Source organism: Desulfobacula toluolica Tol2, from assembly GCF_000307105.1.
GTDB classification, from domain to species: domain Bacteria; phylum Desulfobacterota; class Desulfobacteria; order Desulfobacterales; family Desulfobacteraceae; genus Desulfobacula; species Desulfobacula toluolica.
Genome location: NC_018645.1, coordinates 1,534,461 through 1,592,131 on the forward strand (window position 1 = coordinate 1,534,461; position 57,671 = coordinate 1,592,131).

The 57,671-nt window shown below is 40.5% G+C and carries 56 protein-coding genes and 1 tRNA gene (2 of these 57 cut by a window edge); 29 read left to right on the plus strand and 28 right to left on the minus strand.

The genetic code is table 11. From position 1 onward, the window contains the following. Window positions 1-1,499, minus strand: partial view of a peptidase U32 family protein gene (locus tag TOL2_RS07005; RefSeq protein WP_014956809.1) — the 5' portion only. It extends 928 nt beyond the left edge of the window; the window shows 1,499 of its 2,427 coding nt (coding positions 1-1,499); it begins with the start codon at window positions 1,497-1,499; its stop codon lies beyond the left edge, outside the window. 158 nt (window positions 1,500-1,657) lie between these two features. Then, the gene (gene efpL, locus TOL2_RS07010) at window positions 1,658-2,224 is read right to left on the minus strand and encodes an elongation factor P-like protein EfpL (protein WP_014956810.1); all 567 of its coding nucleotides are present in this window, start codon (window positions 2,222-2,224) and stop codon (window positions 1,658-1,660) included. 325 nt (window positions 2,225-2,549) lie between these two features. Between efpL and TOL2_RS07015 the strand changes: the two genes are divergently transcribed. The 3 genes from TOL2_RS07015 to thiD are packed head-to-tail and all read left to right on the plus strand — an operon-like array spanning window position 2,550 to window position 4,542. After that, window positions 2,550-2,855, plus strand: coding sequence for a putative quinol monooxygenase (locus TOL2_RS07015; protein ID WP_014956811.1), 306 nt, complete (start codon window positions 2,550-2,552; stop codon window positions 2,853-2,855). Between the two features lie 28 nt (window positions 2,856-2,883). After that, window positions 2,884-3,681 (plus strand): hydroxyethylthiazole kinase, encoded by a 798-nt coding sequence (thiM, locus tag TOL2_RS07020; RefSeq protein WP_014956812.1) that lies wholly within the window; start codon window positions 2,884-2,886, stop codon window positions 3,679-3,681. A gap of 45 nt (window positions 3,682-3,726) precedes the next feature. After that, window positions 3,727-4,542, plus strand: coding sequence for a bifunctional hydroxymethylpyrimidine kinase/phosphomethylpyrimidine kinase (gene thiD, locus TOL2_RS07025; protein WP_014956813.1), 816 nt, complete (start codon window positions 3,727-3,729; stop codon window positions 4,540-4,542). A gap of 187 nt (window positions 4,543-4,729) precedes the next feature. Here thiD and TOL2_RS07030 read toward each other — a convergent pair whose 3' ends face one another. After that, window positions 4,730-5,215 carry a DUF2058 family protein gene (locus TOL2_RS07030; RefSeq protein WP_014956814.1) on the minus strand — a complete coding sequence of 162 codons (486 nt, stop codon included), beginning with the start codon at window positions 5,213-5,215 and terminating at the stop codon, window positions 4,730-4,732. 418 nt (window positions 5,216-5,633) lie between these two features. Here TOL2_RS07030 and TOL2_RS07035 point away from each other — a divergent pair, with 418 nt between their 5' ends. Continuing rightward, window positions 5,634-6,287 (plus strand): peptidylprolyl isomerase, encoded by a 654-nt coding sequence (locus TOL2_RS07035; RefSeq protein WP_173391119.1) that lies wholly within the window; start codon window positions 5,634-5,636, stop codon window positions 6,285-6,287. A gap of 69 nt (window positions 6,288-6,356) precedes the next feature. On the opposite strand, the gene surE is transcribed toward TOL2_RS07035, so the two are convergent. Together surE and arfB are read right to left on the minus strand one after the other, a co-directional pair. Continuing rightward, window positions 6,357-7,109 carry a 5'/3'-nucleotidase SurE gene (gene surE, locus TOL2_RS07040; RefSeq protein ID WP_014956816.1) on the minus strand — a complete coding sequence of 251 codons (753 nt, stop codon included), beginning with the start codon at window positions 7,107-7,109 and terminating at the stop codon, window positions 6,357-6,359. 24 nt (window positions 7,110-7,133) lie between these two features. Then, window positions 7,134-7,547: an alternative ribosome rescue aminoacyl-tRNA hydrolase ArfB gene (gene arfB / locus TOL2_RS07045; protein ID WP_014956817.1), complete on the minus strand. Its 414-nt coding sequence runs from the start codon at window positions 7,545-7,547 to the stop codon at window positions 7,134-7,136. A 320-nt stretch (window positions 7,548-7,867) separates the two neighbouring features. Here arfB and TOL2_RS07055 point away from each other — a divergent pair, with 320 nt between their 5' ends. Together TOL2_RS07055 and TOL2_RS07060 are read left to right on the plus strand one after the other, a co-directional pair. Then, window positions 7,868-8,125: a hypothetical protein gene (locus TOL2_RS07055; RefSeq protein ID WP_014956819.1), complete on the plus strand. Its 258-nt coding sequence runs from the start codon at window positions 7,868-7,870 to the stop codon at window positions 8,123-8,125. A 56-nt stretch (window positions 8,126-8,181) separates the two neighbouring features. After that, window positions 8,182-9,270, plus strand: coding sequence for a class I SAM-dependent methyltransferase (locus TOL2_RS07060; protein ID WP_014956820.1), 1,089 nt, complete (start codon window positions 8,182-8,184; stop codon window positions 9,268-9,270). 350 nt (window positions 9,271-9,620) lie between these two features. Here TOL2_RS07060 and TOL2_RS07065 read toward each other — a convergent pair whose 3' ends face one another. The 3 genes from TOL2_RS07065 to TOL2_RS07075 form a co-directional block, all read right to left on the minus strand. Next, window positions 9,621-10,916, minus strand: a complete 1,296-nt coding sequence (locus TOL2_RS07065; protein ID WP_014956821.1) for a thiamine pyrophosphate-dependent enzyme — start codon at window positions 10,914-10,916, stop codon at window positions 9,621-9,623. Beyond that, window positions 10,897-12,024 carry a transketolase C-terminal domain-containing protein gene (locus TOL2_RS07070; RefSeq protein WP_014956822.1) on the minus strand — a complete coding sequence of 376 codons (1,128 nt, stop codon included), beginning with the start codon at window positions 12,022-12,024 and terminating at the stop codon, window positions 10,897-10,899. The genes TOL2_RS07065 and TOL2_RS07070 overlap by 20 nt, the downstream gene beginning before the upstream one ends. 78 nt (window positions 12,025-12,102) lie before the next feature. Then, the gene (locus TOL2_RS07075) at window positions 12,103-12,732 is read right to left on the minus strand and encodes a LysE family translocator (RefSeq protein WP_014956823.1); all 630 of its coding nucleotides are present in this window, start codon (window positions 12,730-12,732) and stop codon (window positions 12,103-12,105) included. 613 nt (window positions 12,733-13,345) lie between these two features. Between TOL2_RS07075 and modA the strand changes: the two genes are divergently transcribed. The 3 genes from modA to TOL2_RS07090 are packed head-to-tail and all read left to right on the plus strand — an operon-like array spanning window position 13,346 to window position 15,935. Continuing rightward, a complete protein-coding gene (gene modA / locus TOL2_RS07080) occupies window positions 13,346-14,104 on the plus strand; it encodes a molybdate ABC transporter substrate-binding protein (RefSeq protein WP_014956824.1) in 759 nt (252 codons plus the stop codon). Beyond that, window positions 14,068-14,874 (plus strand): ABC transporter permease, encoded by an 807-nt coding sequence (locus TOL2_RS07085; RefSeq protein WP_232508088.1) that lies wholly within the window; start codon window positions 14,068-14,070, stop codon window positions 14,872-14,874. Before modA ends, TOL2_RS07085 begins: the two co-directional genes overlap by 37 nt. Continuing rightward, the gene (locus tag TOL2_RS07090; protein WP_014956826.1) at window positions 14,871-15,935 is read left to right on the plus strand and encodes an ABC transporter ATP-binding protein; all 1,065 of its coding nucleotides are present in this window, start codon (window positions 14,871-14,873) and stop codon (window positions 15,933-15,935) included. The genes TOL2_RS07085 and TOL2_RS07090 overlap by 4 nt, the downstream gene beginning before the upstream one ends. Window positions 15,936-16,090: 155 nt before the next feature. Here TOL2_RS07090 and TOL2_RS07095 read toward each other — a convergent pair whose 3' ends face one another. Beyond that, on the minus strand, window positions 16,091-16,693 hold the full coding sequence (locus TOL2_RS07095; protein ID WP_014956827.1) for a PEP-CTERM sorting domain-containing protein: 603 nt from the start codon (window positions 16,691-16,693) through the stop codon (window positions 16,091-16,093). Between the two features lie 405 nt (window positions 16,694-17,098). Here TOL2_RS07095 and TOL2_RS07100 point away from each other — a divergent pair, with 405 nt between their 5' ends. Beyond that, window positions 17,099-18,442: a sigma-54-dependent transcriptional regulator gene (locus TOL2_RS07100; RefSeq protein WP_014956828.1), complete on the plus strand. Its 1,344-nt coding sequence runs from the start codon at window positions 17,099-17,101 to the stop codon at window positions 18,440-18,442. Window positions 18,443-18,483: 41 nt separating this feature from the next. Further along, window positions 18,484-19,062: an archaemetzincin family Zn-dependent metalloprotease gene (locus TOL2_RS23515; RefSeq protein ID WP_232508089.1), complete on the plus strand. Its 579-nt coding sequence runs from the start codon at window positions 18,484-18,486 to the stop codon at window positions 19,060-19,062. On the opposite strand, the gene TOL2_RS07110 is transcribed toward TOL2_RS23515, so the two are convergent. Further along, a complete protein-coding gene (locus TOL2_RS07110; protein WP_014956829.1) occupies window positions 19,043-19,978 on the minus strand; it encodes a glycine cleavage system protein H in 936 nt (311 codons plus the stop codon). The genes TOL2_RS23515 and TOL2_RS07110 overlap by 20 nt on opposite strands. A gap of 111 nt (window positions 19,979-20,089) precedes the next feature. After that, window positions 20,090-21,031, minus strand: coding sequence for a glycine cleavage system protein H (locus TOL2_RS07115; protein WP_041279343.1), 942 nt, complete (start codon window positions 21,029-21,031; stop codon window positions 20,090-20,092). 436 nt (window positions 21,032-21,467) lie between these two features. Here TOL2_RS07115 and TOL2_RS07125 point away from each other — a divergent pair, with 436 nt between their 5' ends. Continuing rightward, a complete protein-coding gene (locus TOL2_RS07125; RefSeq protein WP_014956832.1) occupies window positions 21,468-22,682 on the plus strand; it encodes a PAS domain-containing sensor histidine kinase in 1,215 nt (404 codons plus the stop codon). A gap of 22 nt (window positions 22,683-22,704) precedes the next feature. On the opposite strand, the gene TOL2_RS07130 is transcribed toward TOL2_RS07125, so the two are convergent. The 8 genes from TOL2_RS07130 to TOL2_RS07165 form a co-directional block, all read right to left on the minus strand. Then, entirely contained in the window at window positions 22,705-26,415 is a 3,711-nt protein-coding gene (locus TOL2_RS07130) for an SIS domain-containing protein (protein ID WP_014956833.1), read from the minus strand. Between the two features lie 30 nt (window positions 26,416-26,445). Further along, on the minus strand, window positions 26,446-27,822 hold the full coding sequence (locus tag TOL2_RS07135; RefSeq protein ID WP_148278073.1) for a penicillin-binding transpeptidase domain-containing protein: 1,377 nt from the start codon (window positions 27,820-27,822) through the stop codon (window positions 26,446-26,448). A gap of 262 nt (window positions 27,823-28,084) precedes the next feature. Then, window positions 28,085-30,013, minus strand: coding sequence for a methionine--tRNA ligase (gene metG / locus TOL2_RS07140; protein ID WP_014956835.1), 1,929 nt, complete (start codon window positions 30,011-30,013; stop codon window positions 28,085-28,087). After that, window positions 30,010-30,822, minus strand: a complete 813-nt coding sequence (locus TOL2_RS07145; protein WP_014956836.1) for a PSP1 domain-containing protein — start codon at window positions 30,820-30,822, stop codon at window positions 30,010-30,012. The genes metG and TOL2_RS07145 overlap by 4 nt, the downstream gene beginning before the upstream one ends. Further along, window positions 30,815-31,849: a DNA polymerase III subunit gene (locus TOL2_RS07150; RefSeq protein WP_014956837.1), complete on the minus strand. Its 1,035-nt coding sequence runs from the start codon at window positions 31,847-31,849 to the stop codon at window positions 30,815-30,817. The genes TOL2_RS07145 and TOL2_RS07150 overlap by 8 nt, the downstream gene beginning before the upstream one ends. 19 nt (window positions 31,850-31,868) lie before the next feature. Further along, entirely contained in the window at window positions 31,869-32,144 is a 276-nt protein-coding gene (locus TOL2_RS07155) for an HU family DNA-binding protein (RefSeq protein WP_014956838.1), read from the minus strand. Window positions 32,145-32,226: 82 nt separating this feature from the next. After that, window positions 32,227-32,751 carry a UpxY family transcription antiterminator gene (locus TOL2_RS07160; RefSeq protein ID WP_014956839.1) on the minus strand — a complete coding sequence of 175 codons (525 nt, stop codon included), beginning with the start codon at window positions 32,749-32,751 and terminating at the stop codon, window positions 32,227-32,229. Continuing rightward, complete coding sequence (locus TOL2_RS07165) at window positions 32,748-34,970, minus strand: LPS-assembly protein LptD (RefSeq protein ID WP_232508091.1); 2,223 nt, start codon at window positions 34,968-34,970, stop codon at window positions 32,748-32,750. Before TOL2_RS07165 ends, TOL2_RS07160 begins: the two co-directional genes overlap by 4 nt. A gap of 153 nt (window positions 34,971-35,123) precedes the next feature. On the opposite strand from TOL2_RS07165, the gene TOL2_RS07170 reads away from it, so the two are divergent. From TOL2_RS07170 to TOL2_RS07185, 4 genes are all read left to right on the plus strand, one after another. Next, window positions 35,124-37,409, plus strand: a complete 2,286-nt coding sequence (locus TOL2_RS07170; protein ID WP_014956841.1) for a cysteine synthase — start codon at window positions 35,124-35,126, stop codon at window positions 37,407-37,409. Further along, window positions 37,406-38,377, plus strand: a complete 972-nt coding sequence (locus TOL2_RS07175; RefSeq protein ID WP_014956842.1) for a hypothetical protein — start codon at window positions 37,406-37,408, stop codon at window positions 38,375-38,377. Before TOL2_RS07170 ends, TOL2_RS07175 begins: the two co-directional genes overlap by 4 nt. 117 nt (window positions 38,378-38,494) lie before the next feature. Further along, window positions 38,495-38,683, plus strand: coding sequence for a 4Fe-4S binding protein (locus tag TOL2_RS07180; protein WP_041279344.1), 189 nt, complete (start codon window positions 38,495-38,497; stop codon window positions 38,681-38,683). 130 nt (window positions 38,684-38,813) lie between these two features. Next, window positions 38,814-40,637 (plus strand): GspE/PulE family protein, encoded by a 1,824-nt coding sequence (locus TOL2_RS07185; protein WP_014956843.1) that lies wholly within the window; start codon window positions 38,814-38,816, stop codon window positions 40,635-40,637. A 36-nt stretch (window positions 40,638-40,673) separates the two neighbouring features. On the opposite strand, the gene TOL2_RS07190 is transcribed toward TOL2_RS07185, so the two are convergent. Beyond that, window positions 40,674-41,702 carry a LysM peptidoglycan-binding domain-containing protein gene (locus tag TOL2_RS07190; RefSeq protein WP_014956844.1) on the minus strand — a complete coding sequence of 343 codons (1,029 nt, stop codon included), beginning with the start codon at window positions 41,700-41,702 and terminating at the stop codon, window positions 40,674-40,676. Between the two features lie 122 nt (window positions 41,703-41,824). Between TOL2_RS07190 and TOL2_RS07195 the strand changes: the two genes are divergently transcribed. The 4 genes from TOL2_RS07195 (at window position 41,825) to TOL2_RS07210 (ending at window position 45,578) form a co-directional block, all read left to right on the plus strand. Next, complete coding sequence (locus TOL2_RS07195) at window positions 41,825-42,376, plus strand: HD domain-containing protein (protein ID WP_014956845.1); 552 nt, start codon at window positions 41,825-41,827, stop codon at window positions 42,374-42,376. A gap of 257 nt (window positions 42,377-42,633) precedes the next feature. After that, on the plus strand, window positions 42,634-43,974 hold the full coding sequence (locus tag TOL2_RS07200; protein WP_014956846.1) for an HD domain-containing phosphohydrolase: 1,341 nt from the start codon (window positions 42,634-42,636) through the stop codon (window positions 43,972-43,974). 3 nt (window positions 43,975-43,977) lie between these two features. Beyond that, window positions 43,978-44,736 carry a motility protein A gene (locus tag TOL2_RS07205; RefSeq protein WP_014956847.1) on the plus strand — a complete coding sequence of 253 codons (759 nt, stop codon included), beginning with the start codon at window positions 43,978-43,980 and terminating at the stop codon, window positions 44,734-44,736. 23 nt (window positions 44,737-44,759) lie between these two features. Next, a complete protein-coding gene (locus TOL2_RS07210) occupies window positions 44,760-45,578 on the plus strand; it encodes an OmpA/MotB family protein (protein WP_014956848.1) in 819 nt (272 codons plus the stop codon). Window positions 45,579-45,597: 19 nt separating this feature from the next. Here TOL2_RS07210 and TOL2_RS07215 read toward each other — a convergent pair whose 3' ends face one another. The 7 genes from TOL2_RS07215 to TOL2_RS07245 all read right to left on the minus strand — a co-directional run bounded on the left by TOL2_RS07215 (window position 45,598) and on the right by TOL2_RS07245 (window position 49,859). Further along, the gene (locus tag TOL2_RS07215; protein WP_014956849.1) at window positions 45,598-46,038 is read right to left on the minus strand and encodes a YkgJ family cysteine cluster protein; all 441 of its coding nucleotides are present in this window, start codon (window positions 46,036-46,038) and stop codon (window positions 45,598-45,600) included. Then, window positions 46,028-46,627 carry a recombination mediator RecR gene (gene recR, locus TOL2_RS07220; RefSeq protein WP_041279345.1) on the minus strand — a complete coding sequence of 200 codons (600 nt, stop codon included), beginning with the start codon at window positions 46,625-46,627 and terminating at the stop codon, window positions 46,028-46,030. Before recR ends, TOL2_RS07215 begins: the two co-directional genes overlap by 11 nt. Window positions 46,628-46,634: 7 nt before the next feature. Continuing rightward, complete coding sequence (locus tag TOL2_RS07225) at window positions 46,635-46,943, minus strand: YbaB/EbfC family nucleoid-associated protein (protein WP_014956851.1); 309 nt, start codon at window positions 46,941-46,943, stop codon at window positions 46,635-46,637. 17 nt (window positions 46,944-46,960) lie between these two features. Then, the gene (gene dnaX / locus TOL2_RS07230; protein ID WP_014956852.1) at window positions 46,961-48,658 is read right to left on the minus strand and encodes a DNA polymerase III subunit gamma/tau; all 1,698 of its coding nucleotides are present in this window, start codon (window positions 48,656-48,658) and stop codon (window positions 46,961-46,963) included. 22 nt (window positions 48,659-48,680) lie between these two features. Next, window positions 48,681-48,772: transfer RNA gene (locus TOL2_RS07235), tRNA-Ser, on the minus strand. Between the two features lie 45 nt (window positions 48,773-48,817). Further along, a complete protein-coding gene (locus tag TOL2_RS07240) occupies window positions 48,818-49,540 on the minus strand; it encodes a tRNA1(Val) (adenine(37)-N6)-methyltransferase (protein ID WP_014956853.1) in 723 nt (240 codons plus the stop codon). Continuing rightward, entirely contained in the window at window positions 49,521-49,859 is a 339-nt protein-coding gene (locus TOL2_RS07245) for a DUF721 domain-containing protein (RefSeq protein ID WP_014956854.1), read from the minus strand. Before TOL2_RS07245 ends, TOL2_RS07240 begins: the two co-directional genes overlap by 20 nt. 225 nt (window positions 49,860-50,084) lie before the next feature. On the opposite strand from TOL2_RS07245, the gene hflK reads away from it, so the two are divergent. Together hflK and hflC are read left to right on the plus strand one after the other, a co-directional pair. After that, window positions 50,085-51,173: an FtsH protease activity modulator HflK gene (gene hflK / locus TOL2_RS07250; protein ID WP_014956855.1), complete on the plus strand. Its 1,089-nt coding sequence runs from the start codon at window positions 50,085-50,087 to the stop codon at window positions 51,171-51,173. Window positions 51,174-51,176: 3 nt separating this feature from the next. Beyond that, on the plus strand, window positions 51,177-52,118 hold the full coding sequence (hflC, locus tag TOL2_RS07255) for a protease modulator HflC (RefSeq protein ID WP_014956856.1): 942 nt from the start codon (window positions 51,177-51,179) through the stop codon (window positions 52,116-52,118). Window positions 52,119-52,179: 61 nt separating this feature from the next. Here the strand turns inward: hflC and TOL2_RS24065 are convergent, their stop codons facing one another. Then, window positions 52,180-52,299, minus strand: a complete 120-nt coding sequence (locus TOL2_RS24065; RefSeq protein ID WP_456072996.1) for a 30S ribosomal protein bS22 — start codon at window positions 52,297-52,299, stop codon at window positions 52,180-52,182. Window positions 52,300-52,401: 102 nt separating this feature from the next. Between TOL2_RS24065 and TOL2_RS07260 the strand changes: the two genes are divergently transcribed. The 7 genes from TOL2_RS07260 to TOL2_RS07290 form a co-directional block, all read left to right on the plus strand. Continuing rightward, window positions 52,402-52,932, plus strand: a complete 531-nt coding sequence (locus TOL2_RS07260) for a hypothetical protein (RefSeq protein WP_014956857.1) — start codon at window positions 52,402-52,404, stop codon at window positions 52,930-52,932. Window positions 52,933-53,027: 95 nt separating this feature from the next. Next, window positions 53,028-53,315, plus strand: a complete 288-nt coding sequence (locus TOL2_RS07265; RefSeq protein WP_041279346.1) for an FmdB family zinc ribbon protein — start codon at window positions 53,028-53,030, stop codon at window positions 53,313-53,315. Window positions 53,316-53,422: 107 nt separating this feature from the next. Further along, on the plus strand, window positions 53,423-53,710 hold the full coding sequence (groES, locus tag TOL2_RS07270) for a co-chaperone GroES (RefSeq protein WP_014956858.1): 288 nt from the start codon (window positions 53,423-53,425) through the stop codon (window positions 53,708-53,710). A gap of 48 nt (window positions 53,711-53,758) precedes the next feature. Next, window positions 53,759-55,411: a chaperonin GroEL gene (gene groL, locus TOL2_RS07275; protein ID WP_014956859.1), complete on the plus strand. Its 1,653-nt coding sequence runs from the start codon at window positions 53,759-53,761 to the stop codon at window positions 55,409-55,411. A 252-nt stretch (window positions 55,412-55,663) separates the two neighbouring features. Beyond that, a complete protein-coding gene (tolQ, locus tag TOL2_RS07280) occupies window positions 55,664-56,374 on the plus strand; it encodes a protein TolQ (protein ID WP_041279347.1) in 711 nt (236 codons plus the stop codon). Beyond that, the gene (gene tolR, locus TOL2_RS07285; protein WP_014956861.1) at window positions 56,374-56,790 is read left to right on the plus strand and encodes a protein TolR; all 417 of its coding nucleotides are present in this window, start codon (window positions 56,374-56,376) and stop codon (window positions 56,788-56,790) included. Before tolQ ends, tolR begins: the two co-directional genes overlap by 1 nt. 9 nt (window positions 56,791-56,799) lie before the next feature. Continuing rightward, window positions 56,800-57,671 carry the 5' portion of a cell envelope integrity protein TolA gene (locus TOL2_RS07290; protein ID WP_014956862.1) on the plus strand. It continues 100 nt past the right edge of the window, so 872 of the gene's 972 nt are visible here — the first part of the coding sequence; the start codon lies at window positions 56,800-56,802; the stop codon falls past the right edge of the window.

Consider the following 57,671-nt stretch of genomic DNA (forward strand, 5'->3'; position numbering starts at 1 on the left):
GATATCAATACACAAAGAGAGGGTTTGGTTTTTAATTTGCTTTGTTTGTTTAAGACGGGAACTTTAATCGGTGCAACAATAGGTTTTGAGCCGTTTAAGAGGAATGCAATTTCATTTTTCATTGAAGTGAGTTCTTGAAACGGTATAAAAAGATCTTTTTGCAGATTTTTTAAGTCTATCTGCTCAATGTAAAATTTTGTATTATTCAAGCTCTTAAATCTTTTTTCTATGGCGCTATGGTCAATGGTGTGTTTGTCTGCATTGATAAGATTGTTTTTTGAAAATACAGCAAATGAAGTTTCAGGTGTTTTTGCCGATATTTTCAAAGGGGCATTTGTTTTTCCTGAGATGCTTATGGTTAAAGGAGTTTTTGCTATGCTTAAATCTTTGATTCTGTCTTTAACTGTTGTTATAATTTTTGTTTTTTCATCATAAAGTTCTTGTTTGATTTTTTCCATGCTGTTGGTTGCCGAACAGCTTTTGCTCTTTTTTTTTATCTCAAAAAGATGCTTTGCTGAATTATCCCGGGGATTATCAATAAACATATGTTTATTAATATCTCCCTTTAAATAGGCATTTGAAAAATCCCGGTTAAAAACTTTATAAAGGTCAATGTTGTCACTTGTTAAATTTTTTGTATTGTCTGTATTAGTTGCTGCATAATCTGTGTTATCTGCATTGTAAGCATTATCGACTCCGCCATGGTCATAAAAATTCAGGATTTGTTTTTTCCAGCAGTTCACCACGGTATATACATAATGAAATTTTTTTATTCTTCCTTCTATTTTAAGGGAATCAACCCCTGCATCATACAGGTTTTTGAGATCAAAGTATGCTGAATTATCCTTAAGATTAAGAGGAAAATCCTTGCCCGCAGGGGTGGTCATATATCTGTCTCTGCAAGGTTGACTGCAGCGGCCTCGATTTCCTGAATTGCCTCCGAGAATGGAACTTATGTAACAAAGTCCTGAAAAAGAGATGCAATAGGACCCATGGACAAACACTTCGGTTGAGATATTGTTTTCACGGGCAATTGGGGTCAACTCTTTTATCTCATCAATATTCAACTCTCGTGACAGATTAACCCGGGCAGCAGCAAGTTTATTTAAAAAAAGTATCTGGCCTTTATTATGTGTGGTGCATTGTGTGGATGCATGTATTTCAAGGTCTTTAAAATATTTGGACAACAAATAAAACAATCCTGAATCCTGAACAATTACGCCGTCAATCTTTGTGTTTACAACTTTGTTAAGCAATCTTACAAGAGCTGGAATTTCACTTTCCAGTATGATTATATTCAGGGTTAGAAAAACTTTGCAGTTGTGCTTATGAGCAAGATTTAAAATTCCGTTTAAATCTTCAAAATTTATATTTGCCGCCCTGTTTCTGGCATTAAATTTAATCAGCCCACAGTATACTGCATCCGCTCCTGCCAGGATGGCGGCCTTTATGGAATCAATGTCTCCGCCAGGTGCCATTAATTCAAACTTGTTTTTCATATTTTTTTCAAATTCTTTTGTAATAACGCAATAATCCAGCCGTTTGTTTGAACGATTACAGAAGGATGCATCAGATATTTTGTCTGACAAGTATTCAGAAAAAGAGGTGTGTTCCGTGGGAAAACCGTTTTTTAGAGTTGCGTCTGATAAATTTGGGATCAGGCCTTGGACATGAATTTTTTTGTTTCTGTATTGACCTTGATCATGTCTCCTGCTTCAAGATATTCCGGGATCTGAATCTCAACGCCGTTTGAAAGGGTTGCGGGTTTGGTTCTTGCTGATGCACTCGCACCTTTGATGCCGGGAGCAGTTTCAGATATTTCAAAAACAAGGGCATTTGGAATTTCAATGGAAACCATATTCTCATCAATGATAAGGGCAACAAGGCCTTCCATACCATCCGTGATCCAGACAAGTTCATCTTCTATTGCATCGTTTTCTATCATGTACTGGGAATACTCCTGGCTGTCCATGAATACATGCAAAGCGCCGTCTGGATATAGATATTGTACAGGTCGTTTCAAGAGAGCCACTTCATTGAGCATATCATTTCCCTTGTAGCTTTCTTCATATTTTTGTTTGGTCTTAATGTTGTTGAATCTTATCTTGTAAAGGGTTACAGCTCCTCTTGCCGATGGAGTTTTAACATCAATATGTTTAACCATGTAAGCGTCATTATTTATCTCAACAACATTCCCTTTTTTCAACTCACAAGCCTTGGGCATTTTTTATTCTCCTGCATACTGTTTTTTTGTCTGTTTATTTTTAAAAAAGTATAAATACCATTCAAGAGAAAAATTTAAAAGCACAAGAACAAAAAAAATACCGCAGAAACTTGAACCTGTGATGGAAAAACAGCTTTTTAAACAAATATTTATGATGCCCTAACAATAACCTGACTGGCCATGACAAAATGATTTTGTGAGTGGATATTAACAATATGAAAAGACTTGTATGTTTTAACTTCAGAGTGATAGATTGAGACCATTGGGCGTATGTAAAAGTTGATTTTATCGGATAAAAGCTTTGCAAAGCTGAGGAGATTATTAAATGATAAATGTAATTGCATCAATACAAATTAAAGAAGGCCGATTGTCAGAATTTATTGAGATTTTTAAATCAAACATTCCAAGAGTTCTTGAAGAGAAAGGATGTATAGAGTATGTTCCAACCATTGATGTTCATGCAGATTTACCCCCTCAGCAGTTGAATCCAAACGGTGTCACAATAATTGAGAAATGGGACAGGCTGGAGGATTTAAAAGCTCATCTGTCATCATCACATATGCTTTCATACAGAAAAAAAACAGAGCATCTTGTTGATAATATGTCCGTCAAAGTGCTGGAACAAGTGTGATTTGATTAAAAATAAAGAGAGTATACCCATGACCCTGCAACCCGCAAATATATTTAAAGATGTTGAAAAAATAAGAGAAAATGCCCCTCTTGTTCACAATATAACCAATTATGTGGTGATGAACACCACGGCCAATGCCCTGTTAGCCATAGGTGCGTCCCCGGTCATGGCCCATGCTGTGCAGGAAGTTGAAGATCTGGCAGGGATTGCCGGAGCCCTGGTTCTGAATATCGGTACCTTGAACGATGGATGGATTGATGCAATGTTCAGGGCGGCAAAAACAGCAAAATCAAAACAGGTTCCCATTGTCCTGGACCCGGTAGGGGCGGGTGCCACACCCTATCGTACCCAAACAGCAAAGGATCTGATTCAGGCCTTTGCTCCATCCATCATCCGGGGGAATGGATCGGAAATTATGGCATTGTGCGGTCAAAGCCAATCCACAAAAGGAGTTGACAGCACCAGTGAATCGAATCAGGCTGTTGACGCCGCAAAAACCCTGGTTCGTGAAATCGGCTGCACCGTGTGTGTCACCGGGGAAACTGATTATATTGTCTCTGCTCAAACTTTATACGAAGTTAAAAACGGCCATGCCTTAATGCCAAGGGTAACCGGTTTGGGATGCACTGCCACGGCCATTTGCGGTGCTTTTGCCGCAGTCAATCCTGAATTCGACAAAGCTGCTGCCCATGCAATGGCAGTCATGGGGATTGCCGGGGAAATTGCTGCTGAAATTTCATCGGGTCCTGGAACGCTTCAGGTCAATTTTATTGATGCGCTTTACCAATTGTCTGAAACTGATATCAAAAAGCGCTTAAAAGCATAGAAAACAATCATGGAGCCAATCCCTGTAAAAAAAGGAGAAAAGATTATGAAATCTTATTATAGAGCCTTGACCATAGCCGGATCGGACAGCGGCGGAGGTGCGGGTATCCAGGCTGATCTGAAGACATTTTCAGCTCTGGGCTGTTTTGGAATGTCGGCCATTACAGCCCTGACAGCCCAGAACACCCGGACAGTGACCGGTATTTTCCCGGTTCCTCCGGAATTTATCGGCCAGCAGATAGATGCGGTTATGGAAGACATTGGAACCAATGCCGTTAAAATCGGCATGCTTCATTCACCCGAGGTTATTGAAATTGTTGCCCGAAAACTGGTCCATTGGAAAACTTCCAATATCGTACTGGACCCTGTCATGATTTCCAAAAGCGGGGACAAGCTGCTTCGTGATGACGCAGTTAAGGCGTTGAAAAATGTTTTGATTCCAGGGGTGACAATCATCACTCCCAATCTGCCTGAAGCGTCCGTCCTTCTGGGTTGGGAGGTTACAACACGGGAAGACATGTACCGGGCCGCCATGGAACTTGCCACGCTGGGGTGTGACAATGTGTTGCTCAAGGGCGGACATCTCGACCATGAAGACAGCAGCGATCTTTTGTATCAAAAAAGTACGGATACCTTAACCACACTGCCGGGGTCACGCATTAACACCATTAACTCGCACGGGACCGGCTGCACATTGTCTTCAGCTCTCTGCGCCGGCCTTGCCAGGGGTATGGATATTGAAACAGCCGTGCAGAATGCCAAATCTTATATCACCGGAGCCCTTTTAGCCGGGATCGACTATAAAACAGGCAAGGGCCACGGCCCTGTCAATCATTTTTATAATATTTGGCCGGAGAAATAAAAAATAACTGGAAACTGTTGCTTTTGGGATGCTTGAAGCAAACTTTTAAACAACAATAGGCCTCTGGATCATTCCGGGGGCCTGTTTGTTGATCAGCTTGAATCTTGGGGCTATTATTTTTCAGGTTCTTTGAACAATATGAAAGAGCATTCAACCGGTTGGAATTATGTGTTTCCCATTATTTGTTTTAACAGCTTGATTCGTCATGGTCGTTATATAATACAACCATATCACCATGATTGCGGCTTGTGATCTGTTCAGCCACCTTTGCAGGAACAATCTCGAAACAATCATCAAATTTGACAATGGCTAATTGTCCATGACAGAGCTTTTGGGATATTTTTTCGTTTACAAATAATCGTTTGATTTTTTTTCCTACGGTAAAGTAGTAGGACTCATCATAATCATCCAGATTTAATCGGTTTGTTTCAATGAGTTGCCTTACCTGTGCCAGGTTTTCACGTTCCTGCTTTTTTTTGTTGAGTTGCCGGTTGAGTTCTTGGCTGAGTTTTTCTTTGGCCAATTGTTCTTGCCGTGCTTTGTTTATTTCAGTAGGGGAGCCTTTTGCTTTGTTTTTCTTGCGACCAACATGTTTTTCATGCTTGACCTTTTTAACCTGTTTTTTATTAACAAGTCCTGCTTTAAGCAGTTGGTCCTGAAATGATTTTCCCATGGTGTTATCCTCATCTTATTTGTTTTTGCTACAATAATATATCCAGGCACAGACATCAAATATTTAAAAATTAGTGATCATTTGATTCTTGACAATCCCCTGACTGTAAAATTTTTATATAACGGCCATGTCAGATCACTTTGTCACAACAAATAATGAAAGATATTTAATTTCAGCAGGTTAAAAGTTCTTTCATATAAAAAGTCTTCAAAAATTCAAACAGTGACTTTCATGTTTTGTTGTGGGCAAATATGAGCGAAAGACCAGATCTGCCCGTGGCAGTTATATGAAAGCCTTTAAAATTTTAATTTAGATGGTGGATTCGGGGCATTGTTGAGGTGTTGACAAAACTTATTTTTATATCCTATATGGGTTGAATGGCTTAATTGTTGGATAATTTTAAATTATGGAGAAAAAAATGATTTCAGGTAAAAAAATTTTTACTGGTGTGTCTGTTGTTCTATTTTTGTTTCTAATACCCTGTTCTGTCTTTTCCCAGGATCTCAGTACTCAGGATCTCATCGTTCAGGATCTCAAGGATGGATTATACGCACAATTTGATACTGATAAAGGCCGGATTCTGGCTGTTCTATATTATGACCGTGTTCCCCTCACTGTTATTAATTTTGCCGGACTTGCACAAGGAACAATTGCCTCCAGTCAAGGTACTTCAAAAAAATATTATGACGGATTGATTTTTCATAGGGTGATCAAAGATTTTATGATTCAGGGTGGTGATCCTACCGGAACAGGCCGGGGCGGTCCTGGATATAGATTTGCCGACGAGTTTGTGGCTGGCTTGAAACATGATTCTCCAGGAATCCTGTCAATGGCCAATGCAGGACCAGGAACAAATGGCAGCCAGTTTTTCATTACCCACAAGGCAACGCCATGGCTTGATAATAAACATACGGTGTTTGGAAAAGTGATCACCGGTCAGGATGTGGTCAATAAAATTGAAAAAGGCGACCGGATAAATACTTTGACAATTATCAGGGTTGGCGAAAAGGCCAAGGCCTTTAAAACAGATCAGGCAAGCTTTGATGCGGCTGTGAATAAAATAAAGAATTGAAGTTAAAGCTTGAATAAACCAACTGTGGGGCTGGATGAACCGGATGTGATTATATCCTTTTCTTTTTTTTTAAGGCAATTGGAATGGTTCCAATTCAGACAATACGCTGTAGTTAGTGATATCGCATTGAACAGGTGTTATGGAAATATAGTTTTGCAATATCGCAGTGATATCTGAATCCGGTTCATCTGCTACCTGATCAATGCGGCCATACCAGTAATAAGACCTGTTTTTAGGATCAACACGCTTGTCAAATTGTTTGGAAAGATTATTAGAAGACTGCCGGGTGATTTTAACACCTCTCACCTCATCAAATGGAATATCCGGTGCGTTGATGTTCAGGAATGTTCCTGAAGGAAGCCCGTTATAATACACCTTATCAACTATATTGACAATGAAGCGGGACATTCCTTTAAAATCAAGAGTTTTTCCTGTTTTTATGGAAACCGCCAGGCTCAATATGCCGTTTAAAGCGCCTTCCCTGGCAGCTGAAACCGTTCCTGAATAATTGATATCAACTCCTGCATTGCAGCCAGGATTGATTCCTGAAATAATCAGGTCCGGTGGCGTGGTAAAAAGGTCAAATAACCCCAGTTTAACACAGTCAGCAGGTGTTCCTGCAACCGCATATCCATCATCTCCGTCATTTAAGCGGACCGGGCTCATTCGTATGGGGTCATTAAGGGTGATACCGTGGCTCACGGCACTTTTTTCTCTGTCGGGTGCAATCAGAACAACCTTGTGATACTGCCGGAGTGCTGCGTACAACACCTGAATTCCAGGAGCAGCGTAGCCGTCGTCATTTGTAAGAAGAATTTTCATTGATTTTCCTCTGCCTAAAGAAGATTAATAGTCCACTTTTTTTCTCAATTTTTTGACCCTGCCGTTTTTTGTCTTGCTATCCAGGCGCTTTTCAACTGCTCCTTTTTTCGGTCTTGTTTTTTGTCGCTTCTTTTTTTTGACCAGAACGCTTTGAACAATTTTTTGTAAGCGGTTCAGTGCATCTTCCTTGTTTTTTTCCTGGGTCCGAAAAGTCTGGGCCTTGATCACCAGAACACCGGTTTTTGAAATTCTCTGGTCGCTGAGAGATAATAGCTTGTCTTTAACCTGATCCGGCAGACTGGAGGCTTGAATGTCAAAGCGAAGGTGTATCGCAGTGGAGACTTTGTTGACATTCTGGCCGCCTGCTCCCTGTGCCCGTATGGCCTGGAACTGAATTTGCGTTTCCGGAATACTTATGTTGTCGTTTATTTTCAGCATTGCAGATTCTCATTTGATTGAAAAAAATATTAGATGCTTAATACGGTATAAAAATTTTGTGATCCTGTCAATGCGTAGAAAGGCCATCTTTAAAGACAGACTGGATACTTTTGGGTTGTCGGTTTTATTTGAAAAGTATTTACATTGCCGGAAACAGCATTATTTTTTAATAATAGACATTGGTGGTTTTTTTTTAATAACTGCCATGGGTAAACCTGATATTTTGTTTAGGATTTGCCCACATCAAAGCATGAAAGTTTTGGTGTGAATTTTTTAAGATTTTTTTTATAAAAATCATAAAGGCCGCAAGGAGGAAAAAAATGTATACTAAAAATCAACTTTGCGAAAAAATAATATCCGTATATCCGGATATTGGTGAGTGCGGGATAGATCTGAATGTAGAGTATGATCAGGATAAAAAGGTATGGGTTGTACAACTGAATAAAGATAACCAGACCTTGAAGACCTATCTTGAACCGGAAGATGCAAATGTCTGCATGGAGGGTAAACAATGTATAGGTTTGGGGATGCAGATATACCAGCTCAGGGATAATATAAAAAATATGCGTGATTCATAAAACAAACAAAAGCATGTTGTTGCTTTGAAATATGAAAAAACCAACAGAGAGGAAGGATGCCGGATAAAAAAAAGCAGGATTTCAATCGGAAAATGGTGGATATTTTAAACTATGGGGCACTTAACCTGGCCATGGGAATCGGATATAAAACAGGGCTGTTTGATGTGATGGACACTATGGATGCTCCTGCATCAGTAAAGCAAATTGCCGACAGTGCAAATCTGAATGAACGATATGTCTCAGAATGGCTGGGAGTGATGGTGACCGGACAAATTGTGCATATTGTTTCACAAGCATCCGGGGAAACGGCATATTCTTTGCCGGCAGAACATGCCACCTGCCTGACCAGGCGCTCGGGTGATGCAAATTTAGGCGTGTATTCTCAGGAAATTCCATTACTGACCCAATGCGCTTTGGAGCAAGTTGAAAAGGGGTTCTCATCCGGTGATGGTGTTCCTTTTTCATGCTATCCAAAGTTCCAGTCATTCATGGCAGAGCTTTCCAATGCCAAACATGAACAGGTTCTGGTGGATAAATTTTTACCTGGAGTGGATGATGGAAGGCTTGTGTGTGATCTGGAAAAAGGAATAGACGTGTGTGACTTGGGCTGTGGTGAAGGGGTTGCACTGAACCTGATGGCACGGCATTTTCCTAAATCAGATTTTATTGGAATTGATACCCATGAAGCGGCCATTGAAACAGCCCGGACAATGGCTGTTGAGCAGGGATTGAAAAATGTGACTTATCTGATACAGGATGCTGCCCGGATTGAAGGAAATGCTGAATTTCAAGAACGCTTTGATTATATCACGGCTTTTGATTCCATACATGATCAGACAAAGCCATTGGATGCCTTGAAAGGAGTTCGGTATATGCTTTCCTGCAACGGCAGGTTTTCCATGGTGGACATTGATGCTGGCAGCGACCATGCTAAAAATTTAAATCATCCCATGGGGCCTTTTTTGTATACGGTAAGCTTGATGCATTGCATGCCTGTGGGGCTTGTTGATGGCGGTACGGGTCTTGGCATGATGTGGGGAAGACAAAAGGCCGTTCAGATGTTGAATAGGGCAGGGTTTGAAAAGGTTGCTGTGATTGAAATGGAACATGATCCTTTTAATGTGCATTATTTTGCTAATAAGTAATTCATTACACAAAACTGATCTGCATGGGAAGAGCCATTATGATTCCTGGATTTTTAGGTGCCAATATCGAAGTTGCCATCTATCCTGAGCGCCGGGCTGCTGTAAACGGTAACTGGAATGAATTGTCAAAAACCGTTCTGTAAGTTGGAAAGACAGCGGATGAAATTTTTGCAGGCAATAGGGAAACAGCTCGTGCAACCGGTATTCCCCATGTGTCTGATGTCAATAATGAAAGTGCAAAAAAGATCTTAAATTCATAAATTTATGATGTGAATTTGAATAAACAGGGCCTTGTCTTTTTGTTGTTTTTGACAGCTTTTTATCAGTTTTTTTGTTAAGGCAAGGCCCTGTTATGCATTGAATGTTTTTTCAATGGTTTCCATTGCGGTCAGATATCGGTTTTCATTGAAACAGAACTTTAATGCGTGAATCAGCATCTCTTTGTTGACGGCTTTCTCTTTTTTTGCCATTACTCCAAGGGAGGCCATAGCCCAGTCCTGTTTTTTTATTTTCAGTTTCCTGAAGTCGATTTCAACAACTTTCCCTGGGGTTTGGGGAATTGAAACCTTTTTTTCTTTGAATACAAAAGTATCCGGTTTCAGGGATGCAAATATTTTGTTTCTTCGCTGTACCCCTTCATCACTCAATGCCAGGACAACGGACGGCGATTCAATGCCTGGGTAGTCTATTTTATCGGGTGAAATAATGATCTCACTGACAGACGGCCCCCTGAGAACGGTGACATTATGGTCGTTTTTTATTGACACGTTCATGCCTGCACAAAGCCCTGCATGACCGACAATATCTCCTGCAGTTACGATCCGCATGCCGGCACTGCCCAGAATAACCACTTCCTGGTGTTGATAATTTCCAAGATGTATTTTTTTTTCTATGGTTGCTGCCTCGGGGAAAATGGTTTTTTCTTTGGCAAGTTCCCGGTAGCGGTCTCCATATTCAGGTCTTTGGTTTTTTTCAATCCTGCCGGATGGTTCAGGAAACTTTTTGATCATCTGATCAAGTGAGGCTGGGGTCAGCGGATTTTTTTTTGTATAACGGCCCGTACAGATACCAAGGGTTTCAATGATGGAAAACCCATGGTGTTCAATGGCTTTACAGATTTTCCCGGACAAGTCTGCATCATACCCCGAACATCTGTCAACATAAGTGGCACCTGCACTTTGGGCAATTGTGCAGATATCCAGTGGAATTTCAGCTTGATTGAGAAATTCCGATCCCACCACTGCTTCTGTCGGGGTAGTGACGGAATATTGCCCGCCGGTCATGCCAAAGTTGAAATTGTTGAGAATGATCAGGGTCATATCCAGGTTACGTCTGCATGCTGCCAGAACATGGGCACCTCCGATTATAAGACCGCCGTCTCCCATTGTGACAATAACGTTAAGGTCAGGGGCGGCAAGTTTAAGACCGGTCGCATAGGTCAGGGCACGACCGTGAATGCCGTGAAGAGCGTGTGTGTTAAAAAAGGTATCAAAAAGACCGGAACAGCCGATATCAGAAACAATAACGGTTTTATCTGCCGGAAGGTTTAAGTCGGTCAGGGCTTTATCAAGTCCTTTGGTGATTTTTTCATGTGTGCATCCGGGGCAATAGACAGGGGGACGGTTTTTATTTAAAAAGCGACTCATTTTCAATGACCTCCATGATTTTTGACGGCGTGATCAGTTGGCCGTTCATCTGGCCGTAAAATCCTATCTTTTTGTCACAAAGCACCCGCTGGATTTCCTTTACATATTGGCCCAGGTTCATCTCAATGACTGCAATGCGGGTAAAGGGTTTGGCTTTTTTTATCAAAAGATCTTCGGGCACCGGCCAAAGGCTTTTTAAATTAAGTGTTGAGACGGCTTTGCCTTTTTTTTCAAGGCGTTTTGCAGCATTTTTCACCGAACGTGATGTAATGCCGTAGCTGATGACCAGTGTGTCTGATGTTTCTTTGATATTCTCTTCAAACAGTGTGATTCTGTTCCGGGCTTTGTGAATTTTTTTTCTCAGCCGCGCCTGGTTTTGAGCAATTACATCCGGGTCAATGGTGAGATAGCCGTCAGGGCCATGGGTTGAGGATGTCTGCCTGACAATGGTTTTGCCTCCAATTGGAAGAAATGGTGGGGCTGCATCTGGTTTAGCCTCAAAAGGCAGATAGGTGCTTTCTGAAAATAGGTTTCGTGCCACAATCTTCGGAAGGGTTATCGACTCAAGATCAATACTTTGCTTTGTCATGCCGATTTCCTTGTTGGAGGCAATAAAAACAGGACACCGGAATTCTTCGGCATAATTAAATGCGTGGAAGGCAAGAACATAGCAGTCCTTGGCATCTGCGGGCACAAGAACGATCACTGGAACACCGCCTGAGTTTCCCCACCTTAAAAATTGAATGTCACCGTCAGCCCCTCTGGTTGCCGAACCTGTTGACGGGCCAAGTCTCTGCACATCTGCAATCACCAGGGGAATTTCACTGCCAATGGCAAATGAAATCTGCTCGCTGTAAAGACTGATGCCGGGGCCGGATGTTGCGGTGAGTGCCTTTTTACCTGCCATGGCCGCACCAATGCAATATCCCATTGAGGCGATTTCGTCTTCTGCCTGTACACATATACCTCCTTTGGGGGGCAGCATTTTCAGCATGTTGTTTAAGATTGTCGTTGCCGGTGTAATCGGATACCCGGCAAAAAAATTACATCCGGCTGCAATGGCTCCCCTTGCAAGAGCTTCATTTCCGTCCATAAATGATATTGCCATATTGTCCTCCACAGGTTTTAATATAGCTTTTCTTCAATGTTCGAGGTCAACCATTCTGATTCACAATTGCCATGGGATTTATTTGTTGCTTGCAGCAAGACCAATTGCTGCCCCAATAAAAGTGCTGCCAATAATTCTTTTTATATGTTTTCCCACCATATCTTTGGAAAATAGTGATACAATTTTTTGACCGCATATTGCATAAATCATAAAACAGGAAAATGCTATAAAAGTGCAAATAGTCATAAGCACGCAGAACTGATAGAAATAGGCCATACCAGGATCAATAAATTGAGGAAAGACTGCAGTGAAAAATACAATTGCTTTGGGATTTCCAGCGGTCACAAAGGCGGCTTGCAGATACATCCCGGTCAAAGAATTTTTTTTCGTGGAACGGTTGAGGTTTTTTGTAGATAATGACATTTCTGATGAGCATAATATGCTGATTCCAATATAGAGAAGGTATGCTGCCCCTGCCCATTTGATGAGTTGAAATGCAGTTTCGGAAGCCATTAAAATTGTTCCCAGACCTGCAATGGAAATAGATGCTTGAATGAATGTAATTGTTACATTGCCCATGGCTGACGCCATGCTTTTTTTGGCTCCGTAATGTATGCCGTGAGTTAAAGCCAGCAACATGCTTGGACCTGGTATTATTGACGCAATAAATACAGTCATTGAAAACATCATTATGAAATTAAAAGACATATTATAAATCCTTGTTCATGGTGATTATTATTCTGATCAGCTTATACATATAATACAAACATCTCTTTGTATGATCGTAGAATGTTTTTCTTGATTTAACAACCACTAAGCAAGGAAAGTGTTGATTATTGTTTGTATTAAAGAAATGAAAATTGCTTATATGATTTTTTCAGACTTTTATGTATTGCCTTATTATTAAGCCATACTGTTGTTCGGCAAGTTGCAAAAAATGCCGCCTCTATTTGTCGTTTTATCGGTTGAAGGATTCAAAGTATTAAGGATGTTTTTGCTTGATGGTTGGGAATGGATCGTCAAGGGTTTGCTGGTTTATAAGGAGAGCCGATCCTAAGCTTTTGTTGATTAAGGTGGGTATTGGTTTGGATTGGCCTTGATTTTATTTGCTTTTTTGTAATTGCCTTGACATGCCAAATACAAACCAATATAAACCTTGCATGCTTTCAAGAGTAAGCAAAGACATGGGATTTGGATAAGATAGTCTTAAAAAAGCAAGGAGCGTCTGCCTCGGGGGAGGTTGATTCTGGTACGGCTGTTTTGCTTTTTTTGCAAAAGGTATGGAATAAAATAAAAAGCAATTTGAATTCAGGAGGTTGAAATGCGCAAACTCATTTTCATTTTTGTAATTTTGCTGGTTTTTGCGGGAAACAGCTATGCTGCTGATCTTGTTGTTTTCAGTGGTGCGGGACTCATAAAACCCATGGAAGAGATGAGAAAAAATTTTGAAAAACAAAATAATATACAGGTGGATATCCATTACGGCAGTTCAGGTGAAATATTTGGAATGCTTGCGGCGGGTCAGCCCTGCGATGTATTGATTCCCGGTGCAGCCAAGTATACTGATGATGCCCTGAAAAACGGCTGGGTAATCAAGGAAACCATTCATAATCTGGTTCTTCATGTGCCGGTTATTGCCGTGCCCAAGGGAAATCCAGCTGATATACGGGGTTTTGAAGACCTGGCCAGGCCGGGTATCAAGGTCGCCATTGGTGATCCAAAGGCCCCGGCCATAGGGAAAGTGGCCAAAAAGATGCTGACAAAGGCCGGATTATGGGAAAAGGTTCAACCCAATATTGAGGTGTATGCTCCGACCGTTAACCAGTTGCTGATTTATGTGGCCTTGAAACAGGTCGATGCGGCGGTTATATGGGGAGATCTGACCTCTTGGGCAGAGGGTAAAGGCAAACTTGAAGTCATACCCATTGAAGCAAAATACAATATGATTAAAACCATTCCCACAGCGGTTTGCTCAAAGACCGCTAACATGGAAAAAGCCATGGCATTTAATGCCTATGTGGCATCAAAACAGGGCGGTCGGATTTGGCAAAATTGGGGTTTCAAGCCTTGCGAAGAATAAATTATTTCCGGATTTCGTTTGTTTTTCTTACCCAATTTATTACCCTTGTGCTTGTTTTGGCAATCGGATCACTGTTTGTCGTGCCTGAATTCAAAGACATCTGGCAAAATCTGTGGAGTGAGGAGATGATGTTTTCCCTGAAGCTTTCCATGGGAACGGGGCTGATATCCACGATCCTGGTCATGGGTTTTGCTCTTCCCATTGGTTATACCTTGTCCCGGTTTGATTTTTTCGGCAAAGGGTTTGTCAAGACCATCATTGATCTGCCCGTGGCATTCCCGGAACTTGTTTTGGGACTTTGCCTGCTTCTGCTTTTCGGCAACAGCTTTGTCAGCAGGTGTATGGAGATGATCGGGTTAAAATTTGTTTTTACCAAACAGGGGGTTGTGGCGGCACAGTTTTTCACAGCCCTTCCTTATGCCAGCCGTATCATGAAATCCACGTTTGACTATATTGATCCTCGCCTGGAATTTGTTTCCCGTTCCCTGGGGTATTCCATGTTTCAAACTTTTATCAATGTCTCCCTTCCCCTTGCAAAAAACGGATGTCTTGCCGCCACGGTGATTTCTTTTGCCAGGTGCATCGGAACCTTTGGAACGGTTCTGATTCTGGCCGGAGGTTCCTACATGAAAACAGAAGTTCTTCCAGTTACCCTTTACCTGAATATTTCCTACGGCAACATGGGGATGGCGCTTACAAGCGGAATTGTTTTGATGGTGGTCTCCTTTGCAGCGATTTATATTTTTGAAAGAGCAGAGGTAGGATTTTGACATTACTTGAGATTGAAAATCTGCATATTCATCTGGGGGAATTTTATCTACAGGGGATTTCCTTTTCACTGGAAAAAGGAGATTATCTGAGTATCATAGGCCCGACAGGTTCGGGCAAGACCATTTTGCTGGAAAGCATTGTTGGTTTCTGGGCACCGGATAAAGGCCGGATCATCGTTGAAGGAGATGACCTGACCCATGAATTGCCGGAACGAAGGCGGATCGGCATTGTATACCAGGATTATGCACTGCTTCCGCATTTTACGGTGTTTAAGAATATTGCCTATGGCCTGAAAAAGATTCAAAAGCATGGGATCAAAGAAAAAATAAAGGATCTGGCGATCTCCCTGAATATCGGTCATCTTCTTCACCGCAAACCCGCTACGCTTTCAGGCGGGGAACAGCAGCGGGTCGCACTTGCAAGAGCGCTTGCAGTGGAGCCAAGGCTTCTGCTTATGGACGAACCTTTTTCCGCCCTGGATCTTCAGACTAAGAATGAGGCCCGGCGTCTTTTGAAACAGGCGATTCAAGATCGGGGGACAACAGTCATACACATTACCCACGATCTTGAAGATGCCTGGGCCCTGGCCAACAAGATCGCTGTCATAAAGAACGGTCATTTGATCCAGTTTGGTGCGATGGAAGAAATCTTTCATCGGCCGAACTCACAGTTTATTGCGGATTTTGTAGGGGTAAACATCCTTGACGGGCAAGTCATTCAAAGCTCATTAGGGATGAGTACCGTCCGTGTGAACGGCTTTGAGTTGATGTCCAGGGACGAGGCCCCTGTCGGATCACGGGTGAAAGTGGCCATCAGGCCCGAGAATATCGTTGTTCTCAAAGCCCCTCCCGGCCTGGAGTATGCAAAGAACATACTGAAAACAACCCTGACGCAGGTTGTCAATCAGGGAAATACCTGTCTGCTGCATTTGAAATCCCAAGAGACCTTTATCAAGGTTCTGGTTACCCATAACGCCTTGGAAATGAATGCTTTTTGTGAAGGCAACGATGCATACGCAATTGTCCGGCAGGATGATGTCAGGATTATTCCTGAGTCCTGAAGCACAGGACATTGATCGAAAAGATTAAATGAAATAAGGAATTTATTTTTTTAACGATATAAGTTGGCGGCTTGGGTTGATGCAGGTATTGGACGTATAAAAAAATTAAGGGCAAAAATTTTTTGATGCGGTTTTGCCCATTTATATTTTGATATTTACGAGACTTTATGTGTACTTTTTTTTCTGCTGATACCTGCAAGGGCTAAAAGACCAAAACCGAAGAGCATCAGTGTTGACGGTTCAGGCGCATGGTTCCCATGCATGTCGGTATACACACCAAATATTTTAACATCTGAAACCATAATATCCCAATCCTTGTTTTTATGTCCATCGTTGAAGTCCTTGAATTCTACTTTGAATATGGACGGTGTTGTGACAAGATCAAGAAGGTTTGTGTCTATCACCCAAGAACCATTGTCCATCTCCCAGTCACCAAACAGTAGGTTATCATTTATGTATATATCTATATATTCATAGAAGTTTGGGTTATTATCCTTTAAATCTTCGCTTATTGTCCAACATAAAAACGCAGAACTAATTACATCGTTGCCGTCAACGTCTCCTTCGGACAATGTGTCATTGATCAAATCAAAGTTCCATGTATGGGATTTTGACTCATTTCCCCCTGCGTTAAAAATTACATCCTGGGAGTCAAGATCAAGATAAGAGAGGTAAGGGGCAGCATACGGGGATGCAGATGCTGAAGTGGTTAAAATAAATGTCAGTCCTGTTAATAATAACAATAAAAAATTTTTCATGATCTATCCTTTTTGTTTTAAAACAGATTAAATTATTTCCGGAATACCTTAATTGATTATTTTATTTGCAATTTCGTGAAATACGTATGTCTTTGTCCATCCAAAAAAAGCAATCTTTGTACCATATGGTAAAACAAAGATTTTTTGTATGAATTATATCACTATTTCAATATGTTGGTTAATGGAAGATCAAATGTTTTAATAAGCTTGCCTGAATAGAGTTGATACTATTTTTACATGATTTTAATACAATTTTTATCCAAGTTAAGAATTTTTTTTACATACTTTAAAAATCAAGCAGCATAAAAGGAATTGTAAATATTTTCGTAATAACTTTTGTTTCTGTGAAAAATTCTTTATAATTCGAACATCCCTTACAAAAAGAATTAATCTGGAGACAATCTAATGGAACAGGTCAGGATTCTGGTGGTGGATGATGAACTGGTGATCCGCGAATCTCTTGCCGGCTGGCTGAAAAGAGACGGGCACCATGTCAGTACAGTTGAAAGCGGGGAACAGGCTCTTGATATATTAAAAAACCAAAGTTTTGATATCCTGCTTTTAGATATTCAGCTGGACGGGATCAGCGGCCTGGAAGTTCTTACCCATGTTAAAGAAGAATATGAGGATATTGACGTGATCATGATCACGGCATTTGGAACTGTTCCATCTGCGGTTCAGGCCATGAAATCTCATGCCTTTGATTATATTTTAAAGCCTTTTGATCCGAATGAACTGGGGGTTTTGATCGAAAAACTGGTGGCTCACCGGGCACAGAAAAAGGAAAATATTTTCTTAAAAGAGGAATACGAAAACCTTACCCGGTTTGAGAGCATGATCGGCCAGTCAAAACCAATGCAGGAAGTTTTCAGGCTTATTCAGGATATACGGGATGTTGAGTCTTCGGTTCTGATTACCGGTGAAACCGGTTCAGGCAAAGGCCTGGCTGCCAAGGCCATTCACTGCAACAGCCCTGTCAAGGATGGTCCTTTTGTGAGTGTGAATTGCGGTGCCATCCCTAAGCATATCATGGAAAGTGAGTTGTTCGGCCACCGCAGGGGCGCATTTACAGATGCCAAGGAAAACAGGAAGGGACGGCTGGAGCTGGCAGCCGGGGGAACTCTTTTTCTGGATGAAATCGGTGAAATAAGCATGCGTATGCAGATTGATTTGCTTCAGGTGCTGGAGGATAAGATTTTTTACAAAGTAGGGGGAACCCAGCCTATTACGGCAAGTTTCAGGGTGATTGCCGCCACCAACGCAGATCTTGAGCAGGCCATCCGAAACCGGACTTTTCGGGAAGATCTTTATTACCGCCTTAATGTGATCTGTTTTACCATGCCGCCCCTCCGGGATCGGAAAGAAGACATCCCGCTTCTGGCAGAGCATTTTTTACACCAGTTTACACGGGAGGTCAACCGGGGGGTGGAACGGATCAGTCGGGATGCCATGGACGAGCTGATGCTTTATGAATGGCCTGGAAATGTCCGGGAATTGTCCAATGCCATTGAACGGGCAGTTGTGGTTTGCAGGACCGGAACTATAACCCCTCATGATCTTCCCATTGGTGCGTCGCTGGAAGATGAACTTAAAACCAGGTATTTTTCTTTGAATGATATGGAAAAACAGCATATTCATAAAATTCTGGAACAGACTGGCTGGAATATTTCCAAAAGCGCTGTCATTCTTGGTATTGACAGGTCGACTCTTTACAATAAAATCAAACGATACGAATTGAAACCGGATTGAACCGCGTGAGTTTAAACCCATATGATATGAATCCAGATTTTATGAAACCAGATCATATTAACTCAGATCATATGAATTCATATGGGGTCATTATAATTTCGCCGGTGGGGGATATCCCCTCATGGATCACCGCCGTCATTGCCGAAAGGGTCAAGGAGATCTTCAGGTTTGAGACGCGGGTATCTGTCCTGCTGGAGGATATTTTTTTTGCCTATGACCGGGAACGGGACCAGTATTATTCTACCCGGATTTTAGAGGAACTGGCGACCAGGATGCCGGAGGATTGCATAAAGCTTCTGGCAGTGACACAAGAGGATCTGTTTATCCCCATTTTAACCCATGTATATGGGGAAGCTCAACTTGGGGGGAGAACCAGTATTATATCCCTTTCCAGGCTTATGGAATATCCAAATTCCGGGTCCAGGGAAAAGAGCCGCTGCCGAATTGTCAAGGAAGCGGTTCATGAACTGGGACATACTTTTGATCTCCGTCATTGTGAAGATGAGCATTGTATGATGCACTATTGCCGCAAGCTTGAGGATGTGGATCATAAATCAGATCGGTTCTGCCGGTATTGCAAAATTTTTCTGTCCGATTCTATCAAGTCCCTTGGGGTATGAATCGTTTCAGCAAATCTTCCCAGGACACGCCGGGAAGATTACCGAAAAGATCCGACACAAAACTGCCGCCGTCAGCCGCCTTGGCCTGGGTTTCTTCCTCAATAAATGCGGTCAGCCGCTTTACCTCTTGTCCCATGAATCCCTTTGAAGACTCCATGAACATCAATTGTTTCAAATCTCGTTTCAAATCGGGGCAATAAAGCATAAACAGCCAGCCGTCCGTATAGGGTGACTGGTTGATCAGGCCAGGTTTTTTTTTGACCTTTGCATTCACTTGTGTGATAACCCCGTTGACAGGAGAAAGAAAATCGACCTTGTGTTTCTGCCGTGACAGGGTGACGGCAGGCAGCCCTTGTTTAAGCTGCTTTCCCATCAAGAGATCGGCAAATGTGTCAAATTTTCCCAACAGCCTGCAGGCAAAATCATCAATGCCTGCGCGAACCATGCCCTGTCCTTCCAGTTTGATCCAGGTGTGTCCAGGATGAAGATAGTATCCTGTCGGCAGACAAATTCCGTTGATATCATCAAATGCCACCGGTTTTAAGACAGTATGTACCGTGAACTGGTCATGAAAATACTGGTCAAATTCACAATCCGTACAGTGATAGGACTTGGGACAGGTTTTAAATTCAATATGACCTTTCATGTGATGGACACAGGGCCGTCCGGCAAGGGGCATCTGTCTGAGCCGGTCTTTCCAGAAAATAAAGTTTTCCCGTTTGCTTTTAATGGTTTTGATTTTTTGGGGACTGGTTTTATTTTGCCTGATTTTATTTTTACGGCAGACTCTGGTCATTGCCCGGTCAAATTGGCAGGTAATACAGCAAAAATTTTTATAACAGTGTTTTTTAGGAACCACACCTGCCTGCATCCAGAGGCAGTCCGGTAGGCTTGCTTGTTTTAATGCAATCTTCATGGATACCACCCATTATTTGTTTTTATGAGAAAGTCCTGAAAAATTAATACAGCGACTTTAAATTTTTGTTGTGTACCACCCAGGATGAAACACCAGGTTTGCTCATGGCATTTATTTGAATCTTGATCCGGTTTTGAGAAATGTACGGGTCAGGTTCCCCCATCCCAGGCCGGGAAGATTTCCGTAGATATCATGGGTCAGAACCCCTCCATCAGCCGCCAGGGGGCCTGCCACATCCTCTATCATGTCTTCCAGGGTGGTGATTTCACGGTTCAGCCATTCCACACTATCTTCATCTGCCATCAGGTGTTTGACTGCCCTTTTGATATCGGAATTATGAACCGTAAACAGCCACCCGTCCTGGTAAGGCAGTTTGCCTGAAAGGTTCGGGGTGGTTTTTACCGAAGGGTTAACTTTGGTAATCACTCCGTTGACAGGGGAGAGAATATCGGCAAGGTTCCTATTGCGTTTTATACCCCATCCCGGCTTGTTTTGGTTCAGTTCCTGTCCGGTCAAGGGAAGATCGAAATTATCAGGATTACCCAATACCTTGAATGCAAAATCATCCATGCCTATCCGGATGATGCCGCCGCTGTCGATACAGGCCCAGGTGTGTCCGGAATGAAAATAATACCCGTTGGGCAGTTTGAATCCTTTTATATCCGTCATCTTTACCATGGCATGACCTGTGTTCGGTGACAGGGAATCTTCAAACAATTGATCAAAATCACACCTTGAACAATTGTAATTCATGGGGCAGATCCTGTGATCGGCTCTTTGGGTCAGGGTATGACGGCAGGTTCTGTCCCGGCTGTCTTTTTTTCTCATGGCATCCTGCCAGGAAATGTGTTTTCCTGCGGCAGCAAGTTTTGTCATTGCTGCATCATATTTGCAGGTGGTACAGTCGTGATAGTGGTTGCAGCCTTTCTTGGACCCTACGCCTGCCTGCATCCAGATACAGGGCCGTTGGATTTTATCCTTTCCGGATTGCCACAAGGTTTGGGGTCTTGAATATACCTGTTTTTTTGATTGGGTTTTCATGGTCTCATTCATTTGGTGTCTCCTTTAGAAAATTGGTTTGTTATTTTGAGTTTTTCTATGGATACAAAAGAGCAAAAAGGATACCAAACAGTGTTTTGACAGGGCAGGTTATGGATTTTTTCTTTTTCCACAGGCTTTTTGGGCCTTTTTAAAAAAAAAGGGGCAATTGACTATATGTGGTTTTTTGTAACACTTATGTTCCTCCTGAACCTGTAATTCAGGTGAAATCCTTTGATATAAAGACGTATAGGCTCTTGTTGGATTTTTCTGCATGAGTATGGATATTTTCAACAGTCCCAAAGAAAATACCATCAGTTCCTGAAACGTATTATGGTATTTTTCTATCTGTCCGAAACCTGAAATAACTATTTCTTGCTTCCAGGAAAGCGCCTATGGTAAAAATTAAGATGATTCCAGTTTTATTCATTCATTATTAAAGGAACCTGTCGTGAACTTTCCTCAAAATGAAATGGATACCATTTTGAATGGTATTCGTGATTTTATTCTGATAATATCCCCTGACCGGGAGATCCTGAAAGTCAATGACGCGTTCTTAAAGCATATGAATTATGCCAGGGAGGATGTTATTGGCCGCAAATGCTATGAGGTTTTCAAAGAGGTCACGCGCAAAAGCAGCAATTGTCATTCAAAATGCCCCCTGGAAAAAGTGATCCGCGAAAAGCGTCACTGCCAGGCGGAATTGACCCGGCTGGGATCTGATGGCAAAATCAAATATACGGAATTGACGATTTTTCCCATCTGGGAGAAAAAGGGAAAAATTTCCAAATTCATTGAAATCAGCCGGGATATCACTAAACGCAAAACCGATGAAAAGCAGAACCAGGATCATTTGAGGAAAATGGTTGAGGAGCGCACCCGGCAGCTCAAAGAGACCCATGAACGGATGCTTCACCAGGATAAAATGGCCTCTCTTGGAAAATTGTCTTCTTCTGTTGTACATGAGATCAATAATCCTGTGGCCGGGATTTTGAACCTGATCATGCTGTGCAAACGGATTTTAAAGGAAGATGATATCAAACACGATGAACTGGACCTGTTTGGTCAATACCTGGATCTCATGGAAACCGAAATTCGCAGGATCGGCAGGATTGTGAGTAATCTTCTGGTTTTTGCCCGGCACTCCAAGATTGAGGTGGTCAAATTTGATGTGAACGAATTGATTGAACAGACCTTGATTCTTAATTCAAATCTGTTAAAAATAAATAAGATAAGGGTTATAGAAGAGCTTGAACATAACCTGCCTTTGATCTGCGGTTCTGAAGATCAGCTCAAGCAGGTGATCATGAATCTGATCTCAAATGCTGTGGAAAGCATGTCCAGGGTCTCAAAAAAACGGTTGACCATCAGAACTTTCAGCAAACCTGAAAAAAAAGCCGTGGGGATTGAGGTCGGTGATACAGGTGCCGGTATTTCTCAGGAGATGATTTCAAAGATATTTGAGCCTTTTTTTACCACCAAACAAAAAGGCAAAGGTGTCGGGCTTGGCCTGTCCGTGGTATACGGGATCATAAAGGAACATGGCGGCCGGTTGTTTGTGGATTCAACACCGGAAAAAGGGACTTTGTTTTCCATTACCCTTTTCCAGGAACTGGATCAAAAAAAAAGTGGGTCAACATTATCCTTGCCGGATCAGCCGGGTTAATTATAAACGCATAAAATCGCTTTTAGTTGATTTGATTCACAATTTTTTCAACTACTTTTTCTGCGGTATCTCCAAACAGAGTTTCAACTTCCACCAGATTAAGATATTTATCATCCCATTGGAAATTATCACTTTCAAGAATCCAGTCTTTTAGCCTGTTGTATTTGCCGCCTAGGGCTTTGATTTTTTTCAGGAGTGACACTTCACTGGATGGTTTAAAGTTGATATTTAAAGACAGAATATATTCAATGATATTGGGCGTGGCCGGATTTGAAGAAATGATTGGTATAACCAGTATGTTTTTTTTGTCTTTTCTGCCTTTCCCGATATAAACATTTCCTTCCCTGACAATAATATTTTTAGTTCCCTTAAGCCTGGGGTCTGTTTCCACACGAGATGGTTTGTCTTTCAGTGATCCTGTTTTATTCACTATTTTAATTTTTGTTTCATGGTTAACCTCTCCTAAAAGGTTTAAGCCGGAGATCTGATAGAGCAGGGCGCCATTGATCCTGGAAATAACCTCCTGGAGGTTCTTGATCACCAGAACATTCGTGTTGGTAACCTGGGAAATTTGAATATGATTGGCTGCAAGTTCATCAAAGACAAGACCTTCAAATTTTTCCCTGATTCTGCTGGTTCCCACGGTCACGGTTTTTGCCTGGTGCTTGATGGCATCAACCGGCCTTGCAAGGGTGTTTATTGCCTGACCCATGGTGTCAAAAAAGGTGTCTAACATGTTGGAAGGTGTGCCCTTTGTCTCAAAATCAATCTCAAAATCAGATACCGGTAATCTGCCGGACAGGTATTTTAACAGCAGTGTCAGATTGGCAACATTATCAAGCCCCATGGCAGCAGGAAATCCGCCTTGGCGTCGTTTTTTTGAAAAATCATTATAGAATTGGGCAATGGTTTCCCTGAATTTTTTTTCCAGAAGAACTTCATACACGTCATGTCCCATGGATGTATATTCTTCCAGAAGATTTTGCACTTGGGCTCTTCCTTTATACATAAACCTGGAACCTTCATTGATGGCAAGAGCTGCATAATACCCCCATATGTGTCCCACAAGAGTATTCAGGACAGGAGCAAAGTGTTCTTTTATTTCAGGGATTTTAAATACATCCCTGGCATAAAGGTCAAACCGGTCTTCTCCAATGGTGGTGATGACCACAGGCGTTGCTTTGTGCGCATGGAAGATTGCCGTATCTTTTATGATATCACCCAGTACGCTTTCCCTTGTGCCAGCGGCACAGATGATGATCAAGGGTTCGCTGGACAGGTCAATGTGTTTTTTGTCTTCAATGAAATCCGATGAAATGGTTTTATAGCAAAGCTCACTGAGTTTGATCCTGATCTCATCGGCAGAGGTCTTGTTTGAGCCTGACCCGACAGTTGCCCAATAGTTTTTAGAGACTGCACACCGGTAAGCTGACTCTTTGATTTGCTCTTTCATTGCCAGTATGGTTCTCATTTTATCCGGCAGATCCATGATGTCGTTGATCTGTTCGGTAATAAATTCATTTGACCTGGTTTTTGTCATACCGGCAATGTGAAGGCCTAAAACAGCGCCTGCGGCAAGTTGTGAATAAAATGCTTTTGTGGATGCCACAGACATCTCAATATCCCGGCCGGAGCTGGTGTAAAAAACACCGTCTGTTTTAAAGGTCAGATCAGAGTCTCTTCTGTTTACAATGGCCAGGGTCTTTGCACCACAGGCTTTTACCATGTCAACCGTCCGGTTGGTATCGGTTGTGGTGCCGGACTGGCTAATGGCGACAACAAGGGTGTCAGCCATTGTTTTTTCAGTGTTTTTTTCTTCAGCAATACAGAATCCGGAAAGCTCTGATGATTTCAAGGCTCTGATATCAATTGCCATATCCTTCATATAAAAATTCAACAGGTCTGCACAGCCCTGTGCTGCAACGCCAGCAGTCCCCTGGCCGATAAAATGCACTTTTTTAATTTTGTTGTTTTTAATGTCTTCTTCCAGAGATCTTGGAATCACTGTCTCGTCAAGTATTGTTGAGAACAAAGATGTTTTTGGGGATAGTTTGAATTTGTTTTCAAGGGTTTTTTCAACCGAGTCCGGGGATTCTGAAATTTCTTTTAAAAAATAGTGGGGAAAATTTTGCCGGTCAATATCGCGTGACGTAATTTTGCTTGTCAGAACGTGATCTTTTTCTATCTGGATAGGGGTGCTGTCATAATAAAAAGATTGAATTCCTGATACGCCGCCTTCTGATTTCTGGTCAAGAATAACAATCTGGCCTTTTTTTTCTCCATTGAGTTTGATGTATTTTGGAGTCTCCTCGACAATTCCGTAAAGTTCAGATGCTGCAATATAATGATCTTGCGCAATTCCGACAAAAATGGCCTGTCCGCTTCCTTTTTGGGCTAAAAACAGCTTTCCTGGGGCCAAATCCGTATGCATGCTGATGGCATGGGAACCTTCAAAATCGTTGACAGCCAGCCTGAAAGCCTCTTCAATGGTGTTGTCGTGCTTCAGGTAGTGTTCGATTTGAAGGGGGATCAATTTTGTGTCTGTATTAATATCTTCATGGATTTTTTCATATCTTGCCTCATACTCTGTTTTTAATTCAAGATAATTGTCAATATCGCCATTCAGGCAGACATGGACGATGCCTGTTTGAGTAATTTTTTTATCTATGGAGGTGTTGTCCTGTGGATGGCAGTTGGCTTCTGTAATGTCTCCTACAGAAGCCCATCGGGTGTGAGCTGATATGGAATTTGCAACAAATTTATAATTGACAAGCAATTGAAGTATGAGATCATTTTTGATCTGGTTTCGGATAAAGGATATATTATCCCCCAGAGAACCGATTTCCGCAGCAAACTTATATACAAAGGAAATGGAAATAAAATGATTTTGGTCCTGCATGAATGTATCATTTATGGTCAGGCTGTTATTGATAAGTACCCGGCGGTTTGTCCGCTGTTTTAACCTGTCGGAAAGTCCGGTATTTATCAGATCGTTCCTGAAATTTTCAAACTCCTGTTTTGGAAAGGTGAACATAACGGAGATTCCGGCAGAATCTCTTCCCCTGACCTCAAGCCGGTCAATACTGTTCAACACGGCATTTATTCTTTTGAATACATTTAATCCTTCAGAGTTGCCTGAATCTTCAAGACCCTTGGCAAGATTGCTGATTGCCGTGATGTTGTTTGCAATCTCTTTTTTCAGGCACCAGCTGATATCATGAAGTGTTTCAAGACGTAGGGAAATGGTTTTTGCATCTTTTGCAGATAAATTTGCAGATTTTTTTTTAAATAATGATGTTTGATCTGTAATTAATTTGTCGATATGGCCTGTAATAGAAGCAAGCAGTTCTTTTTTTTCTTTGCTGAAAAACAGATTGGAAAATACATTTTCCTGTTTAAGCCCCTGGCATTTTTCAAATAATCGGTTTAAAAAATCATCACCGCAAAGAAAATCATCCGTGATGGAGATTGCATCAGTGGACAGGCTGCCGGTCTTTAAAGAAAGAACCCTTTTAAGGATTTGATCTAAATCAAATTGTTGAGGGGGATTATTGCCTTTAAATGCAATAAATGCCGAGATACCACACGATACGGTATTGGGTTTATCCGGGAAGACAATAATGCTGTTTTCTTTTGCTGCTGTCATGGATTTTCCGAATTCAATATTTGTTGAAAATAATTTTTTGATCTGATTGAAAAAAAGGCTTGAAAACATTTTTCCGTATAGCTTCATTCTTTACTCCCCGTTAAAAAGTTTTGAACATTACAATTGTGCCGTGGCGTAAGTTTTTTTAAAATATTTTTTTAAAATCATCTTTGCATATGTACCGGCTTTTGTTCCAATATATTCTCTGTGCCCGACAACAATAGATAAAGCAATTTTTTTATTTGTTGTTTTTTCATTCCCAAAACCGGTGAACCAGTCGTATTTAACAGTATGCTCTTTATTATACAAAGAGCCTGTCTTTCCTCCAATCGTGAGTTTGGAAAGAACGGCATCTTTTGAAGAGCCTCTAAAGGATTTTCTGGCAGTGCCCTTTGATACGGTTTTTTTCATCAATTGCATCATTGTTGTTGCTGTTTCAGGGCGTATGGCTTTTTTATAGGTTGCTTGTTTGTTTTTGTAAATGATTTTTCCATCAGGGTCTGTCACATGTTCAACAATACTGGGCAGCATTATATCGCCTGAATTTACCACGGCCGATATGAGCATGGCACCGAATAGAGGAGAGATAGTGGTGTCTGTGTTAAATCCGCATCCAAGTTCAGCCAGGTGGTACTCGCTGCTGTTTGTTTCAAACCGGCCGGAAAAAAAAGGCAGTTCCGAATGGATGATCTGGTTGAATCCAAATGCATCTGCATAGGATTCAAGTCGTTTCTCCCCAAGGTGGTTTTTACCGATTTTACCGAATACCGGGTTTACGGATTCTGCAAAAGCCCTGGAAAAAGAAATTTTACAGGAGTATTTGTTTTTAACATCTTTAAGTTGCCGTTTATACAGGGTGTACTTGTTTCCGTTAAAGTACAATGTTGTTCCCGGGGTGTATCCCAGGGTTTCAACAGCGGCTGAAGCCGTTATGATTTTAAAGATACTTGCTGCAGGATAGTTTGATGCAATACAGGGGTTGGCATTTGGATTTTCAAGATCAAATCCTGTCATGGCAATGATTTTTCCCGTATCAGCTTCCATGACAACAAAAGCGATCCGCTGCGGTTTTCCACGAGTTAATTTTTTGAGTCGGTCCAGCACGGACAATAAATATTCTTGAAGATCAACATCAATGCTCGTGGTAATTTTATAGCTGGTTTCCGGGGTGTCCAGAAAAAAAATATTTTTATCTGTTTTGGTAAATTTTGTGGTGCTGATAATCTGGTTTAATTGGTTTTTTGACAATAATTTTTGTTCTTTTGGATTTTTTTGGGAGTTTGCAGCAAGCGTTTTTTTGACGGTTTTGCGGTCGTCATCTTTATTTTCCGGTGCTTGAATTTTAAAACTTTGGATGCCCGAGATCAAAATCAAGAGGAAAACCAAGCCGGTTATCACTTTTATGGTTGCTAAAAATTTCTTTTTTTTTCTTTTTTTAACAATATAGTTGGATTGAAAATCCCGCCAGGAGTTTTCTTTTTTATTAATAATCAAATGAATACCTATGCAAGCAATTTTCAGCAAGTAGTTAATATATCGTTTCTATTGTGTTTAAATTTTGATTGATCGTGCTGTTTTTTGTGGTAAATTCAGTATTGTCAGGTCAGGCTGGTAAAAAGTTCTGCCCAACAGTGTGGAGTTTGAAGTAATCCACACTGTCAAGGTTGTTTGGTCTTTTTTAATCCAAAACCTTTGTACCGATGAATTTAATTGCAACAATACGATACAATGGAAATTGATACAAGAGATATTGCCATTATTTTACCTGGTTTCCCGGCACAATTTTTTTGTCAAAACCGGACAGCACAAGCTTTTTTTTGTTGTTGGCGGCAAGGATCATCCCCTGGGAAAGTTCTCCCATAAGTTTTGCTTCTTTCAAGTTTGCAACAACAATCACCTGTTTGCCTACGATCTGTTCGGGTGTATAGTCCTTTGCAATTCCTGCAATGACCTGCCGCACCTCAGCACCAAGATCCACCTGAAGCTTTAATAGCTTGTTGGATTTTTCAATTTTCTCAGCCTTTACAACGGTTCCTGTCCTTAAATCAATTTTTGCAAAATCATCAATTGTGATTTCTTTTTTTAATGCCGGTTTAAAAGACTTGGTGGCTGCAACAGTTTCTTTGGGGGGGATTTTATCCGTATCAATTCTTGGAAACAATATCCCGGGTTTTTCTACCAGTGTTCCTGGTTTGATCTGTCCCCATGAAGCTGTTTCTTCCAGGGTGTAAAATCCGTTTTCCTTTTTTGCCATGCAAAGGGTTTTTTGCATTTTATAGGATGTGTCAGGCATAATAGGATAAATCAGGCAGGAAACAACCCGTAACCCCTCGATCAGGTTATACAGAACCGTTGCAAGAACAGGGGTGTTGGCTTCATCCTTGGCCAGAGCCCAGGGTTCATTGGTATCAATATATTTATTCATGATGCTGATAAATTGCCAGACAGCTCCCACGCCTTTATGGAATTCACACACGGCCATGGCTTGTTCAAAAGCATCAATGGCAGTTTTTGCATCAGATTCCAGGGACAGGGATTTTTTTTGTTCGATTTGCAGGTCCAATCCTTTTACCTCGCCATTGAAATAGCGATGGGTCATGGAAAGGATTCTTGAAAAAACATTTCCAAGATCATTTGCAAGGTCTGAGTTGATTCTTGAGACAATAGTTTCCTCTGTGAAATTTGCATCCAGGCCAAAGACCATTTCCCTCATGAGAAAATATCTGAAAGAATCCACGCCGTACTGCGCCGTCACCTGAACAGGATCTGTGACATTACCGATGCTTTTGGACATTTTGCTGCCTTTGACATTCCAGAACCCGTGAACATTCAAGCCATTATAAATCGGTATTCCAGCAGCTTTGAGCATGATGGGCCAGTAAATCCCGTGGGGCTTGATAATGTCTTTTGCCACAAAATGGCGGGTTGTGGGCCAGAATTTTTTGAACCGCTCACCATCAGGGTATTCCAGTGCTGAAATATAATTTACAAGGGCGTCAAACCAGACATAGGTGACATAATCTTCGTCAAAGGGCAGGGTTATCCCCCATGTCAGCCGGGATTTCGGTCTTGAAATGCAAAGGTCTTCCAGGGGTTCCTTTAAAAAAGAAAGAATTTCATTTTTGTACTGGGCAGGCCGGATAAAATCAGGATTGGTTTTAATGTGATTGATGAGCCATTCCTGGTATTTGCTCATTTTGAAAAAATAATTGGATTCTTTTATAATCTCGGGTGCGGTTCCATGATCCGGGCATTTGCCGTCCACAAGTTCCCTTTCCTGGTAAAAGCGTTCACATCCAAAACAATACAGTCCCTCATAGCTTGAAAAATAGATATCTCCTGACTCATAAATTTTTGACAGAACCTTTTTGACCACTTGAATATGATTTGGATCTGTTGTTCTGATAAATCGGTTGTTTTTAATGTTTAATACAGGCAATAAATCCTGAAACAGCTTGCTGATTATGTCGGCATACTCTTTTGGTGTTGTTTGCCTGGCTTTTGCCGCCTGGACAATCTTGTCCCCATGTTCATCGGTTCCGGTTAAAAAAAAGGTGTCATGGTTATCCATCTGCTTGAATCGTGTTGCAACATCAGCGCAGATGGAGGTGTAGGCATGACCCAGATGGGGTTTTGCATTGACATAATATATGGGGGTTGTAAAATATTGCTTTTGAGTGTTCATTGTCGGGTAGATCCTGTTTTTGAGTTATTCAGTTGCCGTATGGTTTTTTCTATTTCAGTATTATCCTCTAAACGAATGGTGATACTTTCTTTTAAAACATTCTGCCGGATAACTTTTCCCTGGCCTTCTTCCACTGTTATTCTTTTTCCAAGTTTGGGCATCTGGCGCTTAAGGTTTTTATAGGTTTCATTTTCAAAGGTCAGGCAGCACATTAACCGACCGCAAACCCCTGAAATTTTTGTGGGATTCAAAGACAGTCCCTGTTCTTTTGCCATTTTGATGGAAACCGGTTCAAACGTGTGCATAAAAGAGGAGCAGCAAAGCTCTCGTCCGCATTTTCCCACACCGCCGCAATGTTTTGACAGATTGCGAATGCCGACCTGGCGCATTTCAATGCGAATGCCGAATTCTTTTACCAGCAGTTTAATCAGTTCTCTGAAATCAATTCTGCCGTCAGCAGTATAGAAAAAGGTCAACTTGTTTTTGTCAAATGTACTTTCAACACTGAACAGATTCATGAACAGATCCAGATCATTGATGGCTTTAATACAAAAAGAGAATGCTTTTTTTTCAAGGTTTTTTATCTCTTCTCTTTGAAGGAAGTCTTCTTTGGTGGCAACACGGACAATTTCTTTTAATTTTTTTTCAACAGCTTCAACTTCAACGGGAGGTATGGCAATTTTACCGAATCCAAGACCCTGTTCGGTTTCTACAATAACCCGGGTGCCCTCTTTGAGTACAAAAGCACCTGAGTTGAAATCATATATTTTTCCTGCTGTTTTAAATTTAACACCAGCAACTTTAATCATAAACACCGTTTCCTTTGTTTGTAACAATTTTAAGGAAAAATCTATCCAAGGTTAATCTCAGGGAACAGTTTGAGGCCAGCCTTTTTTCTGTTTCATACAGATTTTTAGTCCATTCTAAAAATTTATTTGATCTTACCATCCGGTTAATATCTGCAAAAGTGTCAAAAAAATCAAGATTAACTATTTTTTTTGGATGAACCTTAAAAATCATTAAGTCCCGGAAAAAGGTTTTCATAATAGCTATCGTGTCATCCATAAGGTCGGGATTAAGGCTTAATTTTTGTGACAGCATCAAAGTTTTTGATATACAGTCGCTTGTTTCTGTTGTAATGATGCCTGCCAGGGTATTGATCAGCCACTGCCGCCTTTTGATCCAGTCTGTTTTATTCTCATCATCATCCAGATTCGAATACATCATGGCTTTTTTTATATCAGAATCGGCTGTTCTTGATGCAATCCTGGCAAAAGGCCTGTCAATATTAAAATTGTTTATCAGATATTGCTCAATGAGTTTGTCGTTCAATGGTTTGAACTTGATTTTACGGCATCTGGAAATAATGGTTGAAAGCAGCAATGAAGTTTTGTTGGCAATAAGGATAAAAAATGTCTTTTCAGGCGGCTCTTCAAGCAGTTTTAATAATGCGTTCTGAGCCTGGTTATTCATTAGATCCGCGTTCAAAATCAATACCATTCTGAATCTGGCTTCATTAGGCCTGGAAGAAATGGTCAAGCCCATTTCACGAATCTGGGATATGGAAATTATTTTTTTGTCTTTTTGAAGGTCAATACACAGGACATCAGGGTGGCTTTGTGCCTCTATTTTGAGGCAGGACTTGCAAGCGTTGCAGGCAATTGGTGCATTTGCCAGGCAATTGCACCCCTTTACAAAGAAAAATGCCGCTTTTTTTCTTCCGGTATTATCATTGCCGGAGAAAAGAAGGGCATTTGGAATTTTGTTTGTCTGAATGATATGTGTTAACTCAAGAAAGACGCTTGCTTGATATTGCTCTTGATCAAAATCAGACATGGTTTGATACCCATATTTGTTAATAATCTACCCGTTCCTTTAATTCTTTTCCGCATTTGAAAAACGGCAGCCTTTTGGGAGGTATGGTGACTTTTTGGCCGGTTTTCGGATTTCTGCCGGTATAGCTTTTGTACTCTTTTATATGAAAGCTGCAAAAACCCCTTATTTCAACCCTTTCACCTTTTATAAACGACTCGGAAAGCGAGTCAAAAAATATTTTAATAATTTCTGATGCTTCGGATTTTGTAAGGTCGGCTCTATCTTTTAATGCGGAAATTAATTCAAGTTTATTCATGCTTCCTCTTTAATATATTGAATGGTGCAAGCTTGTTATTTTTTAAACGGTTTTAATGAATATTTGATAAAAAGTCAAGGGGTTATGACAATAAGTCAGGCAGTTTCTCAACATTGTCTTCATGAATATCAACACCGGCATACTGTCCTAAAACTTCTATTTTGATAATAACACGGCCTTTTCCCTTGTAGTGTGTAAATTCTCCCCTTGCCCCGGCCATGGGGCCTTCTAAAATTATCACAGGGTCGCCTTTTTTCATGCGGATATTGGAACCGGTGATAAGATCCTTCTTTGCGCTGGTAAGGATTTTTAAGGATTCAATCTGTGAATGGGGAATGGGCAATGGTCCTGATTTGTTGCCCAATAGTCTTACAGCTCCTATGGTTTTTAAAATATTGAGTTGGTCGGCAGCATTAAATGTTGATTGTACAAAAATATATCCCGGAAAAAGCGGTACTTTGATCATGAGTTTTCGGTCTTTGCGCTGGCTTTTTTTTCTTGTTGTTGGTAAAAAAGCCTCAACCTTTTTTTTTACAATACTCGTGTACACCGTTTGCTCAAAGTTACTTCTTGTCAGAAGGGCAAACCAGTTTGATTTTTCAATCATGTTGCTCCAAACTCTCCTATACCGTGAAGATTTATCAGAAAGCTGATACTTTGTTCGTCCTGTGAATCCGAAAAATAAAGATTGAATGTCCAGCAGGACTTTTTCAGGGATAGTCCTGCCTGTTTTTCCACATCCCTATCTTCTTTCAGGTTCTTTTCAATGGAATAATATGCGGTTATTTCTTGGGTGAGGGCGATATTTATTTTTGAATACAGTGATTCCGAAAGAGTTCTGGAATAACGGTATTCTGTTGTTAACCGGTCTCCTCTGTTGTCTGAGAGAGTGTTCCCGATGTTAAAACCGTTAAAATGGTTGTCATAGGGAGACCAGGAAAGATCCATGTCAAGACGGATAAAATCGTTTGGGGAAAGCTCCGCATCCATTGTGATATCTGAAAACGGCCTTAATTCGTTGTCCTTTTCTTTGTTGATATCATAACTTTGGGACAATTTGATATAGGCAATGTCACGGTAGGTTGATATCTGTTTTCCTTTTGGTGTGATATGGGATTTTCTGGAAATAAAATTATTGGTCAAAGACCAGGTGATCAGGTGTTGTTCCTCGATATTGTCCAGAGAGTCAAAGGCCGGCAGGTCATCTTGATTAATATCCGGGGTAAACGCGTATTCAAGCTTAGGGATGAGTTCATGTTTGAGCTTTTCAGCGCATTTCATATTCAGATCAAAAAGCTTGATCAGTTTTGTGGACAGTTTTGCGCCGACATCATACAATTGTCTGGTTCTAAGATTGTCTGAGTTGCCGTTAATATCCGTAAACTCGTTTGTGTGCCATATGGTTTGCCGCAAGCCTAGTGATGGCTCAAAGTGCAAAAACCTGCCAAGTCTCAAAGGAATATAAAATTTAGGATAAAAATCTGCTCTTTGCCCGCTTACAAGAGTTGCGGTTGTATCCTGCCTGTAAAAGGAACGAAGCTCGGTATCAAGAGAATAATATAATTTTGAAGCACTGATCTGCTGCTTTGAAGCATCAAACCGGATGCCCGGAAGTGTCTGCAATGTCGTGTCGGCCGTATCCTGACGCCTGGCATTAATATTGTCATACCACAGGGCATCCATATTTAAGGCATATGTAGACCATGTTTTGTTGAGATTCAGCCGGTTTTTCCTTATAGAATCAGTATATTCATCTATGCTGCGACCGAATTGGTTTTCAAAATAGTCCCTGGTTTCAGTGTATCCGGTAAACCCGTCCTTGAATTCATGAAGGTAATCTTCATCACTGACCACATCAATATCCAGTTTGGCGGTAACTCCATTGGGAAGATCCTGGTTGTGTTTCATTCTTAACCAGAACCGGTCGCTGTTGGTTCTTTGGGGAGTCCCGGAAAAACTATAATTTTGTGTCTGCTCTGTTCCATCATCTGTTTTTTTGTCTTCAAGCACGTCAAAGAATACGGCTCCCCTGGTCTTGTTATCCAGGATATATCTGTATTCCGTGGCTAATTTTGTTCCCCGATCTGCCATGTAATCCGCATAAAGGGTCGCGTCTGTATTTCTTGATATGTCTATAAACAGAGGCTGTTCAAATTCAAAGCCTTTTCTGTCGGATGAAGTGATTCTCGGTGCTAAAAGGCCTGTTTGCCGTTTGGTATGAACCGGAAAAATCAGAAAAGGGCTGTAGGCTGCCGGCATTTTTTTTGCCCAGAGTACCGTATGATCGGCAACGCCGTAACCTTCGACCGTAACCTTGATGTTTTTTGCCGTGATTTTCCAGTCAGGTGAGTCTCCGGAACAGGATGTGATGGAGCCTTTTTGCGCACTATAAGAAAATTTCCCGGTTTTTTTGATATTTTCGCCATGCACATAAAAATTATTTTTTTGAATATAAATGGTGCCTTTGTCTACAGTGCCTGTCTGGGTTGAAAGATTGATATTCATTTCATTGCAGGATATGGAATCTTCGCCGGATATTAAAATAACATTGCCTTTGGCAAAAGCATCTTTTGTTTTGTTTGAAAATTCAACATAGTCGGCTTCAAGCCGGGTTTTGCCTCCGGTTATCACCACATTGTCCTGGGCGATATAAAGGTTTTTTTTGTTATCAAAAGTCACTGTGCGTGCGGCGATATGCCAGGGGATATCCTTGAGATTTTGAGGTGAGGCAGTTGTTGTGGCAAATCCATTGCTTGAAATAAAAATATAAAAAAAAGAAACCATTACAAAAAGTAATGGATACTTTTGCCTTGACCAACAGAACATATTCTTTCCAGTAAAAAAATTGCACATCAATTAAAATTACTGTATAAAGCCATTTTATACTTTAAAAGTCAAGTTAAGAATACCGGGATTTAGACAAGTCCTTCAGGATTACCAGGATTTGTACAGGTCCGTAAGGCAAAGGGTAAATGAAAAATGGCAGTTTCAATTATTGATTCTATTGGCAACACCCCTATTGTTGAAATAACACATATGAATCCTGAAAAAGGGGTGAGAATTTTTGCCAAACTTGAATATATGAATCCCGGCGGTTCAATCAAGGATCGGGCAGCCCTCTATATGATCAACGAGGCGGAAAAATCCGGTGAATTAACCCCTGATAAAATCGTTATCGAAGCAACCAGCGGGAACACGGGTATCGGACTGGCCATGATCTGTGCCGTCAAAGGATATAAAATTGCGCTCACCATGGCTGAAAATGCCAGTGCTGAGCGGATAAGTATTTTGCGCGCAAGGGGGGCACAGATTATTTTAACCCCCAAGCATCTCGGGTCTGATGGTGCAATTGAAGAAGCCTACAGGCTTGCCCGTGAGAATCCGGACAAGTATTTTTTGACCGACCAATATAATAATGAAGCCAACTGGAAAGCCCATTATTATACCACGGGGCCTGAAATTATTGAACAGACCGGTGGCAAGGTTTCTTGTGTGGTTGCCACCATCGGGACCAGCGGAACCCTGATGGGTCTTTCCAGGAGCTTGAAAGAGTTTAACAAGGATATCCAGATCGTATGTGCTGAGCCGTATTTAGGGCATAAGATTCAGGGACTCAAAAATATGAAGGAGTCTTACACTCCTGAGATCATGGACAAAACCCGCCTGGATAAAAAAATTAATATTGATGATGATACTGCGTTTGAGACAGCCCGAAATCTTGCTGTAAAAGAAGGGCTTTTTGTCGGAATGAGCAGTGGTGCTGCCATGGCGGTTGCCATTGAAGAAGCGCGAAATATTAAAAAAGGCGTTATTGTGGTGATCTTCCCGGACAGTGGTGAGCGGTATCTGTCCACCACTCTTTTTTGTGTGGAAAAACATATTGCCCTGTCACTTTTTAATACGCTGTCAAAATCCAAGGTGGTATTTGAACCGCTTGAAAAAGAAAAAATTTCCATATACACCTGCGGTCCCACTGTTCATGAAAGGCTCAATATCGGTCAGCTCAGGCGGTATGCTTTTACGGATTTGCTCATAAGATACATTGAATACCATAAAATTGCCGTCAACCATGTGGTTAATATCACGGATTATGACGATAAGACGATTCAAGGTTCCCAAAAAGCCGGGATGACCCTTCCCGAGTTTACGCAGACCTATATTGATTTTTTCAAGCAAGATCTTTCAAAATTGAATATCCGTTCGGCTGATGCCTATCCTAAAGTATCAGACCATTTTGATGAAATGGTTGATCTGGCAAAACAATTGCATTCAAAACAGCATGCCTATGAAAAATTGCATTCCCTGTATTTTGATATTGCCAGTCTGCCGGAGTATGGTGATTTTTCAAGTACTGATCTGGATAAGATAAAAATCGGTGCAACAGTTGATCTTGACGAGTATGAAAAACAAAACCCAAAAGATTTTACATTGTTAAAAAGGGTTCGTCTTTCAGAACTCAAAAGAGGTGTGGGGATCAAGACCCAATGGGGCAATGTTAGACCTTCTTTGCATTTGCAATGTGCGGCCATTGCCATGAAGTTTTTAGGAGAGTCGTTTGATATCCAAACCGGCAGCCGGGAACTTGTTTTTCCTCATCATGAAAATGAAGTCGCCATTGCAAGGTCTGCAAAGGGGGCAAGTCTTGCCCGGTACTGGCTGCATTGTGATCCTGTTCATTATGACGGGTCTTTGGGTGCGCCAAAAATAGAAACAATGACACTTGATGAGCTTGAAAATCAGGGGTGGGCCCTTAAAACCATTCGGTTCTGGCTGATTTCCAATCATTACAGGAAAACCCTGGTATTATCAAAAAAATCCTTGACTCAGGCAGGATATACCTTGGATAAAATTAACCGATGCCTTGCTACCTTGAGTGCCATTGAGCAGGGAAATCATTATGAAGAGATTGATCAATTAATATACAATATAAAATCATCGTTTCTTGAATCCATGGAGGATGATTTAAAAATATCCGGTGTTGTTTTTTCATTGCTGGCAAATGTAAAAACCATTAACCGCTTGATCAATGAGAATTCAATTGATCCTGACAGCGCCCAAAAACTGTTGCATTGCTTTAAAGAAATTGATTCTGTTCTTCAGATTTTTAATTTTGATAAAAAAACGAAATATTCAAATGCAATTCAAGATCTATTAAGAAAACGTGATTGCGCAAGAGAGCAAAATGACTGGGAACTGGCTGACAAGATTCGAGAACAGTTAACAGCGTTGGGCATCAGCATTCATGATAAAAAGGTGGAGCCATGACAATAAAATTTTTATTTTTCCCATTCACTCATATTACACAAAATCAGTTGGACACTTTGTTAACTTTTTTACCCTTATTTCACCATTTGCCTGTCAGTCCTGATTTTAAGCAGGATCAAACGCTGCAGAACTTATTTGAACAAGGAAAAATCACCCCGTTTTTTTCATCACGCAATGAGCTTGAGCCGGTTGAACAAAAATTTGAACAATATCTTGCATGGGCCAGTATCCATAAGGGAAATCAAGTAAATCTTAAATCTCTTCTAAGGGACACTCCTTATTTTACAAGTGATACCCATGTAACTGCCATAAAATCTCAAATCAAAGGAACTCAAGGAGGTATTGTCTCGGCTGAGTCGGTTGAATCAGATGAATCTGTTTTGCAACGCGATTTATTGTTTTTAAAGATGGCGCAACTGTGTGATGAGCAGAATGAGCGCATTGATCTGGAGTTGAAAAATCTGGATAAAACCCGTGAAAAAATGGTTTCAGCCTTGCGCGGTTTAGAAGAACCCCCAAGTGAAGCCCAATCTTGTAAAACAGGCGATCGTCAGGATTTTGGAGCTGTAATGACCCGGGAACGGATCAGTGCCTGGTCAGGGTGTATGGCGCAAAAAGGGGGAATAAAACCGGACGGTAACATGCCTTTATTTGTTACGACCAGTGAAGCTGTTTTTGATCATCTTGAGTCGAATTGCAAAGATATTGTAAATACCCTTGACATTGATCAGATAAAAGTGCATGAGAATTGTTGTGAAAACAAAAGCGAGTGGCAACATCAGTTTTGTGATTATTTGATGGATGCCATTCAAGGATGTGGCAACCGGGAAAATGATTTGCCTGAAATAAAGGACGGATGTTCTCTTTTCGGGCAGATTAAACTCAGTTATTTTTCCGGCAACGGTATTAACAATCTCTTTAATATGTCGGATATTCAGATACCTGTATGTTTGATCAAATTAAAGTGATAAAAAAACTTGATTTTAATTAATCACATGTTATAAAGCATTTTTTACACAAGATTATATATAAAAGATGGTTTTATAATATAATAATGTTAATTTTTTTTTAAGGAGGCTATTAAAATGGCATTTCATCCAATTGTTGACCAGGCAAAATGTGTTGGTTGCGAAGAATGTGTAGACGTATGTCCCGTAGAAGTTTTCGAAATGCAAGATGAAAAATCAGTTCCAGTCAATGCAGAAGAATGCATGGGCTGCGAAAGCTGCGTTGAAGTTTGTGAAGAAGATGCTATTGTAGTTGAAGAAGATTAGTTTAAAAAACATCTTACTTGCAATATGCAATAGATAAAATGCCGGGTGTGATTATGATCACCCCGGCATTTTATTTTATGGCCGACATTGTGATCAAGCCCAAAAAATATCTTTTCAGGATAAATATTTTATGCAGAATCAAACAGACAAACGATTTGCTTCACAAACCATCTGCAAAATTCTTATGGCTGCCAAATTGATTTCAGCACAACAGGCCAGGGATCTTTTAAAGAATGAGAACAGGGTAAAAAATATTCTCATCAAACAGAAAACCAAACAATCTGATAAAGATGGATCAAAAGGGCATATAGCCGCCCCGGTTTGTTTTGTAGATGTTATTTTGTACATGAAAATAGAACGTAAGGATCAGCCATCCCTAATAATTGATGAAGATTTGATTTACCAAACCCTGGCACAAGCCTGGAAAGTACCCTATAAAAAAATTGATCCCTTGAAACTTGAACTGAATCTTGTGACAGGAACCATATCAAAATCATTTGCCGCAAAGTATTTGCTGCTGCCGTTAAAGGTCGAGGAGGGAAAGCTTATTGTCGCAACCCCTGATCCTTTTAATTATGAGGCCATCAAAGATGTCGAGATGGTGTCAAAGCTGAAAGTAAAGACTGTTGTCAGCTCAAAGTCGGATATTGAAAAACTGATCAATGAATTTTTTGGATTCCAGTATTCCATTTCTGCGGCAGCAGATCTTTTTTCAACAAAAGGGATTGATATCGGCAACCTTGAACAGTTTGTCAGTTTAAAATCCTTTGATGAGCTTCCCTCAACCGATCAGCATATTGTGAATGCAGTAAATCATTTATTTTCCTATGCCTTTGATCAAAAAGCCTCTGATATCCATATCGAACCCAAACGAGATATCTGCCTTATCAGGATGAGAATCGACGGGGTACTCAATACCGTATACAAGCTTCCCAAAAAGCTTCATAATGCCGTGGTCAGCAGGATTAAAACTCTTTCCAGGCTGGATATGGCTGAAAAAAGAAGGCCCCAGGACGGCCGGATTAAAATAGAGCAACACAACAAAGAGGTTGAAATCAGGGTTTCCACCATCCCGGTGGCGTTTGGTGAAAAAGTGGTGTTAAGAATCATGGATCCTGATGTTCTTTTTCAGGACCTGGAAATGCTGGGTTTTTTTAAAGATGATTTTGAAAGATACAAGCAGCTGATTACCCGGCCTTTTGGTATCGTTCTTGTAACAGGGCCAACAGGATCAGGCAAATCCACCACCCTTTATTCAAGCTTGAAAATGCTGTCTTCACCGGAGGTCAATATTACGACTATTGAAGACCCCATTGAAATGATACATGAGGAATTCAACCAGATTGCAGTGCAGCCGATGATTAATGTGACCTTTGATTCCGTCTTGAGAAATATACTTCGACAGGACCCTGATATTATAATGGTGGGTGAAATAAGAGATCTTGAAACAGCCCAGGCGGCAGTACAGGCTGCATTAACAGGTCACCTTGTTCTTTCCACGCTTCATACAAATGATGCGGCCTCCACCATTTTCAGGCTGCTTGATCTGGGGATTCCCCCTTATCTTGTTCATTCCTCATTAAATGGGATTGTGGCACAGCGGCTAGTGAGAAAGATCTGTCCATATTGTGCCCAGGAAGTTGAAATGGATGCAAAAGATCTTGCCGAACTTGGACTTAATATTAAATCCAAGGGTATGATCCGTCTCAAGCATGGCAAAGGGTGTGTAAAATGTCGGAACACCGGTTATAAGGGGCGCACGGGGATATATGAAATCATGCCGTATACGGACGCTTTAAAAAGGCTGACCACTTCTGATGTACAATTGGGAAGTCTGAGAAAAAAAGCTATTGAAGAAGGGCTTGTTCTTGTGCGTCAGAATGGTATTAAAAAAATGCTCAAGGGGCAGACCACATACCAGGAAATCCTGAGGGTCACCTGGGAACAGGTATAGCATTAAAATTAGCTGCTGGGTGCTGATCATAAGCGGTTAATTTACCATATCATCAGTGTGAATGGCATAGGTTGAAGATAAAATCATAACTGTTGAAGCAATATTCTCGGTATGAAGCACAATCAGTTTTCCGGATTCCAGGTTTTCAAGCTGAATTGAATCGTTCTTTTTTTTCAGCGACCAGAGGGTATTATCTGTCAGCTTGTTTTTTCTGAAAATCGAGTAAATCTGTCCGGGTTTAACCTTTGTGCCCGCATCAATAAAAGCAATCCGATAGTCATTGATCATTATGTTATTATCTTCGGAACAGATAATTCTTGCATCAATGGGCCCAGGATCATCTTCAACCGTTAATATTGAATCGCGCTTATAATATTCCATGATCAAATCATTTTTATAGACAGGCTCATATGCGTTGGTGATCAACCCGGTTGCATACATTTTTTTACGTTCAAGTATTTTTACTTTTGCCTTGATCAGGTGTTTTACTGCTTTAAAGGTTTTGTCGTTGATTGTTTCTTTAACATCACTGGTCGTGAAAATCTGGTAGATTTTGCCTGGAACCAGTGGCCCTTTTCCTGATGGTTTGATGTAAATAATGTCATTAGCCGACATCATCAGCTGATCGTCCTTTTCTTTGATAATGCTGCCAAGGGACAGTTGTGCTTTTTTTCTGAGAAATCCTATATGATCCATTCCGGAAAGAGAAAAAGAGGTTTCAATCTTGATGGGCATCTTTTTTTCTTTTGTTTTCCGGACCGTTACAATTTTTGGCTTAATTGGGGGTGTTTCCTTTAAAAAGATCCTTATTTTTTTTCCGGGGTATATCTGGTGGGGATTTTTTATGTTATCATTCATCTCCCAAAGCCCTGGCCAGTCCCATTGCGAATTATAAAATTTTTCAGACAAATCCCACAAGGTATCTCCTTTTTGTATGGTATAATAAAACCCTGAGTCCTCGCCTATTATAAATTTTTTATCATCTCCAGCAAATCCTGTCGAACATAAAGCAACTGCCCAAATGGTGAAAGCAAAAGCTGCTGTCATTGTTCCCTGGTTTCGCATATTTTCCTCCTGCATGGTGCTGGTTTATCTCAAAAACTTGACTTTATTTAACCTCCTGTTCTATAAAAAGTCAAGAATTGTTGCAAAAGCATGTAATCAAGGTCATAGAATCTGGAGTGAAAATGAAACAGATTGCCAACTTATTGTTTGAGGCTCGAATGTTAAAGGATCTTGCTCGATCCGGATATGCTTTTCTAGGGTCGGGAAAAGAAAGTATTGCTGAACATAGCTTTATAACAGCTTTTATATGCTTTGCCATGGCTAAAATGGATGATGATATTAGTTGTGAGAAATTAGTGACCATGGCATTGATTCATGATATTGCAGAGGCGAGAACAGGTGATTTTAACTATGTGGAAAAAAAATATTCAAAGGTTGATGAGGCCAAGGCAGTTTCTCATTTGATAAAGCACATTTCTTTTGGTAATGATATAAAAAATCTTATTGATGAATTTAATTCAGGAGAAACAAAAGAGGCAAAATTAGCCAGGGACGCGGATCAGATATCTTTGGTTCTTGAATTGAAGAAGTTAGATGACACAGGAGCAAAAGGCCTTGAAAAATGGTTTTCAGATGTTCTCAAAAGACTTGAAACGGATATGGGCAAGCAAATGGCCCAAAGCATAATGGAAACCCGTTGGAATGAATGGTGGATGAATGATGGCTCCGAATAACTACCAAGAGCAGATAAATCTGTCATGTAAGTTTTTTTATATGAAAGTCTTCAAAAATCCAAACAGCGACTTTCATGTTTTGTTATTGGCAAATCTGAGCGAAAGACCAGGTCTGCCCGTGGAAGTTTATATGAAAAAACTTTCAACCCGCTGAAATTAAATACCTTTTATTATTTGTTGTGGCAGGGTGATTTGCCATGGCCGTTATATGAAAATAAGTCCGAATAAATCAGGTTTAATGGATCGTTAAGGATGCTATGCAGAAAGAGTTTATTTCTTTGCTTTATATTTATGATTCCAAGATCAGGGATGATCTGTCGAAATTTTCAAAGCAGAATGGATTTATTTTAAACACATGTGATGATTTTTTTAACGCCTCCGATCAGGTTGAATCAACAGCCCCGGATCTTATCCTTATTGATTCGGATGCCAATACATTAAAGGGCTTTGAAAAAGGCGTTAATGAACTTATTAAAACAGCATCTATCTTCAAACCCGCTGTTTTTCTTGTCTTGTCTGAATTTCCGGAACCTGAGAACAGATTAGCGTTGCTGGGTATGGGTATTGATGAATTTTTAATCAAACCGTTTTTTATCCGGGAACTTAAAGAAAAATACAATATTTATCATCAGCTTAAACATTTGCAACAAAAGATACTTGCCCGGGACAGGAAAATAGAAAAAACCTTTGAATATCTGGATAAATTTAAAAACGAGGTTAAAAAAACAAAGGCAGAGCTTTTTGAAGAGCGAACCATGCTCAATAATGTGTTAAAACAAATCAATCATATGACAGGTGAGCGCAATCGGTTAAAAAAAGAAAAAAGTGAATTAAAAAAAAATCTTGCAGATAATATGGAAGGATTTGGAGAAATTCTTTCCAGGTTGATTAAAGCTCGAATTGAAAAAAACAGGGGCCATGGTGAACGTGTTGCCCATATTGTTCATTTTATCGGCAAACAACTTAAACTGGATGAAAAAAAGTTGGAGGATCTTAAAAAAGCTGCTATGTTGCACGAAGTTGGCCTTCTTTTTATTCCTCAGGTCATATTAAACAAAGCAAAAGATCAGCTGACGGATTATGAAAAAGATTTGTTTGTGCAGTATCCGGTCAAAGGCGCTGATCTTCTTTCAACCTGTACCGAATTTGGTAATTGTGCGCAGATTATTCGGTATTTGAATGAAAATGCAGATGGAACCGGCAGTCCGAAAAGATTAAAAAGAAGATATATTCCTTTATTATCAAGGATATTATCGGGTGCGGATGTGTTTGATACCCTTAAAAACGAAAAAGATGTAACATCCATTGAAAATTTTCTGGAAAAATTAGAGGGATTTTCCGGTACAAGGCTTGATCCGAATATTGTTGTGTGGCTTGAAACATATGCAGTTCTTCATATGGGATCTGATTCATATAGGGTAAAAGGTGTCGGCGTTCATCAGCTTGAACCTGGGATGAGCCTTGGAACCGCGTTGTTTACAAATACGGGAACCAAACTTTTTTCTGTGAATACTTTGCTTACAAAAGATGCTATTGATAAAATTAAAAAATATAACCGGGAATATCCTGTTAATGAAACTGTTTATATAAGGGCTTAGCAAATGGATTTATCTTCGATTATCGGCATTGTTTCAGGCATGGGCTTTGTCCTTGGAACCATACTGCTTGGCGGCGGTCTCATGACCTTTGTCAACATCCCTTCGATTTTGATTGTTCTAGGCGGTACCATGGCGGCCTCAATGATAGCCTATCCCCTCAAGGATTTCCTAAGTATATTTAAGACAACTATGAAAGTTTTTATCTTTAAACTTCAGCCGACAAATGAAATTATTACCAACCTGGTTGAAATTTCCAACAAAGCAAGAAAAGGTGGGCTTCTTTCCATTGAAGGGGATATACAAAATGCCGGTAACCCATATCTTGCACAGGCTTTGCAGATGACGGTTGACGGTGTGAAAACAACTGATATTGCAGCGATTATGCAAAAAAAGATGGCTTTGACAAAAAAAAAACTGGATGTTGGTGCCAGTATTTTTGCCAGCATGGGATCGTATGCACCTGCTTTTGGAATGATAGGAACATTGATCGGACTGGTACAGATGCTTGCCAATCTTGATGATCCATCGTCCATTGGTCCGAAAATGGCGGTTGCAATGATTACCACGTTTTACGGATCAGTTCTGGCCAACCTGTTTTTTATTCCCATGGGAGATAAACTGACCTGCCGCAATGAAGAAGAAATGGTTAACATGAACATTATTTTCGAAGGGATTATTTCTATAAGGGAAGGCGAACACCCTAAACTTATGGAGGATAAGTTAAATATTTATCTGGACGGTTCAAAAGAAAGCAAAGAATAATTTAATTAAAAAGAGAATACCATATGGCTGATGATATGGCTTCAGAGGAAGCAGAAGAAGAGTTAACTCTTTCGACTCCGCCGGCGGAGGAAAAAAAGCAAAAAGCAGGTGCGCCTGAATGGATGGCAACATTTGCTGATCTGGTAACACTTTTGATGTGTTTCTTTGTTCTTCTTTTTGCCATGAGTACTACTCAGCAGGAAACCTATAAAGAACTTGTAAAGTCTTTAAGAAGCGCCTTGGGGGCTGAAGCAGTACCTGAAGCAGGTATAAGGGAAGGGCTTACCATGCACGCGGTTCCATCTGAAGAACCGTCTGAAAGCCAGGCTATTGATGAGCTTGGCGGGATGATCGAAAAAGAGATGGAGGACATTGTCAGTGAAGTCAGGGAGCTTGTTTTGTTCAACAAGCTGGGAGGTGAGGTCAGTGTAACAAAGACCGAAGATGGTATCGTGATTACTTTGTCTGATCTTTTATTGTTTTCCGAAGGGGGGACAAACCTGTCTGAAAAAGGAAATGATATTTTAAGAAAAGTTGCTGCCGTGCTTTCCAAGCTTGCATACCATGTCAAAATAAAAGGTCACACAGACAGTTTTCCCATTTCATCTGCTGTTTTTCCTTCAAACTGGGAGCTTTCAAGTGCCAGGGCTTCAAAGGTTGTTCGCCTGCTGGTTCAAAACGGGGTTCCCCCTCAATATATTTCAGCAGAAGGTTATGCCCACTATCACCCAATAGCCACAAATGATACGGCAAAGGGAAGAGCATTGAACCGAAGGGTTGAAATCGTTTATGAACGAGACAGTATTGCAAGGCAATTTGCTGATATGGGTGTGGGAAAATAGTATGGGAGCAACCTATAAGTTATAAAACAGACTTAACAGTTTGCTTTTTTTTGTCCAGCTTTTCTTTTTCAATTGTAACGATGTTTACCAGATTTTTATGCGGAATATCCTTTTTCATGCCCGGACAGGAGTTTGCCATGGCATTCCAGTTTTCAGGATGTCCTATAACGGTTTTAATGAAAGGCCAGGCTTTGCACATATATGGTTTTACCGGATGAATAGTGCATTGTCTGGTTTTATCAAAGAAGATACAGCATCCGTCTATCCCCAGTGTTAAAACATAGCGTGATCCTGATGTGTCACAATAACGGGCAACAAATTTTTTTGGATCAAAATTGATATATGTTGAGATATTGATGATATCCTGTTCAGTTACATAAGTGCCGCCAAATCCCTTGCAGCAATCCCCGCATTGCCGGCACTCAAAAATATCATTGCCTGTTCTATATTCAGAATCCATATCGTTTTTCCATTGCTTTTTGCATAGTCAGCTGGTCAATATATTGTAAATCTCCCCCCATGGGGATACCCGAAGCAATTCTTGTGATTTTGATGTTTGTTCTTTTAAGCTTTTCAAGGATATAGGAAGCTGTGGATTCGCCCTCAACATTGGTTTTAGTTGCAAGGATAATCTCTTTTACCTTTCGTGGATCAGCTCTTTTAAACAACTCTTTGATCCTTATGTCATCCGGGCCTATGCCGTCAATGGGAGAAAGTACACCGCCCAATATATGATAGGTCCCCAAAAAAGAATTTGATTTTTCGATTGCTCCCATATCCGTGGGATTCTCTACAACACAAATCAGTGTTTGATCCCTTAACGGATCTGCGCATACCCGGCATTTGTCTTTGTCGCTCAGGGCAAAGCAAACAGTACACAGTCGAATGCTGCTTTTCAGTTCAATGATATCGGTTGCCAGAGTTGCGACATCATGATCCGGGGCATGGAGAATGTGAAGCGCAAGCCTTTCAGCAGTTTTTTTTCCAATACCCGGCAGCTTTGACAAACTGTTGATCAATTTTAAAATTGGTTCGGGATAATGCATCATGTTTTTTTTACAGACCGGGAATGTTGAGTCCCCCGGTAAGTTTACCCATTTCAGAAGATACCATTTCCTGGGATTTGTTTAAGGCATCGTTAACAGCTGCCATAATAAGATCCTGAAGCATTTCAATATCTTCCGGGTCAACCACTTCTTTTTCCAGAACAATGGATTCGATTTTCTGGCCGCCATTGGCAATTACTTTGACCATACCACCGCCAGAAGAAGCTTCAACAGTTTTTTTTGCCAACTCCTCTTGGGTTTTAAGCATTTTTTTCTGAAGTTTTTGAGCTTGTTTCATCATGGTATTCATGTTTTTCATGGTTTGTCACTCCTGTCTTAATAGTTGATTATCTCGCCATTAAACATTTTTTGGGCTTCAACAACAAGGGGGTGGTTGAAAGCTGCTTGTCTGGCTTTTATTTCTTTTTTTTTTTTGTTTTCAGTTAATGGTTTGTTTTCAGACACTATTTTGATTGTAAGATCTTTTCCAAGAAAGTCTTTGCAGGCTTTTTTCAGTTCATTTTTTTTTGTTTCAAGCCGGTTTTTATCAAAGGACGAACAATCTTTCAATTCAACTATAATTTCATTGGTATTTTTTTCTTGTGCAACACCTTTTGATAGAAGGACAAACATAAAGGGGAGGGTTTGTTCTATTCTGTTTAAAAATCCCGGCCATGTTTTTTCATGGGGGGCATCTTTTTGTGGTTTTTCAACATCCTGACTTGCATGATATACATGTACCGGCAAAGCTTCCCTGACAGCTGGAGCATGATTTGCCGTCGGTATATCTCTTTCAACCGGAATGTCATTGTTCTTAGTGTCCAAAAAATTTGCAGCAGATTCTTGTACCGGTTCAAATTTATGATCGGAGTATGAAACAGTTGAATTTATCTGATTTGCAAGACCATCAAGCTTGCTGATGATTTGATCTATTTGTGCCCCCGGGTTTATTTGAAGCAGTCTTAACAGTACCATTTCAATAGCTATTTTGGTATGTGATGAGTATTTGATCATGGATTCTTCATCCAGAAGAATTTGTAAAACAGTGTTGATAAAACTGCTGGACAGCATGGCAGTTGCTTGAAAAAAAATTTCTTTTTCAGAATCAGTTATATGTGCATTAGGGCTGTCTTTGCCGCAAATTTTAATGACATTCAGATTTCTGAAATGAACAATTAAATCAGAATAGTATTTTTTCAGATCAATTCCTGAGTCGTTTATGTTTTCAATTATCTCAATGAGTTGCGCCCCGTTTTTTTTGAAAATTGCAGCCGACGTATCATGCAGGATCTGCCTATCAAGGATACCCAATCCGTCCAGAACTGTTTGATGCTCAATTTTCAGGGTCTTGGCCGAGGACAATATTCTGTCAAGGAGGCTTAATGCATCCCTTATGGAGCCGTCTGCTTCCTGAGCAATGAGGTCAAGACTTTGGGCTTCAATATTAAATCCTTCCCGGCTGCAAAGCATTTGCAGGTGACCGGAAATCAATGGCAGCGAAATTCTGCCCAGGTCATGCCTCTGGCACCTGGACAGGATGGTGATCGGGATTTTATGGACTTCAGTGGTGGCAAAGATGAACATCACATGGTCAGGCGGTTCTTCAAGGGTTTTGAGCAGGGCGTTAAATGCAGCAGTAGACAGCATATGAACTTCATCAATAATATATATCTTATAGGGTGCCGATGACGGCATATATGTTACATTTTCCCTTAGATCCCTTATTTGGTCCACGCTGTTGTTGGATGCCCCGTCAATTTCAAACACATCTGTGCAGTGCCCTTCAATAATGTCCGTACAAATTTTACAGGTGTTGCAGGGAAAGGGAGTCGGCCCTTTTTTGCAATTCATTGCCCTGGCTAAAATTCTTGCAATGGTTGTTTTTCCTGTGCCCCTGGGTCCCGTAAAAAGAAGGGCATGGGCAACCCTGTCTGAAGAAATGGCATTGGTAAGGGTGGTGGTAACATGAGGTTGACCAACAACGTCGTCAAATGTCTGGGGTCTGTATTTGATTGCTAAAACTTGGTATGACATGTTATCCGGTATGACCGATCAGTGGCGGAGAGGGAGGGATTCGAACCCTCGGTACCCGGTTAGGATACACACGCTTTCCAGGCGTGCACCTTCAGCCATCTCGGTCACCTCTCCTTATTAAATTTGCTTCGGGCAAAATAGACTCTTTTTGCATTTGTGTCAAGGTTTAAACATGGAAATATACTCATTTGTTAATTTATTTTCAGAATTATAGATATACAGGGGCGGTGAGACAGTACAGGTTTTTTTGTTGTTTTTAGCTGCACAGAGAATGACGCGCCTGGCTCCGGTGTTTTTTTTTATGTGTACAAACCTTAAATAAACAGGGGAAAATTTATACGATTCCATGGCCAGTATCAGGTCGGATATCCTTTCTGCAGGAAAGATAATATAAACCCTTCCTTGTTCATTAATCAATCTGCTTGAACACTTGAAAAGCATATCAATATCAAGAGTTATTTCATGGCGTGCAATTGCTTTTTGAGTGTTTGGATTCAGTCTGCCGGAATTCTTTTTTTTATAAGGAGGGTTTGAAATAATTATATCTGCTTTTCCGTTTATATCGGAAATAAGTATGTTTTTAATATCTTTATTAATGATACTAATTGTTTTATCCAGCTTGTGATTAATACTGTTTTGTCTGGCACAAAAGGATAATTCCTCTTGTATTTCAATCCCCGTGATTCTAATCGCAGAATGCCTGTAAGCCAGGATTAACGGCATTATGCCACATCCGCATCCCACATCAAGGAGATGTTTTGTGTCTGTTAGCTGGATATGTGCAGCAAGGATAAACGGATCCATGGAAAACCGATAGCCGTTTTCAGGTTGGGATACCTTTATTCCGTTATCAAAGAAAGATTCAGCTGATGATTTTTCCAATTTTAAACCGAATCTGCTTCACCAGTTTATGGTCAAGTTGTTTATTTATATTTAAGATCATTTCTTTTTCAAGGAATTTAAGCTGATGAATCCATGATGAGCTTGATACATTGACGATGAGTATTCCATCTTTAAAAGCATCGGGTTTGGCATTCATTGCAATGGGTTTTCCGACAGCAAGATCCCAGATGTCCCATATCCTTGTCATTTGGGTATCCATCGCAGGTCTGTATTTGCCAAGCGCGGAAGTTAAGATGTCTTTGATGTGAATCAATTCGCTGTTTTTGTTTTTTTTGTTCAATTGAGTGTGTTTATACAATTGAGTGTTCCTTATCTTTAAGGATGATTTTTTTTGGCATATTCATACCATATTAATAGACCGGAATATACCCCAAATATATTTGGGGTTGGATGCTTGCCCGAAATCCTTCTCAATGACCTGTTTCAAATAAATATTGCCTTTTGGGCTTGATAAATATAAATATGGTTATATTTTGCGTTCATACTATGAGTTTTTATAAAAATAATTTACAGGATAATGTTTATGAATTGGGATTGGGAAAAATTAAGGGAAAATCAGCAGAAGTTCGAACACAAGAGAGAAGGCGGCGGGCCAAGTATGCCAAGGCCGCCCCAGATGGATGAGCTTTTGAACAGGTTTAAAAGCTTTAAATTTCCGGGGGTTTTTCTTGTTGTGATTGTTATTGCGGCTTTATTTTTCGGTTCATCCACGTTTTTTACCATTGAAACAGATGAAGTCGGTGTTATTCAGCGATTTGGAAAATATGACAGAATCGCTCAACCGGGCTTGAATTTTAAATTTCCTTCGGGTATTGAAAAAGTCACCAAGGTAAAGGTGAAAAGAGTCTATAAGGAAGAGTTCGGTTTTCAAGCGGTCAAAGGTTCCGGCAATTACAGACTCGCAAGCAGTTCTTCTCAGGAAACGCCTTTGATGTTGACCGGGGATCTTAATGTGGCAGTGGTTCCCTGGATTGTGCAATACAGGATTTCAAATCCCAGGGATTATCTGTTCAAGGTTAAAGATGTCAGGGCTATTTTAAGGGACATGTCGGAAGCCACCATGAGAACAGTTGTGGGGGACAGGAGTATCAATGAGGTCATCAGCAAACGAGAAGAGATTGCTCTGGCTGCCAAGGATATTCTTCAAAAAGAGATGGATCAGGCCCAGTCCGGTATTAATATTGTAACAATTGAAATGAAAAAAACAAATGTTCCGGAACCTGTTCAGGCTTCTTTTAATGAGGTTAATCAGGCCATTCAGGAAAAAGAGCAGACGATTTATAAAGCAAGGGAAGAGTACAACAAGGCTGTTCCTTTAGCCCGTGGTGAAGCCAAAAGGGTGATTAAGGATGCTGAAGGGTATGCCATTGACCGGATTAACCGTGCCCAGGGGGATGCCACCAAATTTTCAGCAATCTACCAGGCCTATGCAAAAGCCAAGGATGTGACAAAAAAACGACTGTATCTGGAATCCATGCTGGAAATTTTCCCCAATCTTGGGACAAAGTATATTATTGACTCTGAACAAAAAAATATGCTGCCTTTTTTAAATATGGGTGGTGGTCAATCTGCGGCAGTTCCTCAAAATAGATTCCTTAATAAAAGTGAGTAAAAAATGAATAGTATTATAAAACCGTTGTTTTTGATTGTCGTTGCTGTTGCTGTTTTATTAACTTACAGTTCTGCCTACATTGTTGATGAAACCGAACAGGTTGTTATAACCCAGTTTGGTCGAGTTGTGGGGCAGCCTATTACCGAGCCTGGCTTGAAATTCAAGCTGCCGTTTTTTCAAATTGCCAATTTTTTTCCAAATAATCTGTTAACCTGGGATGGTGACCCAGGTCAGGTGCCCACAAAAGATAAAACCTATATATGGGTGGATACCTTTGCGCGATGGAAAATTGTTGACCCTGTCAAGTATTTTCAGACCGTTAACAATGAATTGGCAGCGATTGAGCGTCTGGATGATATCATTGATCCGGCCATGAGAAACCTTGTGACATCCTATCCTCTTGTTGAAAGTGTTCGAAATACGGATCGACCCATGGATACATTTGAATCGGTTGTTGATGAGAACAGAAAAAGGGTTCAATATAAAATTAACCTGGGCCGCGATGAGATTACAAAAAGAATCGTAAAACAGGCTGGTGAAAAACTGGTACAGTTCGGTATTGAGCTTGTGGATGTAAAAATAAAAAGAATCAACTATATTGAAAATGTTCGGCAGGCTGTTTATAACAGGATGATTGCCGAAAGAAATCAAATCGCTGAAAAATACCGGGCAGAGGGTATGGGTGAGGCAAGCAATATACGGGGTGAAAAAGAAAAAGAACTCCAGGTGATCAAATCCCAGGCATATAAAGATGCTCAGAAGATTAAGGGTGATGCTGATGCAACTGCCACAAAGATTTATGCGGATGCCTATGGTGCTGACCCGGATTTTTATGCATTTGTAAAGACAATGGAAGTCTATAAGAAGACCATGAAAAAAGACAGTACGCTGATTCTTTCAACGGATTCTGATTTTATGAAATACTTTAAGGGTATTGAACGGTAGGAAGAATATTCGAGTATTGAGTTGAATGGTTTGCAACTCAATACTCCGCAGATTACACCAGCTATTTTTTCTTTCTCTGGTGTCTGGTTTTGGCAAGGAGTTTTCTGTGTTTATGTTTCCTCATTTTTTTCCTTCTCTTTTTAATCACACTACCCAAAAAAATCACCTCCTTTGTATACATTTATATTATTTTTTTATTTTAAATTCGCTAAATAGTTACTATAGCATAATATTTATTTAAATGTCCATTTTTTATTTTGGTATAAAAAGGCACCGGATGCAAATGTTACGACACTTTAATCAAGAAGAACTTTTAAAGGTTGATGAAGCCGTAAAAGTATCGGAAGAATTGGTTAACAACTATTTTAAACTGTCTTCCGGCCAGTGGCTGAAAAACAGGTATGATATTAAGACAGCAAAAGACCTGGCTGTTCATGAGCATGTTGACGGTCCATTTGCCCAGGTTGTCAAGTATGAAGGACGCAAAAAAGATGTTCCTTTAGGGTCTTCTTCTTTCAGTTTTTATAAAGTGTGTCTTCAGGACAGCGCCATCCTTTCAATTGTTGAAAAAGCGGGCCTGCTATTGGAACCTTTTCTTTTGTATGTGTTAACCCATGAACTGGTTCATGTTGTCAGATTTTTAAAATTTCAACATCGGTATGAAAATAAAAATGAAGCTGATGTTACATTTGATGAAGAACGAAAAGTGCATCAGCTAACTTATATTATTTTAAACCAGGTATCTATTCCAGGTTTGAATCAAGTATTTGGATTTTATAAAGATTGGTTAATAATTTCGAGATCCGGCATATAGGTAAAAAATTTAGATACCCCTTCTTGACAAGGATAAATAACTTATTATTTTATCTTTGATTTTCCAAGACGACTAAAGAAAAACGGAGAAGTAAAATGCCAGTTTATGAATATCAATGTACAGAGTGCGGACAAATAGAAGAAGCACTTCAAAAAATTTCAGATTCCCCTCTTACCACTTGCCCTAATTGCAAGGGTAGTCTGAAAAAGCTGATTTCACAAAGTTCATTTCATCTTAAAGGATCGGGCTGGTACGTCACAGACTATGGCGGTGCTAAAACGGGAACAGAAACAAAATCTGATAAAAAAGCCGGTACTAAATCCAAAGAATCAAAAACTACTTCAAAAACAACTTCAAAAAAGACAATTGATTCCAAAAATTAATGTTCCAAAAATTAATATTCAAAAAATCAATGTTCAAAAAATTGAAGTTGAATAAAACAAACTATACGCATTAACACAACAAATACTATTTAAAGGAGAAAATGATCATGAGTTTGAGACCATTGAGTGACAGAATTCTTGTTGAACGTGTTGCAGAGGACGAAAAAACCAAGGGTGGTATTATTATTCCTGATACGGCAAAAGAAAAACCGGCAGAAGGCAAAATCGTTGCCACAGGTAATGGCCGCATGGGCGAAGACGGAAAACTTCTTCCAATGGATGTAAAGGTCGGGGATCGTGTTCTTTTCAGCAAATATGGTGGAACAGATGTGAAAATTGATGGTATTGATTATCTTATCCTTCGTCAGGATGATGTTCTCGGAGTAATTGAATAATTTAACGATATAAGAATAATTTAACGATATAAATGGAGATTATTGAAGATGGCAAAAGAAATTAAATATGATGCGAAGGCCCGTGAAGCAATGCTTAGGGGTGTTAAGGCTCTTGCAGATGCAGTTGTGGTTACTCTTGGACCTAAAGGACGAAATGTCGTTATTGAAAAATCCTGGGGCTCTCCCAATGTTACCAAAGATGGTGTAACTGTTGCAAAAGAGATTGATCTGGAAGATAAATTTGAGAACATGGGCGCTCAGATGGTAAAAGAAGTGTCCAGTAAAACTTCTGATATGGCCGGTGACGGTACTACTACTGCAACCGTTTTGGCCCGTGCAATCTATGAAAACGGCCAGAAGCTGGTTGTTGCAGGAAATAATCCCATGGGAATCAAAAGAGGGATTGATAAAGCGGTTTCTAAGATTGTCGAAAGTCTTGAAAAAATAGCAAAACCGACCAAAGATCAGAATGAAATTGCCCAAGTTGGAACCATTTCTGCAAATAATGATGCAACCATTGGTAATATTATTGCCGAAGCAATGGATAAAGTTGGTAAAGAAGGTGTTATCACCGTAGAAGAAGCCAAGTCAATGGATACCACTCTGGACGTTGTAGAAGGTATGCAGTTTGACCGCGGTTATCTGTCACCTTACTTTGTAACTGATTCAGAGAAAATGGTTGCAGCCCTTGATAATCCGTTTGTTTTAATCTGCGATAAAAAGATTTCTTCCATGAAAGACCTTCTTCCTATTCTTGAAGAAATTGCCAAAACTGGCAAACCTCTCATGATTGTTGCCGAAGATGTTGAAGGCGAAGCCCTTGCCACACTGGTTGTAAATAAACTTCGCGGCACCTTGAATGTTGCTGCAGTTAAAGCTCCGGGATTTGGCGACAGAAGAAAAGCCATGCTGGAAGATATTGCCGTATTAACCGGCGGACAGGTTGTTTCAGAAGACATTGGAATTAAACTTGAAAATGTAACCATTCAAGATCTGGGTCAGGCAAAAACCATTACGATTGATAAAGACAATACAATTATCGTTGATGGTGCAGGTTCCAGAGAATCGCTTGAAGGCCGTGTGAAAATGATTCGTGCCCAGGTTGAAGAAACCTCTTCTGACTATGACAGAGAAAAGCTTCAGGAAAGGCTTGCCAAACTTGTTGGCGGTGTTGCAGTGATTAATGTTGGTGCTGCCACTGAAACTGAAATGAAGGAAAAGAAAGCCAGAGTTGAAGATGCCCTTAATGCAACCCGTGCAGCGGTTGAAGAAGGTATCGTGCCTGGCGGTGGTGTTGCCCTTGTAAGATGTATTTCAGCTCTTGAAGAACTTAATCTTGAAGGCGAAGAACAACTGGGTGTGGATGTTATTGCACGCGCCATTGAAGAACCTCTTCGTAAAATTGCCGACAATGCAGGTGCTGAAGGCTCTGTTGTTATCAATAAAGTCAAAGAGGGCACAGGTGCCTTTGGTTACAATGCCTTGACAAATGTTTATGAAGATCTGATTGAAGCTGGTGTTATTGATCCTAAAAAAGTGGTTCGTTTTGCACTTCAGAATGCAGCCAGTGTTGCCTCTGTCATGCTGACCACGGAAGCCATGATCGCTGAAAAACCGGAAAAAAATGACGGCGGCGGAATGCCTGCTGGAATGCCCGGCGGCGGAATGGGCGGAATGGGCGGAATGGGCGGAATGATGTAATGTTTCGTTAAACAATACCATTCGTAATATTTGAATAAAGCCCTTGCTCATTTGATGTGCAGGGGCTTTGTTTTTTTTAACTATGCTATAAAAAAGGCAGTTCGTTTGGGTTTGAGGTGTTTTTGATTATAATTAAGAACTTGACATGAAATGCCGGCTCATATACTTAGTTTTATTAAAATTTATTTATTATCTTGCCACTGATTTGTTATGTTATCTCTATTGGGAAGGTAAATTTGTAAGAGAGGTTGTATGACCACGGAAACCGTTGGATTGTTTTACATGCTGAGCAATGCAGGCCCGGTTGTTAAATTTATCATGCTGCTGCTGCTGTTCTTTTCAATAACCTCATGGGCAATCATATTTATCAAATTCAGGTATGTAAGGAGTGCTTTTAAAGAATCTGCTGATTTTACAGATGTTTTCTGGCAGTGCCGAAATCTTTCAGATGCATTTTCAAAAGCCAAGGCATTGAGATCAAGTCCGGTCGCAAGAATTTTTATCACTGCATATATGGAGATGGCAAGATCTGACAGCAAAGATAATGAAAAAACACAGGTAAAGCGAACAGATAACTCCTATTTCCAAGCTGTCGGCAGCATAAAACGATCGTTAAACCGATCCATTGGCGTAGAAGTCAGACGTCTGGTTCAATTGGTACCGTTTTTGGCAACAGCTGGTAATACCGCCCCTTTTATCGGTCTTTTCGGTACGGTATGGGGGATCATGGATACCTTCCATGGCATTGGGTTAAGCGGGTCTGCAAGCCTTGCCGTAGTTGCTCCGGGCATATCGGAAGCATTGATCGCAACGGCAGCAGGTCTTGCCGTAGCAATACCTTCCGTTATTGCCTATAATTATTTTACGGACAGGATAAGGGTCTTGGATTCTGAGTTGCAGAGTTTTTCTTCAGATCTTTTAAATATAATGGAACGAGATATTCAAAAGCAAATGGAGGCATAATGCAGTCAGGCTCAGGTAATGATCAGTTCATGTCCGAGATCAATGTCACTCCTTTTGTGGATGTCATGCTTGTTTTGCTGATTATTTTCATGGTGACGGCTCCCATGATGGTCCAGGGGGTTGATGTGGATTTGCCCAAGGCAACCTCAAAACCATTAAACGGTAATGAAGAACGTTTGATTATTTCCATTGATGATGATTTAAAAGTGTTTATTAATGAACAGGTTGTCAGTGTTGAATTTTTGACCCGGAAGCTGGGGGCCATATTGGAAAATTTTGATAAAAAAAATGTTTATCTCAGGGCGGATAAAAAAGTGCCGTATGGAGTAGTTATCAATGTGATTTCAAAAATAAAACAAGCCGGTATTGACAGTCTCGGGATGATAACCCTTCCTGAAGATGAAAATGCATCCTGATTGACCAGTATGAGTCTCCCTATAAAAGTTAAAATCAGAAAAGACTCATTTCTTACTCCTGATCACGGCAGGAAAACAGGAATAGTTTTTTTTTCTATTTCAGTAGTTTTACACGGTTTGTTTTTTTGCGGTATGATTTTTTGTCAGGATATCAAATTATCCAAACCCCTGCCATCGGTTATTCAGATTGATCTGGTCTCTTTTTCACCGGAACCTGCTTTTGAAGAACCTGCTAAAAGTCAAGATTATTCAACAAAAAAAGGGGAAGCAATAAATAATGCTCCCATTATACAAAAAGCTCCTGTTATAAAAAAAAACCGGACAATTCCAAATTTTAAACCGGACATAAGTTTAAAAGCGAAACCAAAAAATTTGAAAGATTTGATCGCCCTGCAAGAGAAAAAAAGAAAAGAATCAGACAATAAAAAAGAGAACAAGCCGGTTGAAAAGAAGCCGGTTGAAAAGAAGCCGGTTGAAAAGAAGCCGGTTGAAAAGAAAAAGGCCAAAAAAGAAATTGATCCTGAAAAGGTATTGGAATCAGCAAGGAAACAATTGGAAAAAAAAGTTGAGGATCAGTCCCAGGCTAAGCTTGAACAAGCCCTGAGCCGTATTCAGAAAAAGGTGCAGGAGCAGGGCAAGGCAAATGAGGATCAAGGGAAGGGGGCATATGCCGGGTATGGAAAGAAGGGATATGAACCCATAGAGCTATATAAAATGGTTTTAGGTTCAAGAATAGAGCAGAACTGGGTGTTTAATGAGACCCTTGCCAGGATGAACCAGGGTCTTGAAGTCAGAATCCTGATCAAAGTATTAAAAAGCGGTGAAATACGGGATATTATTTATGAAACCAGGTCAGGAAATCGTTATCTTGATGAATCTGC

Bases quoted from the DNA above. Each gene is read 5' to 3' on its own strand.
- TOL2_RS07170 (WP_014956841.1), top strand. From the start codon at position 35,124: ATGGCAGTTTCAATTATTGATTCTATTGGCAACACCCCTATTGTTGAA.
- TOL2_RS07195 (WP_014956845.1), top strand. From the start codon at position 41,825: ATGAAACAGATTGCCAACTTATTGTTTGAGGCTCGAATGTTAAAGGAT.
- TOL2_RS07175 (WP_014956842.1), top strand. From the start codon at position 37,406: ATGACAATAAAATTTTTATTTTTCCCATTCACTCATATTACACAAAAT.
- TOL2_RS07035 (WP_173391119.1), top strand. From the start codon at position 5,634: ATGATTTCAGGTAAAAAAATTTTTACTGGTGTGTCTGTTGTTCTATTT.
- TOL2_RS07200 (WP_014956846.1), top strand. From the start codon at position 42,634: ATGCAGAAAGAGTTTATTTCTTTGCTTTATATTTATGATTCCAAGATC.
- hflK (WP_014956855.1), top strand. From the start codon at position 50,085: ATGAATTGGGATTGGGAAAAATTAAGGGAAAATCAGCAGAAGTTCGAA.
- metG (WP_014956835.1), bottom strand. From the start codon at position 30,013: ATGAACACTCAAAAGCAATATTTTACAACCCCCATATATTATGTCAAT.
- TOL2_RS07075 (WP_014956823.1), bottom strand. From the start codon at position 12,732: ATGTCTTTTAATTTCATAATGATGTTTTCAATGACTGTATTTATTGCG.
- thiM (WP_014956812.1), top strand. From the start codon at position 2,884: ATGACCCTGCAACCCGCAAATATATTTAAAGATGTTGAAAAAATAAGA.
- TOL2_RS07150 (WP_014956837.1), bottom strand. From the start codon at position 31,849: ATGTCTGATTTTGATCAAGAGCAATATCAAGCAAGCGTCTTTCTTGAG.
- dnaX (WP_014956852.1), bottom strand. From the start codon at position 48,658: ATGTCATACCAAGTTTTAGCAATCAAATACAGACCCCAGACATTTGAC.
- TOL2_RS07185 (WP_014956843.1), top strand. From the start codon at position 38,814: ATGCAGAATCAAACAGACAAACGATTTGCTTCACAAACCATCTGCAAA.
- TOL2_RS07165 (WP_232508091.1), bottom strand. From the start codon at position 34,970: ATGTTCTGTTGGTCAAGGCAAAAGTATCCATTACTTTTTGTAATGGTT.
- TOL2_RS07130 (WP_014956833.1), bottom strand. From the start codon at position 26,415: ATGAAGCTATACGGAAAAATGTTTTCAAGCCTTTTTTTCAATCAGATC.
- TOL2_RS07015 (WP_014956811.1), top strand. From the start codon at position 2,550: ATGATAAATGTAATTGCATCAATACAAATTAAAGAAGGCCGATTGTCA.
- TOL2_RS07060 (WP_014956820.1), top strand. From the start codon at position 8,182: ATGCCGGATAAAAAAAAGCAGGATTTCAATCGGAAAATGGTGGATATT.
- tolQ (WP_041279347.1), top strand. From the start codon at position 55,664: ATGACCACGGAAACCGTTGGATTGTTTTACATGCTGAGCAATGCAGGC.
- TOL2_RS07210 (WP_014956848.1), top strand. From the start codon at position 44,760: ATGGCTGATGATATGGCTTCAGAGGAAGCAGAAGAAGAGTTAACTCTT.
- arfB (WP_014956817.1), bottom strand. From the start codon at position 7,547: ATGCTGAAAATAAACGACAACATAAGTATTCCGGAAACGCAAATTCAG.
- TOL2_RS07145 (WP_014956836.1), bottom strand. From the start codon at position 30,822: ATGATTAAAGTTGCTGGTGTTAAATTTAAAACAGCAGGAAAAATATAT.
- TOL2_RS07260 (WP_014956857.1), top strand. From the start codon at position 52,402: ATGTTACGACACTTTAATCAAGAAGAACTTTTAAAGGTTGATGAAGCC.
- thiD (WP_014956813.1), top strand. From the start codon at position 3,727: ATGAAATCTTATTATAGAGCCTTGACCATAGCCGGATCGGACAGCGGC.
- TOL2_RS07205 (WP_014956847.1), top strand. From the start codon at position 43,978: ATGGATTTATCTTCGATTATCGGCATTGTTTCAGGCATGGGCTTTGTC.
- efpL (WP_014956810.1), bottom strand. From the start codon at position 2,224: ATGCCCAAGGCTTGTGAGTTGAAAAAAGGGAATGTTGTTGAGATAAAT.
- TOL2_RS07155 (WP_014956838.1), bottom strand. From the start codon at position 32,144: ATGAATAAACTTGAATTAATTTCCGCATTAAAAGATAGAGCCGACCTT.
- recR (WP_041279345.1), bottom strand. From the start codon at position 46,627: ATGATGCATTATCCCGAACCAATTTTAAAATTGATCAACAGTTTGTCA.
- TOL2_RS07190 (WP_014956844.1), bottom strand. From the start codon at position 41,702: ATGCGAAACCAGGGAACAATGACAGCAGCTTTTGCTTTCACCATTTGG.
- modA (WP_014956824.1), top strand. From the start codon at position 13,346: ATGCGCAAACTCATTTTCATTTTTGTAATTTTGCTGGTTTTTGCGGGA.
- TOL2_RS07180 (WP_041279344.1), top strand. From the start codon at position 38,495: ATGGCATTTCATCCAATTGTTGACCAGGCAAAATGTGTTGGTTGCGAA.
- TOL2_RS07160 (WP_014956839.1), bottom strand. From the start codon at position 32,751: ATGATTGAAAAATCAAACTGGTTTGCCCTTCTGACAAGAAGTAACTTT.
- groES (WP_014956858.1), top strand. From the start codon at position 53,423: ATGAGTTTGAGACCATTGAGTGACAGAATTCTTGTTGAACGTGTTGCA.
- tolR (WP_014956861.1), top strand. From the start codon at position 56,374: ATGCAGTCAGGCTCAGGTAATGATCAGTTCATGTCCGAGATCAATGTC.
- TOL2_RS07070 (WP_014956822.1), bottom strand. From the start codon at position 12,024: ATGGCAATATCATTTATGGACGGAAATGAAGCTCTTGCAAGGGGAGCC.
- TOL2_RS24065 (WP_456072996.1), bottom strand. From the start codon at position 52,299: ATGTATACAAAGGAGGTGATTTTTTTGGGTAGTGTGATTAAAAAGAGA.
- TOL2_RS07065 (WP_014956821.1), bottom strand. From the start codon at position 10,916: ATGAGTCGCTTTTTAAATAAAAACCGTCCCCCTGTCTATTGCCCCGGA.
- TOL2_RS07215 (WP_014956849.1), bottom strand. From the start codon at position 46,038: ATGGATTCTGAATATAGAACAGGCAATGATATTTTTGAGTGCCGGCAA.
- groL (WP_014956859.1), top strand. From the start codon at position 53,759: ATGGCAAAAGAAATTAAATATGATGCGAAGGCCCGTGAAGCAATGCTT.
- TOL2_RS07265 (WP_041279346.1), top strand. From the start codon at position 53,028: ATGCCAGTTTATGAATATCAATGTACAGAGTGCGGACAAATAGAAGAA.
- surE (WP_014956816.1), bottom strand. From the start codon at position 7,109: ATGAAAATTCTTCTTACAAATGACGACGGCTACGCTGCTCCTGGAATT.
- TOL2_RS07030 (WP_014956814.1), bottom strand. From the start codon at position 5,215: ATGGGAAAATCATTTCAGGACCAACTGCTTAAAGCAGGACTTGTTAAT.
- TOL2_RS07225 (WP_014956851.1), bottom strand. From the start codon at position 46,943: ATGAAAAACATGAATACCATGATGAAACAAGCTCAAAAACTTCAGAAA.
- TOL2_RS07095 (WP_014956827.1), bottom strand. From the start codon at position 16,693: ATGAAAAATTTTTTATTGTTATTATTAACAGGACTGACATTTATTTTA.
- TOL2_RS23515 (WP_232508089.1), top strand. From the start codon at position 18,484: ATGAAACCAGATCATATTAACTCAGATCATATGAATTCATATGGGGTC.
- TOL2_RS07115 (WP_041279343.1), bottom strand. From the start codon at position 21,031: ATGAATGAGACCATGAAAACCCAATCAAAAAAACAGGTATATTCAAGA.
- TOL2_RS07055 (WP_014956819.1), top strand. From the start codon at position 7,868: ATGTATACTAAAAATCAACTTTGCGAAAAAATAATATCCGTATATCCG.
- TOL2_RS07100 (WP_014956828.1), top strand. From the start codon at position 17,099: ATGGAACAGGTCAGGATTCTGGTGGTGGATGATGAACTGGTGATCCGC.
- TOL2_RS07110 (WP_014956829.1), bottom strand. From the start codon at position 19,978: ATGAAGATTGCATTAAAACAAGCAAGCCTACCGGACTGCCTCTGGATG.
- hflC (WP_014956856.1), top strand. From the start codon at position 51,177: ATGAATAGTATTATAAAACCGTTGTTTTTGATTGTCGTTGCTGTTGCT.